A 55536-nucleotide genomic window follows, 5' to 3' on the forward strand; every position below is an offset into this window, starting at 1 on the left:
AACAGCATATTCGTGATGCGAAAGGTGAACTGGATAAAGCCGGAAAATCGCGGGTTGACCTGCTGGCACGCGTGAAGATGAGTAATGACAAGTTAAGCGATCTGCGGGCACGCAAATCCAGTCTGGAAACGCGAGTGCTGGAAGCACTGAGTAAAAACGCTAACCCGTCTCTGATTAACGAAGTTGCAGAAGAAATTGCCCGTCTGGAGAATGTCATTACCGCTGAAGAGCAAGTGCTCACTAACCTTGAGAGCTCTCGTGATGGCGTCGAAAAAGCGGTTAGTGCAACCACACAACGGATTGCGCAGTTTGAGCAGCAGCTGGAGGTGGTAAAGGCGACAGAAGCGATGCAGCGCGCCCAGCAGGCCGTGACCACGTCGACCGTGGGCGCGTCTTCCAGCGTGTCTACCGCCGCAGAGTCGCTCAAGCGTTTACAAATGCGCCAGGCAGAGCGTCAGGCGCGTCTGGATGCTGCCGCACAGCTGGAAAAAGTTGCGGATGGGCGTGACCTTGACGAGAAGCTGGCCGAAGCAGGTATTGGCGCAAGCAATAAAAGTTCTGCTCAGGATGTGCTGGCACGATTGCAGCGCCAGCAAGGCGAGTAATCATACGGCGATATATGCCAGCATCGACCGGAGGCTGGCACATCATTAAGGATAAATGATGACGAGTTTTTTCCAGCGTTTATTTGGTAAAGCGGATGTTGCTGCGCCAGTTCGCGGGCCGTTGGGGTTACATCTGAATGCCGGGTTTACGCTCAATACATTGGCATTTCGCCTGTTAGAAGAGGCTTTATTGATCGAATTGCCCGGTGAGGAGTACACCGTTGCTGCAGTCAGCCACATTGATTTAGGCGGCGGAAGTCAGATTTTCCGCTACTACACGTCCGGAGAAGAGTTTCTGCAAATCAATACCACGGGCGGCGCAGACATGGATGATATCGACGATATCAAATTCTTTGTTTATGAAGAAAGCTACGGGATTTCGCAGAAAAAACACTGGCAGTCTGCGATTAGTCCGGCCGCAATAGGCACACCGACGCTCGCCTGGCAGGAAGCGCGCTGGCAGCGCTTTTTTAACGACGAAGAGCCGGGGAATATAGAGCCAGTTTATATGCTGGAAAAAGTGGAAAACCAGCAGCACGCCACGTGGGAAGTGCATAATTTTACCATGGGCTATCAGCGACAGGTTGCTGATGATACCTGGGAATACCTGCTGTTAAACGGTGAAGAGTCGTTCAATGAGCAGGGCGAGCCTGAGTGGGTATTCTCACGGGCGCTAGGCGTGGATATCCCATTGACGTCACTTAATATTATTGGTTAATTTCAGGGAAGGTTTTAATGCACATACTGAGTTCATTACTGGCTTTTGGCGCCTATTTTTTTATTGGCGCAGCCATGGTGATTGTTTTTCTGGTCATCTACTCAAAAATTACGCCGCACAATGAATGGCAGCTGATTAAAAATAACAATATGGCGGCGTCGCTGGCGTTTAGCGGCACGTTGCTGGGTTACGTCATTCCGTTATCCAGCGCGGCAATTAACGCCGTCAGCATCCCGGATTATTTTGCCTGGGGCGGCATCGCGCTAGTGATACAACTGATCATTTACGGCGGCGTGCGTTTATATATGCCGGCACTGAGTGAAAAAATTATTAATCACAACACCGCAGCGGGACTATTTATGGGAACCGCCGCGCTGGCGGGAGGCATTTTTAACGCCGCCTGCATGACATGGTAATGGACGATCATGGCAAGAAAACGTAAATCCGGAAACAAAAACAGAACATCAGGGCATTCTGCTATCACGCGAATCGATCGCCCGGTTAACCCCTTTGTAAGAAAACGCAGTCGTTACAGCGGAAAGTATCTGACGCTGGCTATTATGGGCGGAGCGGCATTTTTTATCCTCAAGGGGTGTAGTGATGACGCAGGGGCAGACAACGATGGCGACGGTACCTTTTACTCCGCGGTGAGTGAATGTATTGACGATGGCAATAGCGCCACCGTTTGTGCTGATGGCTGGAACAATGCGAAAACAGAGTTCTACTCCAACCTGCCAAAGCAGATGAATAAGCAAAGCTGTCAGACCCAGTTTGGCGACTGCTATCTCGACAGCACCGATCAAAGCTGGGTGCCTGTATTCACCGGTTTTTTACTCAGTCGCGTCATTCGTAAAAATCGCGACGAACAGTATGTCTACAGCAGCGGCGGTTCTTCTTATGCTTCGCGCCCGGTCTGGCGCACGACTTCTGGGGATTACAGCTGGCGTTCCGGTAGTGGAAAAAATGATACCGCGACCAGCCATAGCTATACGACAAAGAAAGTTTCGACGGTTTCACGCGGTGGCTACGGACGTTCGTCCAGCGCGCGTGGGCACTGGGGAGGTTAACGATGCTGCGACATGATGTTCCTGTTCGGCAAGATTTGGACAGGATCGCTTACGATCACGGTTTCGATTTTCATATTATCGATAACGAAATCTACTGGGATGAGAGTCGGGCTTACCGCTTTACGCTCAGACAAGTGGAAGAGCAGATCGAAAAACCTACTGCGGAACTGCACCAGATGTGTCTGGATGTCGTCGAACGAGCAGTTAACGACGAACAGATTATGCAGCAACTGGCGATCCCGCCGCTGTACTGGGACGTTATTGCCGAAAGCTGGCGCAATCGCGATCCCTCCCTGTATGGCCGCATGGATTTTGTCTGGTGCGGTAATAATTCTCCGGTCAAGCTGCTGGAGTACAACGCGGATACGCCAACGTCGCTCTATGAGTCGGCGTACTTCCAGTGGCTATGGCTGGAAGATGCGCGCCGCAGCGGCGTTATCCCACGCGATGCCGATCAGTACAATGCCATTCAGGAGCGGCTAATATCCCGTTTTGCTGAGCTGTATAGCCCGGACCCCTTCTACTTTTGCTGCTGTGAGGATACCGATGAAGATCGTACCACCGTGCTGTATTTACAGGATTGCGCACAGCAGGCCGGGCAAGAATCGCGGTTTATTTACGTTGAGGATCTGGGGCTTGGCGTCGGTGGCGTGCTGACGGACCTTGATGACAATGTTATTCGTCGCGCCTTTAAGCTGTATCCCCTGGAGTGGATGATGCGTGATGACAATGGTCCGTTGTTACGCCATCGGCGTGAACAGTGGGTTGAACCGTTGTGGAAGAGCGTGCTCAGCAATAAAGGGTTGATGCCGTTACTGTGGCGTTTCTTTCCCAATCATCCCAACTTGCTACCCGCCTGGTTTGACGGTGAAACGCCACAAATTGCGCCAGGTGAAAGCTATGTGCGCAAACCGATATTCTCCCGCGAGGGAGGAAACGTCACCATTTTTGATGGTCAGCAGCAGGTCGTTGAGCATGCTGAGGGTGATTACGCCGAAGAGCCGATGATCTATCAGGCATTTCAGCCGTTACCGCACTTTGGCGACAGCTACACGCTGATCGGCAGTTGGATCGTAGATGATGAAGCATGTGGTATGGGGATCCGCGAAGATAATACGTTGATCACTAAAGATACGTCTCGTTTTATTCCTCACTATATTGCGGGCTAACCCTACTTTTGTGATCTCCCTCCGTCGCGAATCATGGGGTTCTGACCATACTTAAGGCGACGTCCATTGACGGAGGGAAACACAATGCACTGGCAAACGCATACCGTTTTTAATCAACCTGCACCGCTCAATAACAGCAATTTGTACCTGTCAGATGGGGCTCTGTGCGAAGCGGTCAATCGCGAAGGTGCGGCTTGGGATAGCGATCTCCTCGCCAGTATTGGTCAGCAGTTAGGGACTGCAGAATCGCTCGAATTGGGTCGGTTGGCTAACGCTTATCCACCTGAACTGTTGCGCTACGACTCTCAGGGTCAGCGGCTGGATGATGTGCGTTTTCATCCTGCCTGGCATTTGCTGATGCAGGGATTGTGCGCCAACCGTGTGCATAATCTGGCCTGGGAAGAAGACGCGAGGCAGGGAACATTTGTTGCCCGGGCGGCGCGTTTCATGCTACATGCACAGGTTGAAGCAGGCACGTTGTGTCCGGTGACCATGACGTTTGCCGCTACGCCGCTGTTACTTCAAATGTTACCCGCCCCCTTTCACGACTGGCTGACGCCGCTGCTAAGCGACCGTTATGACTCGCATTTACTGCCCGGTGGGCAAAAGCGTGGGCTGCTGATCGGCATGGGCATGACCGAGAAGCAGGGTGGTTCAGATGTGCTGAGCAATACCACACAGGCAGAACGTCTTGTCGACGGCTCGTATCGGCTGGTGGGACATAAGTGGTTTTTCTCCGTGCCGCAAAGCGATGCCCATTTGGTGCTGGCCCAAGCAAAGGGCGGCTTATCCTGCTTTTTTGTACCGCGATTTTTACCTGACGGGCAGCGTAATGCCATCCGTCTTGAACGACTGAAAGATAAGTTAGGCAACCGCTCCAACGCCAGCTGCGAGGTTGAATTCCACGATGCGATTGGCTGGCTATTGGGCGAAGAAGGGGAAGGTATCCGCCATATCCTGAAGATGGGCGGGATGACGCGTTTTGACTGCGCGCTCGGCAGTCACGGCATGATGCGACGTGCTTTTTCCATCGCGATTTATCATGCGCACCAGCGACAGGTTTTTGGCAAGCCATTGATTGAACAGCCGATGATGCGTCAGGTATTAGGCCGGATGGCGCTCCAACTGGAAGGTCAGACGGCGCTACTGTTTCGACTGGCGAGGGCCTGGGACCGTCGTGCTGATGCCAAAGAAGCGCTGTGGGCCAGGCTGTTCACGCCTGCGGTGAAATTCTCCGTTTGCAAGGTCGGTATGCCGTTTGTGGCTGAGGCGATGGAAGTGCTGGGCGGGATTGGCTATTGCGAGGAGAGTGAGCTGCCGCGCCTGTATCGTGAGATGCCGGTAAACAGTATCTGGGAAGGCTCCGGCAACATTATGTGCCTTGATGTATTGCGGGTACTGACAAAACAACCCGGCATCTACGATATGCTCAGCGAAGCCTTTGCGGAGGTAAAGGGGCAGGATCGGCATTACGATCGAATGGTGCGTCAGTTGCAGCAGCGTTTACGTAAACCCAGTGAGGCATTGGGACGGGAGATTACGCAGCAGCTTTTCCTGCTCGGTTGCGGGGCGCAGATGTTGCGTTATTCTTCTCCGCCAGTGGCGCAGGCCTGGTGCCAAATGATGCTTGATACGCGGGGTGGACTACGATTGTCTGAACAGGTGCTGAACGATTTGCTCCTGCGGGCAACGGGGGGGTTACGGTAATAACTTGCCTGATGGCGACGCGGGTGCGTCTTATCATGCCTACGCTCAGTCCAGGTCAGATAAGTTTACGCCATCCGGCAATCTGTTACGCATAAAGTATGGCCTGTACGCGCCAGTTGTCGGGCTGCTGGTCTTCGTACATCTGAATGATCCGATACCATGAGGCACCTTGTTCATCCGCTTTTAACGCGATTACACGTTCTACATCCTGCAGATTTCCTGCAATGTTACTGACAGAGATCAGGCCAATTTCGTTCAGGCCCGTAACGCAGTCAGCACTGGCGAATTCGGCAGACTGCGCCGTAGTACCTGCCAGTCCGGCAGAAAGCAGCAGTGAGGATAAGGCAAGAGATTGTTTCATCGTCAGCTCCATTATTCGTACCCCTACACACGGCAGGGCATTCCATCGCGATAATAAACCTCAAGCTTCCTGCTGTTGGTTTATTGTGCACAGGTAAACGCATAGAGGCGCAAAGCAATGTAAAGCTGACTAAATTTCAACCCAATGTTATTTACGATACAAAATTGCCTGTGAATACCATTGGCCTGTCACGATGGTTTCATCTACTAATAAAACCACGTAGTAATCAGCTTTAGCCGCGACGGCTTTGGCACGGATCTCTGCCAGCGCATCATCCGGAGAGCCTCTTACCAGCGCGCTAACCGTCCCTAATCGCTGTAACCCATTACTCTGGTCACGGCGGATCTCCTGCGGGTGGTCGGCAACGGGCGGTGCGGGTTGCGGCGTTCCCTGTAGCACGCTACAGGCGCTTAAAAACATAACCAGCAACAAAGAGGCAAACCGACGCATAACTCTATCTCGTTTCCTGATAGCCATAGTGTAGTGCCTTATTAATTTCCCTTTAGGGGAATGTTCCCGAATTGTTATCTCTCACGCGATTTTCGAATGAAAATGTTGCGAAAGCGTAACCCAGTTCTCAACATTATGAATCATTGCCAAACACATTCGCTTGCGTTAAGTATTGCTGCATGGCATACCAGAAAAAAAGGGGCAACAAATGATAGAAATTGAGACACGACAGTTAGCTGGTATCCCTGTCCTGCACGCCGTTCCGGCTGGTAAACGCGAATGTTCACTCCCTTGTATTCTCTTTTATCACGGGTTTACATCTTCAAGTCTGGTCTACAGTTATTTTGCCGTTGCGCTGGCTCAGGCCGGGTTTCGCGTCGTCATGCCAGATGCGCCCGAACATGGCGCCCGATTTAACGGTAATGCTCAGGAGCGAATGTTCCGCTTCTGGCATATATTGCAGCAAAACATGCAGGAGTTTACGACGTTACGTGCGGCTCTGGTGGCAGAAAATTGGCTTTCAGATGAGCGGCTTGCCGTCGGTGGGGCATCAATGGGAGGAATGACTGCATTGGGCATAATGGCGCGTCATCCTGAGGTTAAATGTGTAGCCAGCCTGATGGGCTCAGGATATTTTACCCGGCTTGCGCAGACACTTTTTCCTCCTTTACTGGTTCAGACCCCAGAGCAACAGGTGGAATTTGATGCCGTTATCGCCCCGCTTGCCGAATGGGACGTTACGCATCAGTTGCCACGCCTCGCCGACAGGCCGTTGCTGCTGTGGCATGGACAGGATGATGATGTTGTACCGGCTGTTGAAACCTTCCGCTTACAGCAAGCGCTGATTCAGGCAGGTTTGGACAACAATCTGACCTGCCTGTGGGAAGCGAGCGTACGACATCGCATCACGCCAGAAGCGTTGGCCGCAACAGTGACGTTTTTCCGCCAGCACCTTTAAACACGCATAATGCTCACGCCCTGAGCTTCAAGCTGTTGCAGAATCTCAGGGTTCGCGTTTTTACCGGTAATGAGCATATCGATTTGATCGGCGCGACTGAACAGCATCCCCGCGCGTTCACCGACCTTACTGCTATCGACCAGTACCACCAGTTTGCCTACCACGTTAAGCATCTTCTGCTCGGCCATCGCGGTCAGCATATCGGTTTTATACAGTCCGTCCGCGGTCAACCCTTTGCCGCTGGTAAACATCCAGTGTCCGGCATACAGGCTATTTTCACTGCCTTGCGGGCTAAGCGTGATGGATTGGCTTTTGTTGTATTGCCCGCCCATGATGATCACGCTGTCATGCTCCTGGTCGATCAGATAGTTCGCCAGCGGCAGATAATTGGTGATGATCTGCACCGGCTTGCCGCACATTTCGCGACCCAGCAGGAAAGCGGTCGATCCGCAGTTGATCACTACGCTTTCACCCGCATTCACAAGCTGGGATGCTGCCTTGGCAATGCGAACTTTTTCATCGTGGTTCTGCGCCTGGTGCAGATTCATTGGCGTCCAGCGCGGTCTCTGTTGGGTAATAGCTTCTGCGCCGTTGCGTACTTTCTTGAGTTTGCCGCTTTCGTCGAGCTTGTTGATGTCCCGGCGCGCTGTGGCGGGTGAAATCCCCAGACGCTCAATTACGTTCTCAACGGTAACAAAGCCCAACTGCGCCAGCATATCCAGCAATATTTGATGTCTTTGTGCTTCAGTCATGAGCTATTCCGATACAAATTGATTTGAAAAGATGATATTTGAAATAGCCTGGAAATACTAAAGTAAATGGGAAAAAATGCCGGGATGGCCCGGCATTTTGTGTGGATCACAAGAACGATTTAAACGGTAAATCCGGTTCAATGGTGAAGCAGTCATCAAAGCCGCGCGGATAGTGATATTCAAAGTTATCTTTGTCCAGCGGCCAGGTGAACTTGCCACCTACCTGCCAGATGAATGGCTTAAAGCCATACTTAAGGCGATCTTTTTTCATCTCCCACAGTACGCGGATCTCCTGTGGATCGGCCTGAAAGTTTGACCAGATATCATGATGGAAAGGGATCACCACTTTTGTATTCAGGGCCTCCGCCATACGCAGCATGTCAGAACTGGTCATTTTGTCCGTAATACCCCGTGGGTTCTCGCCGTAGGATCCGAGTGCGACGTCGATCTGGTGCTCGTTGCCATGCTTTGCATAGTAGTTGGAGTAGTGTGAGTCGCCGCTATGATAAAGCGTACCGCCCGGCGTTTTGAACAGATAGTTTACGGCGCGGGCATCCATACCATCCGGCAGCACGCCAGCGGCTTTTTGATCGGCGGGCAGGGTGATTAACGCAGTACGATCAAACGCATCAAGCGCATGAATTTCAATATCTTTCACTTTCACCACATCGCCTGGTTTTACCACGATGCAGCGCTCTTTTGGTACACCCCAACCGATCCACAGATCCACACAAGTCTGCGGTCCAATAAACGGCACGTCGTCGGCACAGTTCTGCATGACGGCTGCCGCAACATTTACGTCGATGTGATCGTTATGATCGTGTGTGGCCAGCACCGCATCGATCTGACGAATGGCAAACGGATCAAGAACAAACGGCGTGGTGCGCAGGTTTGGCTGCAGCTTCTTCACCCCTGCCATGCGTTGCATCTGGTGACCGGTTTTCATCAGCGGGTTACCGTGACTCTGTTTGCCCGTGCCGCACCAGAAATCGACGCAGACGTTAGTCCCGCCTTCCGACTTCAGCCAAATTCCGGTACAGCCGAGCCACCACATCGCGAAAGTACCTGGTGCGACCTGTTCCTGCTCGATCTCTTCATTCAGCCAGCTTCCCCACTCCGGGAATGTGCTCAGGATCCATGATTCACGCGTGATGCTTTTTACTTTACTCATCGCAATTACCTTCATGTTTGTTCAAGTTGAATCAAATTTTGATTTGTTTTGATTGATACTGACATCATTTTCTCAAGAAGGCAATGCGTTGATTTTTGGTGTTGAATGAAAAATTGTTAACAAATTACAACGTGACAAGATGGTTTATATGAAATGTATTTTTGTATTTTATTGTTTTGATTGGTTTTATTTTGAATTGAATGAATTAGGAGTAAATCCACTCTGCAAGTAAGAGAATTATTTGCGTACTGCATCACATTTAATCAAATTCAATCTTGTTGTGATTACTTTTGAAAATTAGAGTGAGGGCACAACATCCTGGGCATCTGTAATGAATGTTCAGCAACTTCGTCTACTGGAGATCGTTATGGAGATCCTCTACAACATCTTTACCGTCTTTTTTAATCAGGTCATGACCAATGCACCGTTGCTGTTGGGTATTGTGACCTGCCTCGGCTACATCCTGTTGCGTAAAAGTGTCAGCGTTATTATCAAAGGCACGATCAAAACGATTATTGGTTTTATGTTATTGCAGGCAGGGTCGGGCATTCTGACCAGCACGTTTAAACCGGTAGTGGCGAAGATGTCCGAGGTTTACGGTATCAACGGTGCGATTTCCGATACCTATGCCTCCATGATGGCAACCATCGAACGTATGGGGGATGCCTATAGCTGGGTAGGGTACGCGGTACTGTTGGCGCTGGCGCTAAACATTTGTTACGTGCTGCTACGGCGGATTACCGGTATTCGTACCATCATGCTGACCGGGCACATCATGTTCCAGCAGGCGGGCCTGATCGCCGTCTCTTTCTACATCTTTGGCTATTCCATGTGGACCACCATCATCTGTACCGCGGTGCTGGTGTCGCTCTACTGGGGCATTACCTCCAATATGATGTACAAGCCGACCCAGGAAGTGACCGACGGCTGTGGTTTTTCCATCGGTCACCAGCAGCAGTTCGCCTCCTGGATTGCTTACAAAGTCGCGCCGTATCTGGGTAAGAAAGAGGAGAGCGTAGAAGATCTCAAGCTGCCAGGCTGGCTGAATATCTTCCATGACAACATCGTTTCTACCGCGATTGTGATGACCATCTTCTTCGGGGCGATCCTGCTCTCTTTCGGCATTGATGTGGTTCAGGCGATGGCGGGTAAAACCCACTGGACCGTGTATATCCTGCAAACCGGTTTTTCGTTTGCTGTCGCTATCTTCATCATCACCCAGGGCGTACGTATGTTCGTTGCTGAACTTTCAGAAGCGTTCAACGGTATCTCTCAACGTCTGATCCCGGGCGCGGTACTGGCCATCGACTGCGCGGCGATTTATAGCTTTGCTCCTAACGCGGTGGTCTGGGGCTTTATGTGGGGGACCATCGGCCAACTGATTGCGGTGGGCATCCTTGTGGCCTGCGGCTCTTCCATTCTGATTATCCCAGGCTTTATCCCGATGTTCTTCTCGAACGCCACTATCGGCGTATTTGCTAACCACTTTGGCGGTTGGCGCGCAGCGCTCAAGATTTGCCTGGTGATGGGGATGATCGAAATCTTCGGCTGCGTCTGGGCGGTGAAGCTCACCGGTATGAGCGCCTGGATGGGCATGGCGGACTGGTCAATTCTGGCACCGCCGATGATGCAAGGCTTTGCCTCCATCGGCATCGTGTTTATGGCCGTCATTATTCTGATTGCACTGGCTTATATGTTTTTCGCAGGACGCACGTTGCGTGCTGAGGAAGACGCAGAAAAACAACTGGCAGAACACTCTGCTTAATAAGGAGTTCCGATTATGACCGTACGTATTCTGGCTGTGTGTGGCAATGGGCAGGGCAGTTCCATGATCATGAAAATGAAGGTGGACCAGTTTTTAACCCAGTCAAATATTGACCATACGGTAAACAGCTGCGCCGTGGGTGAATACAAAAGTGAACTGAGCGGCGCGGATATTATCATCGCCTCTACGCATATCGCCGGTGAGATTACCGTTTCTGGCAATAAATATGTCGTTGGCGTACGCAACATGCTGTCTCCTGCCGATTTTGGACCAAAACTGCTGGAAGTGATCAAAGCGCATTTTCCGCAGGACGTGAAGTAAGGGGCGGCATATGAAATTACGTGACTCGCTGGCAGACAATAGTTCCATCCTTTTGCAAGCCGAGGCCAGTACCTGGCAGGAAGCGGTAAAGCTTGGCGTGGATCTGCTGGTTAAGGCTGATGTGGTTGAACCACGCTACTACCAGGCCATCCTTGATGGCGTTGAGCAGTTTGGCCCGTACTTTGTGATTGCGCCAGGCCTGGCGATGCCGCACGGCCGTCCGGAGGAAGGGGTCAAGAAAACCGGTTTTGCGCTGGTGACGCTGAAAACGCCGCTGGTGTTTAACCACGAAGATAACGACCCGGTCGATATTCTGATAACGATGGCGGCAGTTGATGCCAACACACATCAGGAAGTGGGCATCATGCAGATCGTGAATCTCTTTGATGACGAAGCCAATTTCGACCGTTTACGCGCCTGCCGCACCGCGCAGGAAGTGTTGGATTTAATTGATAACGCCACTGCGGCGGCTGTTTAAAAGGATACCAAAATGTCATTACCTATGTTGCAGGTTGCGCTGGATAACCAATCAATGTCTTCCGCGTATGAAACGACGCGTCTAATTGCCGAAGAGGTCGATATCATTGAGGTGGGCACTATTCTTTGTGTGGCAGAGGGCGTGCGCGCCGTTCGCGATCTGAAAGCGCTTTACCCACATAAAATTGTACTGGCGGACGCCAAAATTGCCGATGCGGGAAAAATCCTCTCCCGCATGTGTTTCGAAGCCAACGCTGACTGGGTTACCGTCATCTGCTGTGCCGATATCAACACCACCAAGGGTGCGCTGGAGGTGGCGAAAGAATTTAACGGTGATGTACAGATTGAACTGACTGGTTACTGGACCTGGGAGCAGGCGCAAGAGTGGCGTGACGCAGGGATTGGGCAAGTTGTATATCACCGCAGTCGTGATGCGCAGGCGGCGGGCGTGGCGTGGGGAGAAGCGGATATCAGCGCGATCAAGCGTCTGTCCGAGATGGGCTTTAAAGTCACCGTCACCGGCGGTCTGGCGCTGGAAGATCTGCCGCTGTTCCAGGGAATTCCGATTCACGTCTTTATTGCTGGCCGCAGTATTCGCGATGCCGCCTCTCCGGTGGAAGCTGCCCGTCAGTTCAAACGTTCTATCGCCCAACTGTGGGGATAAGGAGCGACTATGTTGTCGAAACAGGTCCCGCTCGGTATTTATGAAAAAGCACTCCCCGGCGGGGAGTGCTGGCTGGAACGCTTGCAACTGGCGAAGGTACTGGGCTTTGACTTTGTCGAAATGTCGGTTGATGAAACCGACGCTCGCCTGGCGCGTCTTGACTGGAACCGCGAGCAGCGACTGGCGCTGGTGGCCGCTATCGCCGACACTGGGATACGGGTACCGTCCATGTGCCTGAGCGCTCATCGTCGTTTTCCGCTTGGTAGTGAAGATGATGCGGTACGCGAACAGGGGCTGGAGATTATGCGTAAAGCCATTCAGTTTGCGCAGGATATCGGTATTCGCGTTATTCAACTGGCGGGTTACGACGTTTATTACCAGCAGGCCAATAACGAAACGCGTCGTCGGTTTCGCGATGGGCTGAAAGAGAGCGTAGAGATGGCGAGCCGTGCACAGGTGACGCTGGCGATGGAAATCATGGATTATCCACTGATGAATTCGATCAGTAAGGCGCTGGGATACGCCCACTATCTCAACAATCCGTGGTTCCAGCTGTATCCCGATATTGGCAATTTATCGGCGTGGGATAACGACGTGCAGATGGAGCTGCAGGCGGGAATGGGCCATATAGTTGCCGTACACGTGAAAGATACCAAACCTGGCGTATTCAAAAATGTGCCGTTTGGTGAAGGGGTTGTCGATTTTGAACGTTGTTTTGCGACGCTCAAACAGAGTGGGTATTGCGGGCCATACTTGATTGAGATGTGGAGCGAAACGTCGGACGACCCGGCACGTGAAGTGGCGAAGGCGCGCGACTGGGTGAAAGCGCGTATGGCCAGCGCGGGCCTGGTGGAGGCAGTGTAATGCAAAAACGTAAACAGCAGGTTTTTGAGGCCAACATGGATCTGCCGCGCTACGGTCTGGTGACGTTTACCTGGGGTAACGTCAGCGCCATCGACCGCGAACGCGGGCTGGTGGTGATTAAGCCCAGCGGCGTCGACTACCAAACAATGACAGTGGATGACATGGTGGTTGTGGATCTGCACGGTAATGTGGTGGAGGGACGCTATCGTCCTTCTTCCGATACCGCCACCCATCTGGCGCTGTATCGCCGTTATTCCTCTCTCGGCGGCGTGGTGCATACCCACTCAACCCACGCGACGGCATGGGCGCAGGCAGGTCTGGCAATTCCTGCGCTCGGCACGACGCATGCTGACTACTTCTTTGGCGATATTCCCTGTACCCGGGCTTTAACTGAAGCTGAAGTTCAGGAGGAGTATGAACTTAATACCGGTAGGGTGATTATTGAAACGCTCGGGGAGGTGGAACCTTTACATACGCCTGGCGTAGTGGTGTACCAACATGGCCCGTTTGCCTGGGGCAAAGATGCTCACGACGCGGTACATAACGCTGTGGTGATGGAAGAGGTGGCAAAAATGGCATGGATTGCGCGTGGCATTAATCCGGCGCTCAGCCCCATCGACAGTTACCTGATGAATAAGCACTTCATGCGTAAGCACGGCCCAAATGCCTATTACGGCCAGAAGTAAGAAAAAACGTTCCGGAGCCAACTCTTCATGGGGATGAGATCGGCCTGGCTTCGGGATTGTTTTGCAAAAAAAGCCCCCAGTGAAGGGGGCAAGTCAAACTGTGGCAATGTTCTCGTTGGTTGTTTCTGGTGCTAGCGATAAATATCTGCACTGGCGTGCATATTTCCGTTACTACCGGGTTCCCTGGTGAGGATCACGTGATAGTAGGTTGCGCCTTGCGCATCGGTTTCTTCATTCAGGGCCTGAGTGGCTTCACTTTCAGTGGCGAAGTTATGATTTATGTAAATAACGCCTAAGCTCTGCACATCATCCATATTCCTGGCCTGATGATTGTCAATTTTGATGGCTGCCGTTGCATTTGCACTGAGCAAAAGTACAGCCAGAAGGGTCAAAACACGGGCTCGCATATGTACCTCCTCGACTGCGGTCTCTGGTTAGCTCTCTCCTGTGAGTGGATAACTTCTGATTTAATTTTAACCGCTGCCGGCGCAGTCGATAGCGACCATTTCTGATGCAGTTGTTCAAAAAATTACCGCAAAGCCATCTTTTCTTTAATTAACAATCAGCTGATGCCTTCCGCTACGGTTAAAAATACCTGCCTTACGCGCATAAGCTCTTACCAAATAGTCAATTTAATCGGGTGAGTACGCCGTTTATAGTGAGCCAGATAATTAATATAACTTTATGATAATTAGGCAAAAACTTATGGATACTTCATTCATGGATTTCAGCTATTTCGTGATTATGTTTATGGTCGCGCTGGTGGCTGGCTTTATTAACGTGGTGTCGGGCGGCGGTGGTTTTCTCTCTATTGGCGCTCTCTTAATTTCTGGTTTACCCCCGGCTAATGCGCTGGCAACCAATAAAATTCAGGCACTGGGTAGCTCGCTAACCTCCGGAATTTACTTTTTACGCCGGGGACATATTAATGTGCAGGAGCACAAATATGTCTTTTTATCTGCCTTTATCGGTTCTGCGATGGGCACAACGCTTATCCAGTTTATTGAACCGGACGTGTTGAAGAAACTGCTGCCGATCCTGATTATCGCGGTCGCTATCTACTTTATTTCTGCGCCTAATCTTAGCGAACCGAAAAGGAAGCAGCAGGTATCCCTGTTTCTCTTCTCGTTGATCTGCGGGGGAGGTATTGGGTTTTATGATGGTTTTCTCGGTGCCGGGGCCGGCTCCTTTTATACGCTCTGCTATATCCTGTTGTGGGGATACAGTATCGATAGAGCGCAAATCCACTCGAATTTTATTAACCTGGCGTCGAACATTGCCTCGATTCTGTTCTTCATTTTCGGCGGTAAAATGATCTGGTCGCTGGGGCTGGTGATGTTTGCCGGACAATCCCTTGGCGCACGTCTGGGTGCGACAGTTGTACTGACGCGCGGCAAGAAAGTCATCCGACCCATGATTGTCATCGTCTCTATTTGTATCAGCGTCAAAATGCTGCTGGATATGTATTAATGGCGACATGATAAATAATCGTACAAGCACCTTGAGTTTAACTGCTGACCCCAGTATTATGACGCGTCATTTTTCAGCCGACCTTTAACACGTTCCTTGCCTCCATGGGCCTCGGCTGACCCAGACAGGAGGCTGAATAATCCGTAAGGAGCAATTCGATGCGTCATTACGAAATCGTTTTTATGGTCCATCCTGACCAGAGCGAACAGGTTCCGGGTATGATCGAACGCTACACTGCTGCCATCACTGGTGCAGAAGGCACGATCCACCGTCTGGAAGACTGGGGCCGCCGTCAGCTGGCTTACCCGATCAACAAACTGCACAAAGCTCACTACGTTCTGATGAACGTTGAAGCGCCGCAGGAAGTGATCGATGAGCTGGAAACTACCTTCCGCTTCAACGATGCCGTTATCCGCAGCATGGTTATGCGTACTAAACACGCTGTTACCGAAGCATCTCCGATGGTTAAAGCGAAAGACGAGCGCCGTGAGCGTCGCGATGATTTCGCTAACGAAACCGCAGATGATGCTGAAGCTGGGGATTCTGAAGAGTAATTTCTGATGACCAACCGTCTGGCGTTGTCCGGCACCGTGTGCAGGGCTCCCCTTCGAAAGGTCAGTCCATCAGGAATTCCTCATTGCCAGTTCGTGCTTGAGCATCGTTCTGTGCAGGAGGAAGCCGGGTTTCACCGGCAGGCGTGGTGCCAAATGCCCGTTATTATTAGCGGACACGAAAACCAGGCCATTACTCACAGTATAACGGTCGGTAGCGCAGTGACCGTTCAGGGGTTCATCTCTTGCCACAAGGCAAAGAACGGCCTGAGCAAAATGGTTCTGCATGCCGAGCAGATTGAATTGATAGATTCTGGAGACTAGCCATATGGCACGTTATTTCCGTCGTCGCAAGTTCTGCCGTTTCACCGCGGAAGGCGTTCAAGAGATCGACTATAAAGATATCGCTACGCTGAAAAACTACATCACCGAAAGCGGTAAGATTGTCCCAAGCCGTATCACCGGTACCCGTGCAAAATACCAGCGTCAGCTGGCTCGCGCTATCAAACGCGCTCGCTACCTGTCCCTGCTGCCGTACACTGATCGTCATCAGTAATCGGTCACGGTCCATTAATACGACTTTGAGAGGATAAGGTAATGCAAGTTATTCTGCTTGATAAAGTAGCAAACCTGGGTAGCCTGGGTGATCAGGTTAACGTTAAAGCGGGCTATGCTCGTAACTTCCTGGTACCACAGGGTAAAGCTGTTCCTGCTACCAAGAAAAACGTTGAATTTTTCGAAGCGCGTCGCGCTGAGCTGGAAGCTAAACTGGCTGACGTTCTGTCCGCTGCTGAAGCTCGTGCTGAGAAAATCAACGCATTGGAAACCGTAACCATCGCGTCTAAAGCTGGCGACGAAGGTAAACTGTTCGGTTCCATCGGTACTCGCGACATCGCTGACGCTGTAACTGCAGCTGGCGTTGAAGTAGCTAAGAGCGAAGTTCGTCTGCCGAACGGCGTTCTGCGTACCACTGGTGAGCACGAAGTGAGCTTCCAGGTTCACAGCGAAGTGTTTGCTAAGCTGACTGTAAACGTAGTTGCAGAATAAGTTTTTATTCTGATGACCGCGTAAAAGCGCCGGCCCTGTGCCGGCGTTTTGCTTTTCTGTTCCCCCCGCTTTTCTCTCTGGCTATTCTTTATCCTTTTCGGGATAATCACAAAAATAAAACATTATTTCAAAGTGGTGATGGAATGGAACCAACGCACCAACCTCTGTTTGCGCGTAAAAATGTTGTCTATCTGAGCGCGGCGTTCTGCTGCCTGCTGTGGGGGAGCGCCTATCCGGCGATCAAAAGCGGATATGAGATCTTCCAGATTGCCACGGATGACATTCCCTCAAAGATTGTCTTTGCCGGATATCGCTTTCTGTTTGCGGGAATATTGCTGCTAATGCTGGCGCTGGCACAGCGAAAACCGATTGGCCGGTTAAGCCCGCGTCAGTACGGCCAACTCACGCTGTTGGGGCTGACGCAAACCTCGCTGCAATACATCTTCTTCTATATCGGCCTGGCGTTCACCACGGGGGTGAAAGGGTCCATCATGAATGCGACCGGGACCTTCTTCAGCGTGCTGCTGGCCCATTTTATCTACCATAATGACAAATTGAGCTACAACAAAGCGCTGGGCTGTATCCTCGGCTTTGCTGGGGTGATGGTAGTGAACTTTAGCAGCGGAATGGATTTTAGTTTCAGCCTGTTAGGAGACGGTTCAGTAGTGATGGCGGCCTTTATTCTTTCTGCTGCCACGCTATATGGAAAACGTATTTCTCAGACGGTGGATCCGACGGTAATGACAGGGTACCAGTTGGGCGGTGGCGGTCTGGCGTTGGTTATCGGTGGCTACGCTTTTGGCGGCACGCTGACCGTACACGGTGCGTCTTCGGTGGCAATTCTGGGCTACCTGACGTTACTCTCTTCTGTCGCCTTTGCCTTGTGGAGTATTCTGCTCAAGCATAATCGTGTGGGAATGATTGCGCCGTTTAACTTCCTGATCCCGGTTTCGGGGGCGCTGCTGTCGGCGATATTCCTCGGCGAAAACATTCTCGAATGGAAATATGCACTGGCGCTGGTGCTGGTCTGTTCGGGGATCTGGTGGGTGAATAAGGTGAAGCGCTGACGCTTCACCTTGATGCCTGATGGCGTCGCTTAACGGGCGCGAATAAAACTGCCGTTTGGCTGGCGGGTGAACAGAACCTGCTGGCCATTCCCGGTATCAATGGTTAATCCCGTCACCACGCCATTGGCATTCTGCCTGATCTGCACCATCTGACCGTCTTTCAGGTTGCTTAGCGGTTTTCCCGCGCCTTCAACCTGCGCCATTGCATACACATCGGTTGGCGGGAGGTTATGGTCACGGAAGACCTGGGCCAGCGTTTTGCCCGAGTCTACGCGATAAGAGCGCCACTGTTGCTCAATTCCGCTATCCTGTTGGAAAGGTTGCGTCTGCGGCTGAGATTGCTGAGCCTGCGGCTGCGCATCAGGTTCTCCTTCCTGAATTGGCTCTGGAGCAACCGGAGCGACCTGGCCGGGATCGTTTTGCGGGGCGACTAACTGTGCCTGTAGCTGAGTCTCGGTTGGTGGCTGCGACTGTGACTGTAAATCCAGCTGGGCAGTACGCGTCACCACAGGGGCATCGCTGGTGTCACTGGAAGGAAGCAGGAAACCTATCACCAGCACGATAGCAGCAATAATAATGCCGCGGCGGTGCATAGGCGGTAGCGGATCCATAATGCGAAAATTGTCCGGTGCATGCCAGATTTTCGCCAGGGTTGGTTTTAATTCAAAGCGCCCGGGCATGGCTTTCCTCCTGCTCCGCGTCTCGTTCCTCGATCATAGAGTATAGATGGCTAACGCTATGATGTTCGTCATATTACCCGCTTTCGTGACGTCAACGCGGGATATTCCTATTGTTTATGTTTCCTCGCGATTTGTCATCTGTTCCCGAGACAAAGTTTTACCGGATGCGGCATGGCTGATATGCTGCCCGCTACTTTACATCCGATGAAAGGAAATATGATGGCTAACCCGACTTTTGACACTATCGAAGCGCAAGCAAGCTACGGCATTGGTTTGCAGGTAGGACAACAGCTGAGCGAATCCGGACTGGAAGGACTGTTGCCTGAAGCGCTGGTAGCGGGTATCGCTGACGCGCTGGAAGGTAAGCACCCGGCAGTGCCGGTTGATGTTGTGCATCGCGCGCTGCGTGAAATCCATGAGCGCGCTGATGCAGTACGTCGCGAACGCTTCCAGGCTATGGCGGCTGATGGCGTCAAATATCTGGAAGAAAACCGTGAGAAAGAGGGTGTGAACAGCACTGAATCCGGTTTGCAGTTCCGTGTTCTGACTCAGGGCGAAGGGGCTATTCCGGCGCGTACTGACCGCGTTCGCGTGCATTATACCGGTAAACTGATCGACGGTACCGTGTTTGACAGCTCTGTCGCACGTGGCGAACCGGCTGAATTCCCGGTTAACGGCGTAATCCCTGGCTGGATTGAAGCACTGACCCTGATGCCGGTAGGTTCGAAATGGGAACTGACTATTCCTCAGGAACTGGCTTACGGCGAGCGTGGTGCTGGCGCGTCCATTCCTCCGTTCAGCACGCTGGTGTTCGACGTTGAGCTGCTTGAGATCCTGTAAGCAGTGACTTCTGTTCCCCCCGAGGCCGGGGGGAGCAAAAAAATAGCGTGAAAAGCTATAGTTACGTCGTTGTCGATATTTTATCTTGCAAATGCCACATCAGCGTGTATTTTTGTGAGCTGATTCGCGCTATCAGAGTGATATGACACTCACTTTAAACATTAAATTAACATTATATCTAAATCTTAGTATTCATCCCGCCAATTCTTACCTAATATCGATGAGTCCTGATAACAGGATCGTCGTATCATAGACACACTAAAGGCCGTAGAGCCTGAACAACACAGACAGGTACAGGAAGAAAAAACATGGTAGATCAGGTAAAAGTCGACACCGCTGAAGAGGCGTCGTCTGAACAGTCGCTACGGCGCAATCTCACAAACCGTCATATTCAACTTATTGCTATTGGTGGTGCAATCGGTACTGGCCTGTTTATGGGCTCCGGTAAAACCATCAGTCTCGCCGGACCGTCGATCATCTTTGTATATATGATCATCGGTTTTATGCTGTTTTTCGTGATGCGGGCAATGGGTGAATTGCTGCTCTCGAATCTGGAGTACAAATCGTTTAGTGATTTCGCCTCCGACCTGCTCGGGCCGTGGGCCGGGTATTTTACCGGCTGGACCTACTGGTTCTGCTGGGTCGTTACTGGGATGGCAGACGTTGTCGCGATTACCGCGTATGCGCAATTCTGGTTCCCCGAACTGTCAGATTGGGTCGCCTCGCTGGCGGTGATTGTGCTGCTGCTGAGCCTCAACCTCGCCACCGTAAAAATGTTCGGTGAGATGGAGTTCTGGTTTGCGATGATCAAAATCGTCGCCATCATCGGCCTGATTGTCGTCGGTCTGGTGATGGTGCTGACGCACTTCCAGTCGCCAACCGGCGTTCAGGCATCGTTCACGCATCTGTGGAATGACGGTGGCTGGTTCCCGAAAGGTCTGAGCGGCTTCTTTGCCGGCTTCCAGATAGCGGTGTTCGCGTTTGTGGGTATTGAGCTGGTGGGAACGACCGCTGCGGAAACCAAGGATCCTGAGAAATCTCTGCCGCGCGCCATTAACTCGATTCCAATCCGTATTATCATGTTCTACGTGTTCGCGCTGATCGTGATTATGTCCGTAACGCCGTGGAGCTCGGTAGTACCAACCAAGAGCCCATTCGTTGAACTGTTTGTGCTGGTTGGTCTGCCAGCTGCGGCGAGCCTGATCAACTTTGTGGTTCTTACTTCAGCTGCCTCTTCCGCAAACAGCGGCGTGTTCTCTACCAGCCGTATGCTGTTCGGCCTGGCGCAGGAAGGCGTTGCACCGAAAGCATTTGCCAAGCTGTCTAAACGCGCAGTTCCGGCGAAGGGGTTAACCTTCTCCTGTATCTGTCTGTTGGGCGGCGTGGTGATGCTGTACGTGAACCCGAGCGTGATTGGCGCGTTTACCATGATCACCACCGTGTCGGCGATTCTGTTCATGTTCGTCTGGACCATCATTCTTTGCTCGTACCTGGTGTACCGCAAGCAACGTCCTCACCTGCATGAAAAATCAATCTACAAGATGCCGTTAGGCAAGCTGATGTGCTGGGTATGTATGGCGTTCTTCGTCTTCGTACTGGTACTGCTGACGCTGGAAGATGATACTCGTCAGGCGTTGATGGTGACGCCGCTGTGGTTCATCGCGTTGGGTCTGGGCTGGTTGTTTATCGGTAAGAAACGTATGGCGGGTATGCGTTAAGCGTTGTCATATCGGACACAAAAAAGGCCACATAAGTAGTGGCCGAATTCGGACTTCAGGAAGGCGCTCTCGGGCGCCTTTTTTTATTCACCTGCGAGGGCACGCGGGAACAACACATTGTTTTCCAGGCTGATGTGTTCCATCAGGTCATCGATCATTTCGTTAATGCCGTTATACATGGCTTTCCAGGTGGTGCAGGCTTCTGGCGGCGGCGTCACGTTGTGGGTGATGTGTTTGATCACTTCCACCAGTTCACCCGCATCGTCATGTTCGCTTTCCATCACGCTGATTGGCCCCATCGCCTGGCTACCCATGCCCTGTTTGATCATCGGGAACAGGATCTGCTCTTCTTTCATCATGTGGCTGGACAGCTCTTCATGCAGCATGGTCAGGTTTTTCGCCAGACCGCGCGGTACGTTCGGTTTGTCTGCGTGAACGCGTTCAACTTTTGTGGCCTGCAGGATCAGCTCCGGCAGCTGTTCGCGGTGTCTGTCGTGATAACGCACGATGATATGGTCGATGATTTCAGCCAGAGCCACGGTACGCCAGTCTTTCTCCAGCGGCTGTTCAGCCAGCTGCGCGAGCTGCGCCTCAATAACGTCTAAATCCAGCTCTTTACGCGCGGCAGCGCGTGCCAGCGTTTGTTTACCGCCGCAGCAGTAATCCATATCGTATTTACGAAACAGGGCCGAAGCGCGAGGAATAGAGAGCGCCAGTTCACCTAAAGGTTGATCGCGATAAGACATTGCCGTTACCTCATTCTCAATAATATAAGATGTATTTTAAATACATCTTATGGCGAAGGATATAACCCTTTCGGGGTGGGGTGTTTTGTGATGAACGTCACGAAAATTTCTTATTTCGTTAAGGTGCTGAATCTTATTGGAAAGGTGAGGGGCGGCGAAAAAAGCGGCTCGACAGGATTAAATAAGCGCACGCCGCTGCCGATAGTTAGACCTCAGACAATACCTGCATAATAAAAAGGCTACAGATGTTCAAACGAATCAAAGTGATAACCTTACTTATCACCGTGTTACTCGCCCTGGGCGCAATGCAGCTCATCTCCGCGGGCGTCTTTATTGGCGCGCTCAATAACGATAAGCAGAACTTTAACGTGTCTCAACTTTCCAGCCAGAATGTGGCCGAGTTTACCGATGCGTGGATTAGCCTGAACCAGGCTCGCGTCACGCTCAACCGGGGCATGCTGCGTTTACAGGGAACGATGGCTAGCGAGATTAACGGCGGTCAGTTGAAGGAGCTGGTGAACACGGCAAATCGCCTGTTGGCCGAATCGAAAGAGCATTACGATAAATACTACGCTCTACCGGAAACGCCGGGGCTGGATGAGCATCTGGCCGATCGACTGGAAGAACAGTACGGCATCTATTCTGCGACGCTGGCAAAAATGAACGCGCTGCTGGCTGAAGGAAAGCTGGAAGAGATGTTCAAGCAGAATGCCGAGCAAAAGCAAACGGCCATGCAGGAAGTTTATCGGGAATGGCGTAGCGCGCAAACGGCGCTGGCCACTGCCGGAGTGCAGGACAATGAGAGTGACTACCAGAAGATAATCTGGCTGCTGTCCGCGGTGATGTTGATTGTCGTCACCGTGATTATCGCCAGTTGGCTGGCGATGCAGCGAGTGCTGCTCAAGCCGCTCCACGAGGTGATGGGACATATTCGCCATATTGCCGCAGGTGATTTGACTCACCGCATCAACGCCGATGGCAGTAATGAAATGGCGCTGCTGGCAGGCAACGTCCGCGACATGCAGCAGGCGCTGGCGAACACGGTCAGCGTGGTGCGTGACGGGGCTGACACCATCTATACCGGCGCGGGTGAAATTGCCGCTGGCAGTAACGATCTCTCGTCACGTACCGAACAGCAGGCCGCCTCTCTGGAGGAGACCGCAGCCAGCATGGAACAACTTACCGCAACCGTGAGACAGAACGCAGATAACGCGCGTCAGGCGACCAGCCTGGCAAAAAATGCTTCACAGACGGCGCAGAAAGGCGGAACCGTGGTTGATGGCGTGGTGCGTACGATGGATGAAATCGCCACCAGTTCCAGCAAAATCGCGCAAATTACCACTGTTATCGACGGTATTGCTTTCCAAACCAACATCCTGGCGCTGAACGCGGCGGTAGAAGCGGCGCGCGCTGGCGAACAGGGGCGTGGCTTTGCTGTAGTCGCAGGTGAGGTGCGCACGCTGGCGCAGCGTAGCGCTCAGGCGGCAAAAGAAATTAAGGCGTTGATTGATGACTCAGGGAATCGGGTCAATGCCGGTACGGCGCTGGTGCATGAAGCGGGTGAGACGATGGCGGAAATTGTCAGTGCCGTCACCCAGGTAACCGATATTATGGGAGAAATTGCGTCGGCCTCTGATGAACAGAGCCGGGGTATCGATCAGGTCGGTCAGGCGGTGGCTGAGATGGATCGCGTCACGCAGCAAAACGCCTCGCTGGTGGAGGAATCCGCTTCCGCCGCAGCCGCGCTCGAAGAGCAGGCCGCACGGTTGAACCAGACGGTGGCGGTGTTTAAAGTTTAACGTCTGCTCCGGCCTACAAGATATTATCCAGTAGGCCGGATAAGCGGAGCACCATCCGGCACATTATGATTGTGAAACCACCATGACGCTGGGTTTCTGCGGCTTGGCTCTGACGGCTATCACTACCCCAACCATCAGCAGCGTAATACCGCTTACCGTCAGCAACGGTGGAAATTCCTGGCGCAGTATAAAGGTGTACAGCAGGCCAGCCAGCGTTTCGAAGACAATCAACGGGCCGAGGATCACCGTCGGCAGCTTCTGGCTGGCGACGTTCCAGCACAGTGCGCCAACCCAAGAACACAATACCGCAATGGCTATCATCAGGCCGATAAACACGGCTGGACGCGGACCGAAGGGCAGAGCGAAGTCCGGCGTTTGCCCGTTCAGCCACAGGCAGGCGGCAATATAGCCGAGCAGAGAAACAGGCAGCGTTACCAGAGCCTGAGCCGTCGCCCACATCATCGGGTGCTTATCCGGATTCTCGCGCAGCCAGCGGGCATTACGCAGCGCATACCACGCCCAACACACCACCGAAATCAGCGCCAGTGCGATTCCAGAGCCATATCGCCAGCCGCTAAAGTCAGGGAGTCCCTGATTCAGCTCCGAGATATTCACGCACAGCAGGCCTATACCAATCAACACCAGCGCAGGCGACAAACGCCACCATGATAATTTGCCGTCACGCTGGCTGTAGAGCAGGTTAGCGAAGACCGGGATCACCACCGGCAATGTACCAATAATCATCGTGGAGACCGGTGCGCCGGTGCGCTGGATAGCGCTTGCCAGGCAAACGTAATAAATCAGATTCCCCATCATTGTTAGCGTCAGCGCAGTTACCCAGTCTTTCCGCCCGAGTTGACGCAGGCGCACACGTCCCAGCCAGGCAATCGGCAATGCGATCAGCCCCAGCGCCAGATAGCGCCCCATCGACTGCAATACCGCCGGGTATTCCGGTACGATCAGCGGTCCAACAAAAATTAATCCCCACATCAGCCCGGCCAGCAGGGCATACAACACACCGCTAATCATTTTTGATATCCACATCGCTTAACAATACGTCGAGTGTAGGCAGGAAAAATGCCGCCGTATTGTATGAGATTGCTGATCAACGCCGGACGACTTGTTTCTGATAACGCACTGGCGTAATGCCGTAGCGATGGGTAAACGCGCGGGTGAGATGCGACTGGTCGGTGAGGCCGGTTGCGGCGGCGACCTCTGCGGCGGGCATACCGCAAGTGAGAAAACCTTTGGCTCGCCACAGGCGGATCGCCATCAACATCTGGTGCGGCGTGACGTGGAAATGAGATTTAAACTGGCGCTGAAAATGCCAGGGACTCAGCGATGCAACCCGCGCCAGCTCGTCGAGCGTGACCGGATGCATATAATTATCGTGCAGATACTCGCGTACTCGTTCAAAGCGATGAGCCCCCTCCGGCAATACCGGTGCATGGCGGGCCAGCGGCTGGAACGTGTCGATCAGATCGAGCAATAGTCCTTTTTGCGCCAGCGGATCTTCCGTGTTCCACAGGCCGTGGATCAGCGAACAGATCTGGCGCGAGCGCAGCGGATCGTGACGCGTTACGTCATGAAACCACCAGTGGCGGATCCCAGTGACCTCTTCCAGAAGATCGGGCTCAAGATAAATCATCCGATAGCGCCAGCCATCGGCGGTTTCGGCCTCGCCGGTGTGCAGCTCATCGGGATTCATGGTGACGACGGAATGGGCGGGGGCCACGTACTGCGTGCCGCGATAACGAAAACGTTCGGCTCCGGCTTCTATCGCGCCAATGCCGAATGCTTCATGTGTGTGCGGCTCAAAGGCGTAACGTGAGATGTGCGCATGATACAGCTCTACGCCCGGCACCTGCGCCAGATGGCGAAAGCGGGCGCTGTCTTTCTCATCAATAAACTGCTCAGGTACACCTTGCACGTTTTCTCTCCCCACGCATCATCCTGTCATTATCAGAGAGGATGCGCGGGGATGCCACCACAATTAACTAATTTTTAACACTTACACGATGCCTTTGACGCTGTCAGCCAGCGAGGTGGTCGGGCGACCAATCAGTTTGCTTAGCGTATGGCTGTCGTCGAACAGACCGCCTTTGGAGGCGCCAGTGTCTGAGTCAGCCAGCATGTCCGCCAGTCCGGCAGGCAGACCTACACCTTTTAGCGCGGCGGCAAAATCAGCTTCGCTCAGGTTCTGATACACCACTTTTTTACCACTCTGTTTTGCCAGCTCGGCAGCCAACTGGCTCAGGGTCCAGCCTGCGTCGCCCGCCAGCTCATAGGTTTTACCGGCGTGACCGTCTTCACTGATGACACGCGCGGCGGCAGCGGCATAGTCGGCGCGGGTCGCTGAGGCAATTTTGCCTTCACCTGCAGCCCCGATAAACACGCCATGTTCCAGAGCAGCCGGTGCGCTGGCGAGATAGTTTTCGGTGTACCAGCCGTTACGCAGTAGCGCGTAGGCGATACCGGATTCAGCCAGCATCTGCTCGGTTGCCACATGCTCATCAGCCAGCCCCAGCGGGGAGGTGTCAGCGTGCAGCAGGCTGGTGTAGGCGATAAATTTCACGTGAGCGGCTTTCGCTGCGTTAATCACGTTGCGATGCTGCGGGGCACGTTGTCCCACTTCGCTGGAGGAGATCAGCAGTAGCTTGTCGATACCCTGTAAGGCAGTTGTAAAGGCGGCTTCATCGCTGTAATCCGCCTGACGAACGGTAATGCCCTGCTGACTAAGCGCCGTCGCTTTAGCGGGATTACGCACGATTGCCACAATCTGGCTGGCAGGAACGGTTTTCAGCAGAGATTCAATAACGTGTTGGCCCAGTTGGCCGGTGGCGCCGGTAATCGCGATCATGGGGTGACTCCTTGGTATTGGTCTTGTGTTTAATCACGCTAACATCTAAACTTACTTTTAGTAAGTACGTACAAAAAGGTTAGTATGAAAATGACAGCTTCGACGCTCTCCCAGCAGTTACGCGATGGCAACTTGTTTGCCGAACAGTGTCCCTCCCGCGAGGTGTTAAAACACGTCACCAGCCGATGGGGTGTATTGATTCTGGTGGCGCTGCGCGACGGTACGCACCGTTTCAGCGATTTGCGCCGTAAGATGGGCGGGGTCAGTGAAAAGATGCTGGCGCAATCTCTGCAGGCGCTGGAGCAGGACGGGTTTATCAACCGGGTATCGTATCCTGTCGTACCGCCGCATGTGGAGTATAGCCTGACGCAGTTGGGTGAGCAGGTGAGCGATAAAGTCGCCGCGCTGGCGGACTGGATAGAACTGAATTTGCCGCAGGTTTTAGCGCAGCGGGAAGAGCGGGCGGCGTAAAGTATTGCCGGATGGCGGCTAACGCCTTATCCGGCCTACTGATTACTTCGACTCGTAGGCCGGATAAGACGCTATTGCGTCGCATCCGGCACGAAAATTACTTACTTAAATCCAGCTGGTAAATGGCGAAACCGATGTCATCGGTCGCGACTTTTTTCAGCGGATACTGGCCTTTCTCTTTAATAAACGCCGCGGCTTTATCAGACGGTGATGTTTCAAAGCGAATATCCAGTGGCGTATCGCTGTGAATTGGCGCCAGACGCCAGTTGTTATCTGCCGCCGGATGAATTTCACCGGCACGCTTCGTCTCCGCACCAATCCACGCGGCCAGCACCGAGCGGTTTTCATCCGGAGAAGCAAACGCGATGTGGTTGTCGCCGGTTCCGGTAAACTTACCGCCGTAGGCGCGGTAGTTGTTGGTCGCGACGAGGAAGGTAGCATTCGGATCGATTGGTTTGCCGTTAAAGGTCAGATTTTTAATACGTTCCGCTTTCGGATTAATGGTCTGACATTCCCCGTCGTAGCGGGCGGGTTGTGAAACATCAATCTGATAATTCACGCCATCAATCACGTCGAAATTATAGGTACGGAAGCCGTCCCAGTTAATCAACGACTGTGGTTTGCTGCTGTGGATATCAATCTGATTGAACTGCCCGGCGGAACATTCCAGCCACTCTTTCACCTCTTTACCGCTGGCTTTCACCACCACCAGAGTGTTGGGATAGAGATACAAATCAGCGGCGTTACGGAAGGTTAACTGGCCTTTTTCGACTTCGACAAAGCTTGCCGGATCGTTCTTGCGTCCACCGACCTTAAACGGCGCGGCGGCGGAAAGTACCGGTAGTTTTGCCAGATCCGGATCGCCCTGAATAAAGTGTTCCACATAGGCTTTCTGCGCGTTGTTCACCACCTGTACGGTCGGGTCATCCTGTACCAGCGCCAGATAGCTGTACATATTGTCGGCGGATTTACCGATCGGTTTGCTGACAAACTCACGCGTGGCGTCGTGATCGGCTTTCAGGATCTCAACGATTTTTTTGTCTTCTGCTGCCAGTGATTTTTTCGCTGCCGCGTCATAAATCGGACGTGCTTCGGCTTTCGCCTGGGTGACCTGCCATTTACCGCTGTCGTTATTCAGCACTAAATCCACCACCCCCAGATGATCGCCCCACATGCCCGGCATCACTGCCGGAACCCCATTCAGCGTACCTTTTGTGATATCTGCACCTTTGATGTTGGCAAAGTCTTTACCGGGGAAGACGGCGTGAGCGTGACCAAACATAATGGCATCTACGCCCGGGACTTCACTGAGGTAATAAACGGAGTTTTCCGCCATGGTTTGATACGGGTCGGCAGAAAGCCCGGAGTGAGCAACTACCACCACGACATCGGCACCTTTTTCTCGCATTTCGGGAACGTATTTGCGTGCAGTTTCCGTAATGTCGTTCACCGTCACTTTACCGCTGAGGTTGGCTTTATCCCAGGTCATAATCTGCGGTGGCACAAAACCGATATAGCCAATCTTCAGCGTCTGCTTGTTCCCTTCTTTGTCGACAACCTCAGTGTCTTTGATCAGATAAGGCGTAAATAGCGGCTTTTTGGTCTTAACGTCGATGATATTGGCATTAACGTAAGGGAACTTCGCCCCTGCCAGCGCGTTGTGCAGATACTCAAGGCCGTAGTTGAATTCATGGTTGCCGAGGTTACCCACCGCGTAATCCAGGGTATTCAGCGCCTTATATACCGGGTGAGTTTCGCCCGCTTTCAGCCCTTTGGCCGCCATGTAATCCCCGAGCGGGCTGCCCTGAATCAGATCGCCATTATCAACCAGCACGCTGTTTTTGACTTCTCCACGCGCAGCGTTGATAAGACTTGCCGTACGTACCAGACCGAATTTTTCAGTCGGTGTATCTTTGTAATAATCGAAATCCATCATATTGCTATGCAAATCAGTGGTTTCCATTATACGCAGATCGACGGTCGCGGCATTGACGCTGGCTGCAATCAGCGTTGCCAGAAGCGTTGCACTAAACTTAATCATCAGGGGCATCCTTTTAAGATCTAAGCCACAAAAGAAAATGTATATAAATCTTCTTGCTTACAGAACTGTGAATCATGACATGAATATAGCGTTTAAAACCGCAGACGCTATCACAGTTGGCGGATCCCCTGACGATCGGGTATAAGTAAAACAACGAGTTAACACCACTGACAGAAACGAGGTGGAGAATGCTAGAACATGTATGCCAGCTTGCACGGAACGCGGGCGATGCCATTATGCAGGTCTACGATGGAATCAAACCGATGGAGATTACCAGCAAGCAGGATGATTCTCCGGTCACGGCGGCGGATATCGCCGCGCACAAGGTTATCCTCGAGGGATTACTGGCGCTGACGCCGGATATTCCCGTCCTGTCTGAAGAAGCGCCTCCTGGCTGGGATGTCCGCCAGCACTGGCAGCGCTACTGGCTGGTGGACCCGCTGGACGGGACCAAAGAGTTCATTAAGCGTAACGGTGAATTTACGGTCAATATTGCGCTGATCGAAAAGGGAAAGCCGGTTCTGGGCGTGGTTTACGCGCCGGTAATGAAAGTGATGTACAGCGCAGCAGAAGGTAAAGCGTGGAAAGAAGAGTGCGGCGTACGTAAACAAATTCAGGTTCGTGACGCGCGTCCGCCGCTGGTGGTCATTAGCCGCTCGCATGCCGATAATGAGTTAAAAGAGTATCTGCAACAGTTGGGCGAGCACCAGACCACGTCGATTGGCTCATCGTTGAAGTTCTGTCTGGTGGCGGAAGGGCACGCACAGCTGTACCCGCGTTTTGGGCCCACTAACGTATGGGACACCGCCGCGGGCCACGCTGTTGCCGCCGCAGCCGGGGCGCACGTTCACGACTGGCAGGGGAAACCTCTGGATTACACCCCACGTGAATCGTTCCTCAACCCCGGCTTCCGCGTTTCTATTTACTGAGCAATTTGTGCAGCAGGGCAATTACCTGCTGCACCTCTTCCTGCGTTAATGCGCCATCTTTTGCCCACTGCACGCGTCCGTCCTTATCGAGTACGACGATAGCGGAGCTCTCTTCATCCAGTTGCCAGGCTTTACGCGCAATGCCATTGCTGTCGACAATGAATTGCGACCACGGGTAGAGCTTCTTATTGCTCTCCAGACTGCTGCGCACAAACATACCTGAGCCGGGAATGGCGTCATCCGTGTTGACGATAGTGGTGGTCTGGTATTTGTCGTGCGGCAGGTTGGCGGCTTTGATTGCCTCGATCAGTGTCGCATTTTTCTCTTTGGCGGAGGTGCGTCCAGCAATGTGTTGCACAATTCGCACTTTCCCAGGCAACTGCGCGCTATTCCAGCTTTTGTAGCTAAACTTATCGTTATCGAGAATCAGTTCGCCGCGATCGGCGATCCCCACCGGTGGTACGCGTTGGTCAGTCTCAAACTTATGTGCGGAGGCAATCATCGGCAGCAGCAGAAACGACAGCGCCAGCAGTTTTCGTAAGGTCATAGGTTTTCCTTCTTTCTTTTATTTTGCAGGTGATCCGACCACTTGGGTCTGGAATTTAATCATATGTGCGATTGATGCTTTTTCCCGCAAGCGCGATGCCAGTTTGCGGACGGGCGCACAAATCCTGCGAAAAATGAAGGCTTATACTGAAGACAGCGAAGCGTTGAAAAGATAATTCTGAATAATTGTAACCTGAAGGTAAATAAACTTATACACGCTGGAAACATCAACGAGATAGTCTATAGTCATAGGGCATTAAAATTTGCGCCTGAGGATTGTCGGACCGATTGTGGTACCGCAAAGGCGTAATGCTCAGCAGGAGACAACAATGAAAATTTTCCAACGATACAACCCGCTGCAGGTGGCGAAGTACGTGAAGATCCTGTTTCGTGGACGGTTATATATCAAGGATGTAGGCGCTTTTGAATTTGATAAGGGTAAGATTCTTATCCCAAAAGTGAAGGACAAGCTGCATTTTTCCGTGATGTCCGAAGTTAACCGTCAGGTCTTGCGTCTGCAAACTGAGATGGCTTGATCAAGTGCTATGCAGTAGTTAAAAAAACGGCTCCTGGACAGGAGCCGTTGATGTTTCTGTAAGGCGTTACGACGCCTTTGCCTCTTCTTTTGCATCTGGCAGTTTTGGTACCAGAACTGTAGGTTTGCTGTCCAGACGCGTCACCAGCAGCTGATCGATCTTGTAGTTATCGATATCCACCACTTCAAATTTGTAGCCAGAATACTTCACCGAGTCGGTGCGTTTCGGGATTTTACGCAGCATGAACATCATAAAGCCGCCGATGGTTTCATAGTTGCCGGACTGCGGGAACTCGTCGATATCCAGCACGCGCATAACGTCATCAATCGGCGTACCGCCATCAACCAACCATGAGTTCTCATCACGCGCCACAATCTGCTCTTCCAGACCCTGGCCAACTAAATCACCCATCAGCGTGGTCATCACGTCGTTGAGCGTGATAATCCCTACCACCAGCGCGTACTCGTTCATGATGACGGCAAAGTCTTCGCCTGCGGTTTTGAAGCTTTCCAGTGCTTCAGAGAGCGTCAGCGTGTCCGGGACGATCAGCGTATTGCGGATCTGTACGCCGCTGTTCAGCGCCATGCTTTGGTTCGCCAGTACGCGGTTGAGGAGATCCTTTGAATCGACATAACCAATGATGTGGTCGATATCTTCGTTACACACCAGGAATTTGGAGTGCGGATGTTCCGCCACCTTGTTCTTCAGGCTTTGCTCATCTTCATGGAGATCGAACCAGATAATATTCTCGCGCGAGGTCATTGAAGACGGGACGGTACGCGATTCCAGTTCGAACACATTTTCAATCAGCTCATGCTCCTGTTTGCGCAGAACACCTGCCAGCGCACCGGCTTCGACCACGGCGTAAATGTCGTCTGAGGTGATGTCATCTTTTCGCACCATTGGGATCTTAAACAGACGGAAAATGTTGTTTGCCAGACCGTTAAAGAACCACACCAGCGGGCGGAAGACCAGCAGGCAGAAGCGCATCGGGTTGATGATACGCAAAGCCACAGCTTCTGGCGCAATCATACCGATGCGTTTCGGGGTTAAATCCGCGAACAGGATGAACAGGCCAGTAACCAGCGAGAATGACAGAATAAAGCTTAACTGTTCGGACAGCTCTGGAGCGAAGTATTTTGAGAACAGGCTGTGAAAAGCCGGGGAGAATGCCGCATCACCGACGATACCGCCGAGAATGGCGACCGCGTTAAGGCCAATTTGCACGACGGTAAAAAACATGCCGGGGTTTTCCTGCATCTTCAAAACACGTTGTGCGTTTACGTTGCCTTCATCGGCAAGCAGTTTAAGTTTTATTTTGCGTGATGCAGCAAGCGAGATCTCAGATATCGAGAAAAACGCACTCACGGCGATCAGGCAGAGAATGACTAAAATACTGTTTAACATATCTTATCCGACCGTTCAGGTCAGATCCTCGGAAGGGAGAAGTTGATACTCGTCGTCTTTCAAGCTGCAGGTGCGTTAGCTGCACTCATTCACCCCAGTCACATAGTTATCTATGCTCCTGGGGATTCACGAGTTTGCCGCCTGCCTGCAACTCGAAATCCATAGAGTATAAATCCAATGGAATATTCAATGAAAACCGGTCCGAAGGGAGTGGACCGGTAATTTCAGAAGCTAGTATAGCGTAAGGTACTGTAAAGCCGCCAGAGGGCGGCGATTATCCTTGTGGCGGCAGGCAAACGCCAATCCCGCCAATGCCACAATATCCATAAGGATTTTTATGCAGATATTGCTGGTGATCGTCCTCGGCATAGTAGAAAGGCGTTGCCGTAGTGATTTCCGTGGTAATGGTGCGCTCGTCGCCTGCGGCGGTCATAGCTGCCTGAAAACGCTCAAGGCTGGCCTGTGCGGCAGCGGTTTGTTCCGGCGTTAACGGGTAAATGGCGGAGCGATACTGCGTACCCTGGTCGTTCCCCTGACGCATGCCCTGCGCCGGATCGTGATTTTCCCAGAACACCTGCAGCAGTTGTTCGTAGCTGATAACATGCGGGTCATAGACGATGCGTACCGCTTCGGCATGTCCAGTGTCGCCAGAACACACTTCCCGATAGGTTGGGTTTGGGGTGTAGCCGCCGGTGTATCCGGCTGCCGTGCTGTATACACCGGGTAATGACCAGAATAAACGCTCAACGCCCCAGAAACATCCCATGGCGAAATAAGCGGTCTCCATACCGTCGGGCACGTTGGTCATCGAATGTTGGTTAACCGCATGCAGCGTTGCCACTGGCATCGGGGTGTTGCGTCCAGGTAGCGCATCTGCTTGAGTAACAAGATGCTTTCTATCAAATAAACTCATGGCCGTTCTCCCGAAATCAGTCATTTGGGTTAAGGTTGTAACGAGACGCGTCTTTGCCCACAATAAACGGCGTGAATACGTCTAGAGTTAAACATAAGAAATATTTGGGTTGTCGTCTGTTTTTCAACTCTTATTGTTGATTTTTTGTTAAGCCGAGGAACGGCATAGTATTTTTTTCCAGGGGTGGGAAAAAAGGATATTCAGGAGAAAATGTGCCACATATCCGTCAGTTATGTTGGGTGGGATTACTGTGCTTAAGTGGCTCCGCCGCCGCCGCGAATGTTCGCTTACAGGTCGAAGGATTATCAGGACCGCTGGAGAAAAACGTCCGTGCGCAGCTGTCCACGATTCAAAGTGATGAAGTCACTCCAGACCGACGCTTTCGTGCGCGCGTTGATGATGCCATCCGCGAAGGGCTAAAAGCGCTGGGCTACTTTGAGCCGACCATTGATTTTGAACTACGTCCACCGCCGGCGAAAGGCCGCCAGGTGCTGATCGCCAAAGTGACCCCCGGCGAGCCGGTGCTGATTGGAGGCACCGAGGTGATTTTGCGTGGTGGCGCGCGTACGGATAAAGATTATCTGGATCTGTTGAAAACGCGCCCGGCAATCGGCACCGTGCTGAATCAGGGGGACTATGACAACTTCAAAAAGTCACTCACCAGCGTGGCGCTGCGCAAAGGTTATTTCGACAGTGAATTTAATAAAAGCCAGCTTGGAATAGCGCTTGAGCGCCGCCAGGCGTTCTGGGATATCGATTACAACAGCGGCGAACGCTATCGCTTTGGGCATGTCACCTTTGAAGGCTCGCAAATTCGCGATGAGTATCTGCAAAATCTGGTGCCCTTTAAAGAAGGTGAAGAGTACGAGTCGAAAGATCTGGGCGAACTGAACCGTCGTCTGTCGGCGACCGGATGGTTTAACTCCGTGGTCGTCGCGCCGGAGTTTGATAAAGCCCGCAAAACCAAAGTGCTGCCGCTGAAAGGCGTGGTCTCACCGCGCACCGAAAACACCATCGAAACCGGGGTCGGCTATTCAACTGACGTCGGGCCACGGGTGAAGACCTCGTGGAAAAAGCCGTGGATGAACTCCTACGGCCACAGCCTTACGACCAGCGCCAGTATCTCGGCGCCAGAGCAGGTGCTTGATTTCAGCTATAAAATGCCGCTGTTAAAGAACCCGCTGGAACAGTATTACCTGGTACAGGGCGGCTTTAAGCGAACCGATTTAAACGACACCGAGCAGGACTCCACGACGCTTGCGGTTTCCCGCTACTGGGACCTCTCCAGCGGCTGGCAGCGCGCGATTAACCTGCGCTGGAGCCTCGACCACTTTACCCAGGGTAACGTCACCAACACCACTATGCTGCTCTATCCGGGCGTGATGATCAGCCGGACGCGTTCACGCGGCGGCTTGATGCCTGTCTGGGGCGACTCTCAGCGTTATTCTATTGATTACTCCAACACCGCCTGGGGGTCAGATGTTGATTTCTCCGTTTTCCAGGCGCAAAACGTCTGGATCCGTACGCTGTACGATCGCCATCGTTTTGTGATGCGCGGCAACCTCGGCTGGATTGAGACCGGAGACTTCGACAAAGTACCGCCGGACCTGCGTTTCTTCGCCGGGGGCGATCGCAGTATTCGCGGCTATAAATACAAATCTATTTCGCCGGAAGGTAGCGACGGCAAGCTGAAAGGGGCCTCCAAGCTGGCAACTGGCTCGCTGGAATACCAGTACAACGTGACCGGTAAATGGTGGGGCGCGATGTTTGTCGATAGCGGTGAAGCGGTCAGCGATATTCGCCGAAGCGATTTCAAAACCGGTGCCGGGGTCGGCGTACGCTGGCAATCACCAGTGGGGCCTATCAAGCTCGACTTTGCCGTCCCGGTCGGTGACAAAGATGAACATGGTTTACAGTTTTACATCGGTCTGGGGCCTGAATTATGAGTTTATGGAAGAAGATAAGCCTCGGTGTGCTGATTTTTATCCTGCTGTTGTTAGGCACGGTGGCGTTCCTCGTCGGTACCACCTCGGGCCTGCATCTGATCTTCAAAGCCGCTAATCGTTGGGTTCCGGGGCTGGAGATTGGTCAGGTCACCGGTGGCTGGCGGGATTTATCACTGAAAAATATTCGTTATGACCAGCCTGGCGTGGCGGTGAATGCTGGCGAAGTACACCTGGCCGTGGGGCTTAACTGCCTGTGGAACAGCAGTCTGTGCGTCAACGATCTGTCGCTGAAAAATATCAATGTGGCGATCGACAGCAAAAAGATGCCGCCATCCGCGCCGGTTGAGGAAGAAGAGAGCGGTCCGCTTAATCTTTCCACGCCTTACCCCATCACGCTTTCGCGCGTGGCGCTGAACAACATCAATATCAAAATCGATGACACCATGGTTTCGGTGCTGGATTTTACCTCCGGCCTGAACTGGCAGGAAAAAACGCTGACGTTGAAGCCAACGTCATTACAGGGGCTACTGATTGCTCTGCCCAAAGTGGCGGAAGTGGCGCAGGAAGAGGTTGTCGAACCGAAGATTCAAAACCCGCAGCCGGATGAAAAGCCGCTCGGCGAAACGCTAAAAGATCTGTTCTCAAAGCCGGTGCTGCCGGAAATGACCGATGTCCATCTGCCGCTCAATCTCAATATTGAAGAGTTTCGCGGCGAGCAGCTGCGCGTGACCGGAGATACGGATTTAACGGTCCATAGCATGCTGCTAAAAGTGAGCAGCATTGACGGCAACATGAAGCTCGACGCGCTGGACATTGACTCGAATCAGGGAACGGTAAAAGCCAGCGGCACAGCGCAACTGACAGACACGTGGCCGGTTGATATTACGTTAAACAGCACGCTAAACATCGACCCGTTAAAAGGCGAAAAGGTGAAGCTGAAGGTCGGCGGCGCGCTGCGCGAGCAGCTGGAAGTCGGCGTCAATCTGTCTGGTCCGGTGGATATGGACCTGCGTGCACAGACGCGTCTGGCTGAAGCCGGATTACCGCTCAACATTGAGGTGGTGAGTAAGCAGGTTTACTGGCCGTTTACCGGTGAGAAACAGTTCCAGGCCGATGACATCAAACTCAAACTGACCGGTAAGATGACCGACTATACGCTGTCGATGCGTACCGCCGTGAAAGGTCAGGATATTCCACCGGCTACCATCACGCTGGACGCCAAAGGCAACGAACAGCAGATCAATATCGACAAACTCAGCGTTGCGGCGCTGGAAGGGAAAACCGAGCTGAAAGCGCTGGTGGACTGGCAGCAGGCGATCAGCTGGCGCGGGGAGCTAACGCTGGATGGTATCAACACCGCAAAAGCGATCCCGGATTGGCCGTCAAAACTGAATGGCCTGGTGAAAACTCGCGGCAGTCTGTACGGCGGAAGCTGGCAGATGGAGGTTCCCGAGCTGAAGCTGACCGGCAACGTGAAGCAGAACAAGGTCAATGTGAACGGTTCGCTGAAGGGGAACAGCTACCTGCAGTGGACGATCCCGGGCCTGCATCTGGAACTGGGGCGCAACAGTGCGGACGTAAAAGGTGAACTGGGGGTTAAAGACCTCAACCTCGACGCGACGATTGATGCCCCAAGCCTGGATAACGCGCTGCCGGGGCTGGGCGGTACGGCGAAAGGGCTGGTAAAAGTTCGCGGTACGGTTGAAGCACCACAGCTGCTGGCGGATATTACCGCCCGTGGTCTGCGCTGGCAGGAACTTTCCGTTGCTCAGGTACGCGTTGAAGGGGACGTGAAATCGGCCGAGCAAATCGCCGGTAATCTTAATGTTCGCGTAGAGCGGATTGTACAACCTGACGTGAATATTGGCCTGGTGACGCTCAACGCCAAAGGCAGTGAAAAGCAGCACGAGCTGCAGTTGCGCATTCAGGGTGAACCGGTTTCCGGGCAACTGGATCTTGCCGGGAGCTTTGATCGCAAAGAACAGCGCTGGAAAGGAGAGTTAAGCAATACCCGCTTCCAGACGCCGGTTGGTCCGTGGTCGCTCAACCGGGCTATCGCGCTGGATTACCGTAATCAGGAACAAAAAATTAGTATCGGACCGCACTGCTGGAACAACCCGAATGCGGAGCTGTGCGTACCACAGACGATTGATGCGGGTGCGGAAGGGCGCGCGGTGGTGAATCTAAACCGCTTCGACCTGGCGATGCTAAAACCGTTTATGCCGGAGACAACCCAGGCCAGCGGCGTGTTCACCGGTAAAGCCGATGTGAGTTGGGACACCACCAAAGAGGGGCTGCCACAGGGGCAGGTCACCCTGAGCGGACGTAACGTGAAGGTCACGCAAAGCGTGAATGATGCGCCGCTCCCCGTGGCGTTTGAAACGTTGAATCTGACCGCCGACCTGCACAATAACCGTGCCGAGCTGGGCTGGCTGATTCGTCTGACCAACAACGGACAGTTTGACGGACAGGTGCAGGTAACAGACCCGCAAGGGCGCCGTAATCTGGGCGGTAACGTCAATATTCGCAACTTCAATCTGGCGATGGTGAACCCCATCTTCTCGCGCGGTGAAAAAGCGGCAGGGATGATCAACGCCAACCTGCGGCTGGGCGGCGATGTGCAAAGCCCGCAGTTGCTCGGACAGCTGCAACTGAGCAGTCTGGATATAGACGGTAACTTTATGCCGTTTGACATGCAGCCAAGCCAGTTAGCCGTTAACTTCACCGGAACACGCTCAACGCTGGCGGGCGTGGTGCGTACGCAGCAGGGAGAAATTAACCTGAGCGGCGATGCCGACTGGAGTCAGATAGACAACTGGCGGGCGCGCGTCGCGGCTAAAGGCAGTAGGGTACGTATTACCGTACCGCCAATGGTCCGCCTGGATGTCTCGCCGGACGTGGTCTTTGAAGCCACGCCAAGCCTGTTCACCCTCGATGGCAACGTGGATGTGCCGTGGGCGCGTATCGTGGTACATGACCTGCCGGAAAGCGCGGTTGGGGTTTCCAGCGATATGGTCATGCTTAACAACAATCTGCAGCCCGAGAAACCGCAGACCGCCGGCATTCCGATCAACAGCAACCTGAACATCCACGTCGGTAACAACGTGCGTCTTGACGCCTTTGGTCTGAAAGCGCGTCTGACGGGCGATCTGAAAGTGGTGCAGGATAAGCAGGGGCTGGGGCTGAACGGACAAATTAATATTCCGAGCGGTCGCTTCCATGCCTATGGTCAGGATCTGATTGTGCGTAAGGGCGAGTTGTTGTTCTCCGGTCCGCCGGATCAGCCGTTGCTCAACATCGAAGCGATTCGTAACCCTGATGCCACCGAAGACGACGTGATCGCTGGCGTTCGCGTCACTGGTACCGCCGATGAACCGAAGGCGGAGATCTTCTCTGACCCGGCAATGTCGCAGCAAATGGCGCTTTCCTACCTGCTACGCGGACAAGGGCTGGATAGCGAGCAGAGCGATAGCGCAGCGATGACCTCAATGCTTATTGGTCTGGGGGTTGCACAAAGTGGTCAGGTTGTGGGTAAAATCGGGGAGACATTTGGCGTAAGCAATCTGGCACTGGACACGCAAGGGGTGGGCGACTCATCTCAGGTGGTTGTCAGCGGATACGTACTGCCAGGTCTGCAGGTGAAATATGGTGTGGGTATATTTGACTCCTTAGCGACACTCACGCTACGTTATCGTCTGATGCCTAAGCTATATCTGGAAGCAGTGTCTGGCGTAGATCAGGCACTTGATTTGCTCTATCAGTTCGAGTTTTAGCAATGCGAATATTTGTCTACGGCAGTTTACGAACCAAACAAGGCAACAGCCACTGGATGACCAATGCCCTGTTGCTGGGAAATTTCAGTATCGATAACTACCAGTTGTACAGCCTGGGCCACTATCCAGGCGCGGTTCCGGGAAATGGAACAGTACACGGGGAAGTTTATCGTATTGATAACGCCACGCTGGCAGAGCTTGACGCTCTGCGTACCCGCGGCGGTGAATACGCACGCCAGTTAATTCAAACGCCGTACGGAAGTGCATGGATGTACGTGTACCAACGTCCGGTTGATGGCTTAACGCTGATTGAAAGCGGTAACTGGTTAGACAGAGACCAGTACTGATGTGAACACGCCACCTTCGGGTGGCGTTGTTTTATGTGCCTGTTGCACTTGTATCAGGGCACAAAAAAGCCCCGACATGCGGGGCTAAGCATCAAAAGTAAAACTTACTTCTTCGCGCGCTCGAAGGAAGCAACGATTTCAGCTTTAGCGGCTTCAGCGTTGTCCCAACCGTCAACTTTTACCCATTTGCCAGCTTCGAGATCTTTGTAGTGTTCGAAGAAATGGGTGATCTGCGCTTTCAGCAGTTCCGGCAGGTCGGTCACATCTTTGATGTGATCGTATTCTTTGCTCAGCTTGGTGTGCGGTACCGCAACCAGTTTCGCATCTTCACCGGATTCGTCGGTCATTTTCAGTACGCCAACCGGACGGCAACGAATCACTGAACCTGGCTCCAGCGGGTACGGAGTCGGGACCAGAACGTCTACCGGGTCACCGTCCAGAGACAGGGTGTGGTTGATGTAACCGTAGTTGCACGGATAGAACATCGCGGTGGACATGAAGCGGTCAACGAACAGGGCGCCGCTCTCTTTGTCAACTTCGTATTTGATCGGATCTGCGTTAGCAGGGATCTCGATAACAACGTAGATATCTTCCGGCAGGTCTTTACCGGCAGGGACGTTGAGTAAGCTCATGTCTGTTTCCTTTAAATAAGCTATGGCAAACAAGTGGCGGGTATTATAGCCAACTCGCGCGGAATGTCTCCGCTTGTTTTCGCTTTCTCTGCGTGCATTTTCTTCTTTTCGCCTCTCTCTCGTGACAGAAAAATCCATATCTTCAGCCGCATTTTTCATAGCGAGATGAAAGCGATTACAAAGTTGTGATTAACGTTTTATTTACTTTTTTGAAGTGTGATGTAACGCAATCCGTTACATGCTCAATTGTCTATAGTTTTTTCGCAACGGTTAATTAACCAACAATAATCACCCTACGAGGACGCACTTATGTGGAAGCGCTTACTTTTAGTCACAGCAGTTTCGGCAGCCATGTCGTCTATGGCAATGGCAGCCCCTTTAACCGTAGGATTTTCGCAGGTTGGCTCTGAATCCGGCTGGCGCGCAGCAGAAACCAACGTCGCGAAAAGCGAGGCCGAAAAGCGGGGAATTACGCTGAAAATCGCTGATGGCCAACAAAAGCAGGAAAACCAGATTAAAGCAGTTCGCTCATTTGTTGCGCAGGGCGTCGACGCCATCTTTATTGCACCGGTCGTGGCAACAGGTTGGGAGCCGGTTTTAAAAGAAGCGAAAGATGCCGACATTCCGGTCTTTTTGCTTGATCGTTCCATCGATGTAAAAGACAAATCTCTCTATATGACCACCGTCACCGCCGACAACGTGCTGGAAGGCAAATTGATTGGCGACTGGCTGATTAAACAAGTGGACGGCAAGCCGTGTAACGTCGTTGAGCTGCAAGGGACCGTCGGGGCCAGCGTGGCGATCGATCGTAAAAAAGGCTTTGCTGAAGCCATCGCCAGTGCGCCAAACATCAAAATTATCCGTTCTCAGTCCGGTGACTTCACCCGCAGTAAAGGGAAAGAAGTGATGGAGAGCTTTATCAAAGCAGAAAACAACGGCAAGAACATCTGCATGGTTTACGCCCACAACGATGACATGGTGATCGGTGCTATCCAGGCGATCAAAGAAGCGGGTCTGAAACCCGGCAAAGATATTCTCACCGGTTCTATCGACGGCGTACCGGATATCTACAAAGCGATGATTGACGGTGAAGCCAACGCCAGCGTCGAACTGACGCCGAATATGGCCGGTCCGGCATTCGACGCGCTGGAGAAATTCAAAAAAGACGGCACGATGCCTGAGAAGCTGACCATTACCAAGTCGATCCTCTATCTGCCGGATACGGCGAAAGAAGAGTTAGAGAAGAAGAAAAACATGGGCTACTAAGCCTTCATGAAAATGCCGGGGCGCTGCGCTTGCCCGGCCTACATTACGCTCTTTTGTAGGCCGGATAAGCGTAGCGCCATCCGGCGTGATGCAGGGGGAATCATGACCACCGACCAACATCAGGAAATCCTCCGCACCGAAGGATTAAGCAAGTTCTTTCCCGGCGTCAAAGCGTTGGATAACGTGGATTTCAGCTTGCGTCGCGGTGAAATTATGGCGCTGCTGGGGGAAAACGGAGCCGGCAAATCGACGCTCATCAAAGCGCTGACCGGCGTTTACCATGCAGATCGCGGCACTATCTGGCTCGAAGGCCAACCGATCTCCCCCAAAAACACCGCCCATGCCCAGCAACTGGGGATTGGCACCGTGTACCAGGAAGTGAACCTGCTGCCCAATATGTCGGTCGCCGATAACTTATTTATTGGCCGTGAGCCGCGGCGTTTTGGCCTGCTTCAGCGCAAGCAGATGGAAAAACGCGCGACGGAGCTGATGGCGTCATACGGTTTTTCCCTTGACGTGCGTGAGCCGCTGAACCGCTTTTCCGTGGCGATGCAACAAATCGTCGCCATCTGTCGGGCGATCGATCTCTCCGCGAAAGTGCTGATCCTCGATGAGCCGACCGCCAGCCTCGATACCCAGGAAGTTGAAATGCTGTTCGGCCTGATGCGTCATCTGCGCGATCGGGGCGTCAGCCTGATCTTCGTCACTCATTTCCTCGATCAGGTTTATCAGGTCAGCGATCGCATCACCGTTCTGCGTAACGGCGGCTTCGTTGGCTGCCGTGAAACCCGGGAATTACCGCAAATTGAACTGGTCAAAATGATGCTGGGTCGCGAACTGGATACCCATGCGCTACAGCGTGCGGGCCGCACATTGCTTAGCGATAAGCCGGTGGCGGCCTTTAGCGACTTTGGCAAAAAAGGCACCATCGCGCCGTTTGATCTACAGGTGCGTCCCGGTGAGATCGTCGGTCTCGCAGGACTGCTGGGATCCGGGCGAACGGAAACGGCAGAGGTGATCTTCGGTATTAAACCCGCCGACAGCGGAAGTGCGCTGATCAAAGGCAAACCGCAGACCTTGCGATCGCCGCATCAGGCTTCGTGTTTGGGGATCGGTTTCTGTCCGGAGGATCGCAAAACGGATGGTATTATTGCCGCCGCTTCGGTGCGGGAAAACATCATTCTGGCATTGCAGGCGCAGCGCGGCTGGCTGCGGCCTATCCCACGGAAAGAACAAAACGAGATTGCCGAGCGTTTTATCCGCCAGCTCGGAATTCGCACCCCTAACGCTGAACAGCCGATCGAGTTTCTCTCCGGCGGCAATCAGCAAAAAGTATTGCTCTCGCGCTGGTTACTGACCAAACCGCAGTTCCTGATCCTCGATGAACCCACACGTGGGATCGACGTCGGCGCGCATGCGGAGATTATCCGACTGATCGAAACGCTGTGCGCGGATGGTCTGGCGCTGCTGGTCATTTCATCCGAACTGGAAGAGTTAGTGGGCTATGCCGATCGGGTCATTATTATGCGCGATCGCAAACAAGTGGCCGAGATCCCACTGGCTGAACTGTCCGTACCGGCGATCATGAACGCCATTGCGGCCTAAGGAGACTATGGTGATGCCTCAATCTCTCCCTCAATCCAATCCGCCTAAACGGCGGTTCCGTTGGCCAAAGGGGATGCCACAACTGGTGGCGTTACTGCTGGTGCTGCTGGTGGATAGCCTGGTCGCCCCGCACTTCTACCAGGTGATTTTGCAGGATGGTCGGCTGTTTGGTAGCCCGATTGATATTCTCAACCGCGCCGCTCCCGTGGCGCTGTTGGCGATTGGTATGACGCTGGTGATTGCCACCGGCGGCATCGACCTTTCCGTGGGGGCCGTCATGGCTATTGCTGGCGCCACTACTGCGGCGATGACGGTGGCCGGGCACAGTCTACCGGTGGTGCTGCTTGCCGCCTTAGGCTCCGGCATTCTGGCCGGGCTGTGGAATGGGATTCTGGTGGCCATACTCAAGATCCAACCGTTTGTCGCCACGCTAATCCTGATGGTGGCCGGGCGTGGAGTGGCGCAGCTTATCACTTCCGGGCAAATCGTCACTTTCAACTCGCCCGAGCTGTCGTGGTTTGGTAGCGGCTCGCTCTTACTGTTCCCTACGCCGGTAATTATTGCACTGCTCACGCTGGTGGTGTTCTGGCTGCTGACGCGGAAAACGGCGCTGGGTATGTTTATCGAAGCGGTGGGTATCAACATTCGTGCGGCAAAAAACGCTGGGGTGAACACCCGCATTATCGTGATGCTCACCTATGTGCTGAGCGGCCTGTGCGCGGCTATCGCTGGCATTATCGTCACGGCGGATATCCGCGGGGCAGACGCCAATAACGCCGGATTATGGCTGGAACTGGATGCCATCCTGGCGGTAGTCATCGGTGGTGGCTCGCTAATGGGCGGGCGCTTTAACCTGCTGCTGTCGGTGGTAGGCGCGTTGATTATTCAGGGCATGAACACCGGGATTTTGCTGTCGGGCTTCCAGCCGGAACTGAATCAGGTGGTCAAAGCCGTGGTGGTGTTGTGTGTGCTGGTCGTGCAATCACAACGCTTTATCAGCCTGATAAAAGGAGTGCGTGGTCATGATAAAACGTAATTTACCGCTGATGATCACCCTCGGCGTGTTTGTGCTGGGCTACCTTTACTGCCTGACGCAGTTTCCAGCTTTTGCTTCCACCCGGGTGATTTGCAATATCCTGACCGATAACGCTTTTTTAGGGATTATCGCCGTGGGCATGACCTTCGTGATCCTCTCTGGCGGGATCGACCTTTCCGTTGGCTCGGTGATCGCGTTTACCGGCGTATTTTTGGCGAAGGCCATTGGCTATTGGGGTATTTCCCCGCTGCTGGCGTTCCCCCTGATTTTGCTGATGGGCTGCGCGTTTGGCGCGTTTATGGGGTTACTGATTGATGCGCTGAAGATCCCAGCATTCATTATTACGCTGGCGGGAATGTTCTTCCTGCGCGGCGTCAGCTATCTGGTTTCAGAAGAATCCATCCCGATTAACCATCCGATTTATGACACGCTCTCAAGTCTGGCATGGAAAATTCCTGGCGGCGGTCGCCTGAGCGCGATGGGGTTGTTAATGCTGGGCGTGGTGGTGATTGGCATCTTCCTTGCGCATCGTACGCGCTTTGGTAATCAGGTTTACGCCATTGGCGGCAACGCCACCTCTGCTAACCTGATGGGCATTTCTACTCGCAGCACAACGATCCGCATTTATATGCTGTCTACCGGGCTGGCGACGCTTGCCGGCATTGTGTTTTCCATTTACACCCAGGCGGGTTATGCGCTGGCGGGCGTTGGCGTTGAGCTGGATGCGATTGCCTCAGTGGTGATTGGCGGAACGCTGCTAAGCGGCGGCGTGGGAACGGTGTTGGGTACGCTATTTGGCGTGGCGATCCAAGGGCTGATCCAGACCTACATTAATTTTGATGGCACATTAAGTTCCTGGTGGACGAAGATCGCGATTGGCATTTTATTGTTTATTTTTATAGCGTTACAACGTGGCCTGACGGTGCTTTGGGAAAATCGTCAAAGCTCGCCGGTTACCCGAGTGGGTACGGCGGCAACACCAAAGTAACATCCTGATTTTGCACAAAACATTTAAATACCTAAACTTTTTCCGGTTGTAGTCGATAGGTTCTGTACAGGTCTGTTTTAACCCTACAACCGGAAATATAACGATGCCAAAATCCCTTTCAATTCGATCAAGTTTGTTGGTGTTATTGTCTTTGCTGACTTTCCTTCTGTTACTGACCGGTGGTATGGGGCTATATGCCTCGACGCGTGTCATTACATCATTGATTTATCACGGTATTATGAGCGCTGCGATGTTGGCTGCTATCGCATTGCTGGCGGTTATTTGGTTTATGCTGCGAAATAAGTTTCTCAAACCGCTGGATAATATGGTTGAGCAACTGGAACGTCTGGCGACGGGGGATTTATCACCGGTTACCACGCTGTCGGCCAGCGCTGAATTCAACCGACTGAACGCGGCAATGGATGACATGCGCCATGCGCTGGGCGACTCGGTACAACGCGTACGCGATGCCAGTTCGCAAATTGATATTGGCAGTCGTGAACTGACGGCCGGGAACCAGCATCTGGCGCAACGCACTGAATCGACAGCCACTTCACTGGAGCAGACCGCCGCCAGCATGGAAGAACTCACGGCGACGGTGAAACAGAATGCGCAGAACGCGGAACAGGCTCACCAACTGGCGAAATCGGTGTCGGATACCGCCGATCGCGGTAGTGAAATGGTGTGCTATGTGATCGAGAAAATGCGCGATATTTCCGGCAGCTCCAGCCGAATCGCCGACATCCTCAGCGTAATCGACGGTATTGCTTTCCAGACCAATATCCTGGCGCTCAACGCTTCCGTTGAAGCGGCGCGCGCCGGTGAGCAGGGGCGGGGCTTTGCGGTTGTTGCAGGTGAAGTACGTAATCTGGCCAGCCGCAGCGCCGAGGCGGCCAAAGAGATCCGCACGTTAATCAGCGATTCGCACACCCACGTAGGGGAAGGCAGCGAACTGGCGCAGCAGGCGGGCGAAACCATGGATGAGATTGCCAATGAAGTCATGCGCATGACCAAACTGATGCGTGAAATTGCCAGTGCGTCCCAGGAACAGAGTCGCGGCATAGAACAGGTGAATATTGCGGTGATTCAGATGGATGAAACGGCGCAGCAAAATGCGGCGCTGGTACAGCAGTCGTCAGCGGCTACCCGCTCGCTGGAAGAACAGTCTTCAGCGCTAATCGAAGCAATGGCCGTATTTAAGCTACAGACAGCCTAACCATGCGTAGGCCGGATAAAGGCGTTTACGCCGCCATCCGGCAATATCACCGTATTGTGCCGGATGGCACTTCGCTTATCCGGCCTGCAACGTGCTGTAGGCCGGATGTTGCGCTTACGCGTCCGGGAACTCGCGGATAAAGCGTTCTACATCTTCAACCATATGGTCGTTACCCACGAAGAAGGAGCGGCGCTGGTGCAGGCTTTCCGGGATGATATCCAGAATACGATTTTTACCGTCGCTCGCCTTGCCGCCCGCTTGCTCGGCCAGCAGGGCCATTGGGTTGCATTCATACAGCAGACGCAGTTTCCCTTCCGGGTGGCTGGCAGTGCTTGGGTACAGGTAGATCCCGCCTTTCAGCAGATTGCGATGGAAGTCGGCAACCAGAGAGCCAATGTAGCGCGAGGTGTACGGGCGCTGGGTTGACTTATCTTCTTCCTGGCAGAATTTAATGTACTTCTTCACGCCGTTCGGGAATTTGATGTAGTTACCTTCGTTAATGGAGTACGTGCTGCCTTTCGCCGGGAAGCGCATACGTTCCTGGCTGAGGCAGAATACGCCCAGAGAAGGATCGTAGGTGAAGGCGTGCACGCCACAGCCGGTGGTGTACACCAGCATGGTGGAAGAACCATAAACCACGTAACCTGCAGCAACCTGCTTGTTGCCCGGTTGCAGGAAATCCTCTTCCGTGACCGGTGTGCCGACTGGGGTTACGCGGCGGTAAATAGAGAAAATCGTACCGACAGAGACGTTAACATCGATGTTGGATGAGCCATCCAGCGGATCCATTAGCACAACGTATTTAGCGTGTTCACAGCCTTCAAAGACGACGATCTCATCTTCTTCTTCCGAGGCAATGCCCGCCACAATGTCGCGCGCCTTCAGTGCAGCTTTCAGTTTTTCGTTCGCGAACAGATCGAGTTTTTGCTGAACCTCTCCCTGCACGTTCTCAGCACCGCTGGCACCCAGGATATCGACCAGACCGGCCTTGTTGATATCGCGGTGGATGATCTTGGCGCCCAGCTTTATTGCCGACAACAAAGCAGTGAGTTCACCGGTAGCATGAGAAAACTCGTGCTGCTTTTCGACAATAAATTCACCTAACGTTTTCATAACACTTTCCCTGCAATTTATGTGGAGTAAAGCGACCGCAACAATATTAACAAATATTTCCATTGTTGCGCTTAGGTGAATCGCGCCAGCAAACTGCGGAATATCCTGAAATGCGTTTCTCACTTGCCGGACATGTGCGTAAAATGGCCCCCAGATTAAAAAAGGATAGTGACGTATGCGCATTCATATTTTGGGAATTTGTGGCACTTTCATGGGCGGTCTGGCGATGCTGGCGCGCTCGCTCGGTCATGAAGTAACCGGTTCGGACGCCAATGTGTATCCGCCGATGAGTACCTTACTTGAGAGGCAAGGCATTGATCTGATTCAGGGTTACGATGCCAGCCAGCTCGACCCGCAGCCGGACTTAGTGATCATCGGCAATGCCATGACCCGTGGTAATCCGTGCGTGGAAGCGGTTCTCGAGAAGAACATTCCGTACATGTCTGGCCCGCAGTGGCTACATGACTTTGTATTGCGCGACCGCTGGGTACTGGCGGTTGCGGGTACGCACGGCAAAACCACCACCGCCGGAATGGCGACCTGGATCCTCGAAGCCTGCGGCTATAAGCCTGGCTTTGTGATCGGCGGCGTACCGGGTAACTTCGAGGTTTCTGCGCGTCTGGGCGAAAGCGACTTCTTCGTGATTGAAGCGGATGAGTACGACTGCGCGTTCTTCGACAAGCGTTCTAAATTCGTGCATTACTGCCCGCGTACGCTGATCCTCAACAACCTTGAGTTTGATCACGCGGACATCTTTGACGATTTGAAAGCGATCCAGAAACAGTTCCACCATCTGGTGCGTATCGTGCCGGGCCAGGGACGCATCATCTACCCGGAAAACGACATCAATCTGAAACAAACGATGGCGATGGGCTGCTGGAGCGAACAAGAGCTGGTGGGCGAACAAGGTCACTGGCAGGCGAAAAAACTGACCACCGATGCTTCTGAGTGGGAAGTATGGCTGGACGGTGAAAAAGTCGGCGAAGTGAAGTGGGGCCTGGTGGGCGAGCACAATATGCATAACGGTCTGATGGCGATTGCGGCTGCGCGCCATGTGGGCGTCGTGCCTGCAGATGCAGCTAATGCGCTCGGTTCATTCATTAACGCCCGTCGTCGTCTTGAGCTGCGCGGTGAAGCCAATGGCGTGACGGTGTATGACGATTTTGCCCATCACCCGACGGCCATTCTGGCAACGCTTGCGGCGTTGCGCGGTAAAGTGGGCGGTACGGCGCGCATCATCGCAGTGCTGGAACCTCGCTCGAACACCATGAAAATGGGCCTGTGCAAAGACGATCTGGCGCCGTCGCTAGGCCGTGCGGACGAAGTGTTCCTGCTGCAACCTCCGCATATTCCGTGGCAGGTAGCCGAAGTCGCTGAAGCCTGCGTTCAGCCGGCACACTGGAGTGGCGATGTGGATGCCCTGGCAGATATGGTGGTGAAAACCGCGCAGCCAGGCGATCACATTCTGGTGATGAGCAACGGCGGGTTTGGCGGTATTCATCAAAAACTGCTGGATGGCCTGGCGAAGAAAGCTCAGGCAGAAGCGGAAGAGTAAAATAACGCCAGGCGGTACAGGCATAACGTTTTTCTGGCAGGGTCGTGATTGTCTACAACGGTATTAACTATGCTCACTCGCGAAAAAATAGCGTCTACCACCTCGGCACTTTTTCTCCCGTTGGATGCGCTTTACGCTCAGTCGTTTCCCTGGCATGAGCAGCGGGAAATGCCAGCGAAACAGTTGGCGTTAAGTAACCCGCACTATGCGCTGGAAGCGTGGTTTGACGGTACGACATTTGTGGGGCTCAGCGGTTGCTGGGATTTCGGCGAATATATGTATATCGAGCATCTGGCGATTGATGGCGCGCTACGTTCGCAAGGCTATGGAAAAAAGGTGTTACACACTATTCTCACCCGTTCTCCGATGACGATTCTGGAGATTGATCCGTTAACAACGGATATCGCTAATAAACGTTTACGCTTTTATGAGTCGATGGGGTTTTGTGCGAATGAATGGCCGCATACGCATCCGGCGTATCATCAGGGGATTGCTGACCATGAACTGATTGTGCTGAGCTATCCGCACGCAATAGATGCAGAATGCTACCAGCGCTTTAATGAGGATTTGCGCCATCATGTGATGGCGTTGTAAAGGTGGTGCCCCAAGGGATGGGGCATCCTTTGCGGAATTACGCCTCGTTTTCCGCCAGTTCACGCAGATACTGGAAGATCTGGCGGGAAGATTTTGGCGGCTTGTTGCCCGCTTTTTCTTTCCTGGCGTTACGCACCAGCGAACGCAGTTGCTGGCGGTCGGCGTCAGGCCACAGATTCATCACTTCTTCGATGGCTTCATCGCTACCGTCAACCATACGGTCACGCAGTTGCTCCAGCTTATGGAAGACAACGACCTGCTGGTTGTGACGATTTTTCAGCTTGTCCAGCGCCTGACGAATAGGATCAACATCGCGCTGGCGCAACATTTTGCCAATCAACTGCAGCTGGCGGCGGCGTCCTTCCATCTTAATACGCTGGGCCAGCTCAATGGCGGCACGTAAATCCGCATCAAGCGGGATCTTATCCAGCGCGTTTTTCCCCAGATCAACCAGTTCCGCACCCAGGCGTTTTAACTCCTCGGCATCGCGTTTAATTTCACTTTTACTGACCCAGATAATTTCATCGTCTTCGTCTTCGATGTCATCACCGGGAACGTCGTCGAGCCAGTCTTCGGGCTGCTTTGTCATTTCAGGCTCCTTAAAAAAAGAGGCTAATGTTACCAGTTAAGATGCGCACTGAAAAACGGTTCTCTGTTAGACTTCAGAGAAACTCTCTCTACATTATGGCATTTGCGATGAAAGTAATCTCACAAGTTGAAGCGCAGCGTAAGATTCTGGAAGAAGCAGTCTCGACGGCACTGGAATTAGCGTCAGGTAAGTCGGATGGCGCGGAAGTCGCTGTGAGCAAGACCACGGGTATTAGCGTCAGCACCCGTTATGGTGAAGTGGAGAACGTCGAATTCAATAGCGATGGTGCACTGGGGATTACGGTTTATCACCAGAACCGTAAGGGCAGCGCATCGTCCACCGATTTAAGCCCGCAGGCGATTGCACGCACCGTGCAGGCTGCGCTGGACATTGCACGTTACACTTCGCCGGATCCGTGCGCAGGCGTGGCAGATAAAGAACTGCTGGCCTTTGATGCGCCCGATCTGGACCTGTTCCACCCGGCGGAAGTTTCCCCTGATGAAGCCATCGAACTGGCCGCTCGTGCTGAACAGGCGGCGCTGCAGGCTGATAAGCGTATCACCAATACCGAAGGCGGCAGCTTTAACAGCCACTATGGCATCAAAGTGTTTGGTAACAGCCACGGCATGCTGCAGGGCTACTGCTCCACGCGTCATTCCCTTTCCAGCTGTGTGATCGCGGAAGAAAATGGTGATATGGAGCGTGATTACGCCTACACCATTGGCCGGGCGATGGGCGATCTGCAAATGCCGGAGTGGGTGGGGGCTGACTGTGCTCGCCGTACCTTATCACGCCTGTCTCCGCGTAAGCTGTCCACCATGAAAGCGCCGGTGATTTTCGCCAACGAAGTGGCGACCGGACTGTTCGGACACCTGGTCGGCGCGATCGCAGGCGGTTCGGTGTACCGCAAATCCACCTTCCTGCTGGATTCGCTGGGCAAACAAATTCTGCCGGAATGGCTGACTATTGAAGAACATCCGCACCTGCTGAAAGGGCTGGCGTCTTCACCGTTCGACAGCGAAGGGGTACGGACTGAACGCCGTGACATCATTAAAGAAGGCGTGCTGACTCAATGGCTGTTGACTAACTATTCCGCACGTAAGCTGGGCCTGAAGAGCACTGGGCATGCGGGCGGGATCCACAACTGGCGAATTCCGGGACAAGGTCTAAGCTTCGAGCAGTTGCTCAAAGAGATGGGCACAGGTCTTGTGGTTACCGAGCTGATGGGACAGGGCGTAAGCGGCATTACCGGCGATTACTCGCGCGGCGCGGCGGGCTTCTGGGTCGAAAATGGTGAAATTCAGTATCCGGTGAGTGAAATTACCATCGCCGGTAACTTAAAAGAGATGTGGCGCAATATTGTGACCGTGGGGAACGATATTGAAACGCGCAGTAATATCCAATGTGGTTCGGTATTGTTACCGGAGATGAAAATCGCTGGGCAGTAATACTCGTTAAGGCGTTAATTTTTAATAATAAAAAAGGAAGTGAGCAATGCGTAAACACCTGTTAGCGATCGTCGCAGCTTCAACGCTGGTTCTTGGTTCTTCTGCGTTTGCAGCCGATCTCGAAGATGACATGGGGATCCTCAACGACAACCTGAAAATTGTCGAAAAAACGGATAATGCGACTGAACTGAAAGACGCGTTAACCAAAATGCGTGCAGCCGCGCTGGACGCGCAAAAAGGTACGCCGCCGAAGCTGGAAAACAAATCCCCGGACAGCCCGGAGATGAAAGATTTCCGCCACGGCTTTGACACGCTGATCGGCCAGATTGACGGCGCGCTGAAGCTGGCGAACGAAGGTAAAGTTAAAGAGGCGAAAGCCGTTGCGGAAGAGCTGAAAACCACGCGCAACGAAAACCACAAGAAGTTCCGCTAATCTGCGCTATCCGGCCTGCATACCCGTAGGCCGGATAAAATCCCCCGCTACTGCACGCCCCATAAGTAAACGCTATCCCCATCACATTTTTTCATTTTTATCGTCCATTCATTGTTCGCACTTCCTTCCATTTTGCGGCCCACTCTTGCGATCTCAATCACATTCTTCCGGTGATAAATCGTGGTTCCAGCCCTTTTTGCGGCACAGATCACTATCGCTGCACACCTTTCCACTTCGAAGTGGAAAACAACTCGCTACAAACTTATAACCTCCGTCGCTAATTTACCCTCAGAGACATTAACGGGGTAAGACGAGTGAATAACGGAGCTGTAATGAATGACATGGGGGAATCGGTGGAACTGGCCGACCGCATGCTGGCGCAGGTGTATGCCTTGCTGCGTGAACGCAACATTATTCCCAACGCCGTACAGGAACAGATGCTGACGTCGCATGTTCGCGCCATGGCGCACCGCTCGGTAACGGGTGAACCCTTACCAGAAGTCGATGCCAGCTTGTTTGATGAAATATCTGCCGAGTCAATGGCGCTTGCCCGCGACGTGGTTGCCGAGTTTGGCAATCTTCCTGAGGAAGAGGCCTGGCTGCTGTCGGTGCACTTTGAAGTCGCGAAAGACAACCTTTAAGGAGAAAAAGATGGAACAGATTACCGTAGTGATTGGCGATCGTCTGGGTAAAGGCCAGAAAGTGGCGGCAGGCGTAGAGAAAGCGGGTGGCCGTGCCATTGTGGTGCCGGGTGTCGCAGCAGATATGAAGCTGGGTGACGTGATGAAGGCGGAAAACGCCACCTTTGGTATCTCGTTTTGCGGCAGCGGTGGTGCGGGTGCGATTACTGCGCAGACCAAATACGGCTACAAAGCGAAATACGGCATGCGTTCGGTCGATGAAGGGGTAACCGCCATCAACGAAGGGTGCAACGTACTGGGATTCGGCTTTATGGACAAAGAAGAGCTCGGCGAGCGCCTGGTGCAGGCCTGGCAAAAGAAACACGGCGCTTAAGCATGAAAGAGCAATTCACCACCACGGTGAGAGTCACGGGTAAGGGCGAGACCAAAGCTCGCGCCTTTGCCGATGCCCTGAACCACGTTCAGGCTGCGGTGATGAAAGCGTCGCCGCATATCTTACTGCGTATTGAGCCACAGGATGTGCAGGTTGTTCAAGCGCGTGAATCGGTGCGTAAAGAGGCGTTTTTATTCCTCTTTTTGCGCCGGGAAAGACGCACTTTCAGCGTGGAGCTGGACGTGACCGTCAACGTGACTGCCATCAATCTCGACAAGGTGGATTTCGTTACGCAACGCTGATTTTCTATTAAAAGGCATAATTATGTTCCTGATAATATTAATAAAATCGCTCATCATCGGCGCGTTGGTTGGCGTTGGTGTCGGCGCTGGGGCTGCACGCATGTTTCATGCGCCTACCACTCAAGGAATGGGCGCGTTTCGTACTCTTGGAGAACTGAATTCCTGCGAAGGGGATCCGGCTTCTCACTTCTCGTTCGGTCTGGGCTTCTTCTTTAACGCCTGGGCTTCCTCCGTTGCGGCGGGGGCGTTCACTCAGGACGTCGACCATCGCATCATCCCCAACTGGGGCGCCGCCGCGCTGATGATTAAAAATCGCAACGTCGGTGAAACACTGCACGATCCTAAGCGCATGGCAATTGCCTGCGGCGTTATCGGGATGATCGTGGTGACCTTCCTGAACCTCACTGCGTCATCCGTACCGGAAGCGTTGCAGGTTACCGCCGTCAAGGTGCTGGTGCCCGCGGCTAACCTGCTGGTTAACACCGTGATGCCGGTGATCTTCTGGCTGGCGGCGATCGACGCCGGTAAGAAATCCGGCTTCTGGGCCACCGTTTTTGGCGGCGCGGCGCAGCTGATCATGGGCAACGCCGTTCCGGGGCTGGTGCTCGGTATTCTGATCGGCAAAGGTGTTGAAGAAAGCGGCTGGAACCACGTCACGAAAGTGATGATGGTAGCTATCGTCGCGCTGTTTGTCCTGAGCGGCTTCTTCCGCGGTTTCGATATGAAGATGATCGAATCCTTCCATCTGACCGTGCCTAACTGGCTCGAACTTATCCACAACTCGCTCAGCGGCAAATAACGGAGGTCATCATGGAACAGAATAAAGGTTTTTGGTTCGCTGACTGGTCGTTCCCGATCTTCGTGGGCCTGCTCTCATCCGGCGTATTTGCCGGAACGCACATGTACTACCTGTACGGTATTGGCGCATTTAACGAAGTGGCTTTTGTGGCGATGCTGAAGGCGGGAATGGATACCGGCTCCTACGGGGCGGTGGCGGCATTTGGCGCAAGTTTCCTGTTTGCCCGCATCATTGAAGGTTCGCTGGTGGGGATTCTGGATATCGGCGGGGCGATTCAGACCGGGGTTGGGTTAGGCGTTCCGGCGCTGCTACTGGGCGCGGGCATTATCTTCCCGGTCGCCAACTTTGCCGCCTCGCTGGTCACCGGTCTGGTGATTGGTCTGGCGATTGGCTACATCATCATTCTGGCGCGTAAGTTCACCATCAACCAGAGCGACTCAACCTACGGTGCGGACGTCATGATGGGGGCCGGTAACGCCTCCGGCCGCTTCCTCGGACCGTTGATTATCCTCAGCGCGATGACGGCTTCTATTCCTATCGGAATCGGTTCTCTGGCGGGTGCGCTGCTGTTTTATCTGTGGCAAAAACCGATTACCGGCGGGGCGATTCTTGGGGCAATGATCCTCGGGTCCATCTTCCCGATTGCCATTAGCTAACTGTTGATTTGCAGGCCGGATAAGGCGGTTACGCCGCCATCCGGCATAGGAGAGAGCGATGTTTGATTTACTCCTGCGCCGTGCGCGCCTCGTTGACGATACGGTGAGCGATATTGCGCTCAAAGACGGCAAGATCGCGGCGTTGGGCGACGTTGATGGCCCGGCGCTGAAAACCATTGAGCTGGGCGGCGAGTGCTACGTCAGCGCAGGCTGGATTGACTCCCACGTTCATTGCTACCCGAAATCCCCGATTTACCACGACCAGCCGGATAGCGTCGGTATTGCGACTGGCGTCACTACTGTGGTGGATGCGGGCAGTACCGGGTCCGATGACATCGACGATTTTTACACCCTGACCCGGGAAGCTGCCACCGAAGTGTATGCGTTGCTTAATATCTCTCGCGTTGGGCTTATCGCCCAGAACGAGCTGGCCAACATGGCCAATATTGACGCTGATGCGGTGCGAGAGGCGGTGAAACGCCACCCTGATTTTATCGTCGGTCTGAAGGCACGTATGAGTAGCAGCGTAGTCGGTGAAAATGGCATCACCCCGCTGGATCGCGCCAAAGCGATGCAAAAAGAGAACGGCGACCTGCCGCTGATGGTGCACATTGGCAACAACCCGCCGGACCTGGATGAGATCGCCGAGCGCCTGAGCGCGGGTGACATCATTACCCACTGCTACAACGGTAAGCCGAACCGCATTCTGACGCCGCAAGGCGAGTTGCGGGCGTCAGTGACGCGGGCGATTTCACGCGGCGTGCGTCTGGACGTTGGGCATGGCACCGCCAGCCTGAGCTTTGCGGTGGCAAAACGCGCTATTGAACTGGGGATTTTGCCACACACCATCAGTTCCGATATTTACTGT

General features: G+C 53.2%; 60 protein-coding genes (2 of these 60 running past the window's edge). 43 read left to right on the forward strand and 17 right to left on the reverse strand.

The window, feature by feature from the left end; translation table 11 throughout:
• The 6 genes from OGV71_RS18790 to OGV71_RS18815 form a co-directional block, all read left to right on the forward strand.
• Positions 1-605 carry the 3' portion of a PspA/IM30 family protein gene (locus OGV71_RS18790; RefSeq protein WP_286533832.1) on the forward strand. It extends 94 nt beyond the left edge of the window, so the window shows 605 of its 699 coding nt (coding positions 95-699); the start codon falls outside the window, past its left edge; it ends in the stop codon at positions 603-605.
• 58 nt (positions 606-663) lie between these two features.
• Positions 664-1323 (forward strand): YjfK family protein, encoded by a 660-nt coding sequence (locus OGV71_RS18795; RefSeq protein ID WP_061547583.1) that lies wholly within the window; start codon positions 664-666, stop codon positions 1321-1323.
• Between the two features lie 17 nt (positions 1324-1340).
• Positions 1341-1739, forward strand: a complete 399-nt coding sequence (locus OGV71_RS18800) for a DUF350 domain-containing protein (RefSeq protein WP_061547582.1) — start codon at positions 1341-1343, stop codon at positions 1737-1739.
• A gap of 9 nt (positions 1740-1748) precedes the next feature.
• A complete protein-coding gene (locus OGV71_RS18805) occupies positions 1749-2390 on the forward strand; it encodes a DUF1190 domain-containing protein (RefSeq protein WP_032948379.1) in 642 nt (213 codons plus the stop codon).
• A gap of 2 nt (positions 2391-2392) precedes the next feature.
• Positions 2393-3559 (forward strand): glutathionylspermidine synthase family protein, encoded by a 1167-nt coding sequence (locus OGV71_RS18810; RefSeq protein ID WP_286533833.1) that lies wholly within the window; start codon positions 2393-2395, stop codon positions 3557-3559.
• Between the two features lie 84 nt (positions 3560-3643).
• Complete coding sequence (locus tag OGV71_RS18815) at positions 3644-5266, forward strand: isovaleryl-CoA dehydrogenase (RefSeq protein ID WP_204584212.1); 1623 nt, start codon at positions 3644-3646, stop codon at positions 5264-5266.
• Between the two features lie 85 nt (positions 5267-5351).
• Here the strand turns inward: OGV71_RS18815 and yjfN are convergent, their stop codons facing one another.
• Together yjfN and bsmA are read right to left on the reverse strand one after the other, a co-directional pair.
• Positions 5352-5627 carry a DUF1471 family protease activator YjfN gene (gene yjfN / locus OGV71_RS18820; RefSeq protein WP_003025637.1) on the reverse strand — a complete coding sequence of 92 codons (276 nt, stop codon included), beginning with the start codon at positions 5625-5627 and terminating at the stop codon, positions 5352-5354.
• A 147-nt stretch (positions 5628-5774) separates the two neighbouring features.
• Complete coding sequence (gene bsmA, locus OGV71_RS18825) at positions 5775-6104, reverse strand: biofilm peroxide resistance protein BsmA (RefSeq protein WP_003025640.1); 330 nt, start codon at positions 6102-6104, stop codon at positions 5775-5777.
• A gap of 181 nt (positions 6105-6285) precedes the next feature.
• Between bsmA and yjfP the strand changes: the two genes are divergently transcribed.
• Positions 6286-7035 carry an esterase gene (gene yjfP / locus OGV71_RS18830; RefSeq protein ID WP_204584210.1) on the forward strand — a complete coding sequence of 250 codons (750 nt, stop codon included), beginning with the start codon at positions 6286-6288 and terminating at the stop codon, positions 7033-7035.
• On the opposite strand, the gene ulaR is transcribed toward yjfP, so the two are convergent.
• On the reverse strand, positions 7032-7787 hold the full coding sequence (gene ulaR, locus OGV71_RS18835) for an HTH-type transcriptional regulator UlaR (RefSeq protein ID WP_003025646.1): 756 nt from the start codon (positions 7785-7787) through the stop codon (positions 7032-7034). The two genes, yjfP and ulaR, sit on opposite strands and share 4 nt — an antisense overlap.
• Positions 7788-7893: 106 nt before the next feature.
• On the reverse strand, positions 7894-8958 hold the full coding sequence (gene ulaG / locus OGV71_RS18840; protein WP_003025649.1) for an L-ascorbate 6-phosphate lactonase: 1065 nt from the start codon (positions 8956-8958) through the stop codon (positions 7894-7896).
• Between the two features lie 367 nt (positions 8959-9325).
• Between ulaG and ulaA the strand changes: the two genes are divergently transcribed.
• Genes ulaA through OGV71_RS18870 form a run of 6 tightly spaced genes read left to right on the forward strand, consistent with a single transcriptional unit; the run spans position 9326 to position 13735 of the window.
• Positions 9326-10723: a PTS ascorbate transporter subunit IIC gene (gene ulaA / locus OGV71_RS18845; protein WP_003025652.1), complete on the forward strand. Its 1398-nt coding sequence runs from the start codon at positions 9326-9328 to the stop codon at positions 10721-10723.
• A 15-nt stretch (positions 10724-10738) separates the two neighbouring features.
• Positions 10739-11044 (forward strand): PTS ascorbate transporter subunit IIB, encoded by a 306-nt coding sequence (gene ulaB / locus OGV71_RS18850; protein WP_003025655.1) that lies wholly within the window; start codon positions 10739-10741, stop codon positions 11042-11044.
• A gap of 10 nt (positions 11045-11054) precedes the next feature.
• Entirely contained in the window at positions 11055-11522 is a 468-nt protein-coding gene (gene ulaC / locus OGV71_RS18855) for a PTS ascorbate transporter subunit IIA (protein WP_003025658.1), read from the forward strand.
• 12 nt (positions 11523-11534) lie between these two features.
• A complete protein-coding gene (ulaD, locus tag OGV71_RS18860) occupies positions 11535-12185 on the forward strand; it encodes a 3-keto-L-gulonate-6-phosphate decarboxylase UlaD (RefSeq protein WP_003025660.1) in 651 nt (216 codons plus the stop codon).
• A gap of 9 nt (positions 12186-12194) precedes the next feature.
• The gene (locus OGV71_RS18865) at positions 12195-13049 is read left to right on the forward strand and encodes an L-ribulose-5-phosphate 3-epimerase (RefSeq protein WP_204584208.1); all 855 of its coding nucleotides are present in this window, start codon (positions 12195-12197) and stop codon (positions 13047-13049) included.
• Complete coding sequence (locus tag OGV71_RS18870; RefSeq protein ID WP_003839510.1) at positions 13049-13735, forward strand: L-ribulose-5-phosphate 4-epimerase; 687 nt, start codon at positions 13049-13051, stop codon at positions 13733-13735. The genes OGV71_RS18865 and OGV71_RS18870 overlap by 1 nt, the downstream gene beginning before the upstream one ends.
• Before the next feature lie 131 nt (positions 13736-13866).
• Here the strand turns inward: OGV71_RS18870 and yjfY are convergent, their stop codons facing one another.
• A complete protein-coding gene (gene yjfY, locus OGV71_RS18875; RefSeq protein ID WP_003025668.1) occupies positions 13867-14142 on the reverse strand; it encodes a DUF1471 family protein YjfY in 276 nt (91 codons plus the stop codon).
• A 298-nt stretch (positions 14143-14440) separates the two neighbouring features.
• Between yjfY and OGV71_RS18880 the strand changes: the two genes are divergently transcribed.
• From OGV71_RS18880 to OGV71_RS18905, 6 genes are all read left to right on the forward strand, one after another.
• Positions 14441-15205, forward strand: a complete 765-nt coding sequence (locus OGV71_RS18880) for a TSUP family transporter (protein ID WP_204584206.1) — start codon at positions 14441-14443, stop codon at positions 15203-15205.
• Positions 15206-15363: 158 nt separating this feature from the next.
• The gene (gene rpsF / locus OGV71_RS18885; RefSeq protein WP_003025672.1) at positions 15364-15759 is read left to right on the forward strand and encodes a 30S ribosomal protein S6; all 396 of its coding nucleotides are present in this window, start codon (positions 15364-15366) and stop codon (positions 15757-15759) included.
• Between the two features lie 6 nt (positions 15760-15765).
• Entirely contained in the window at positions 15766-16080 is a 315-nt protein-coding gene (gene priB, locus OGV71_RS18890) for a primosomal replication protein N (protein ID WP_003025674.1), read from the forward strand.
• A gap of 4 nt (positions 16081-16084) precedes the next feature.
• The gene (rpsR, locus tag OGV71_RS18895; protein WP_000135199.1) at positions 16085-16312 is read left to right on the forward strand and encodes a 30S ribosomal protein S18; all 228 of its coding nucleotides are present in this window, start codon (positions 16085-16087) and stop codon (positions 16310-16312) included.
• Positions 16313-16353: 41 nt separating this feature from the next.
• A complete protein-coding gene (gene rplI, locus OGV71_RS18900; RefSeq protein ID WP_003025676.1) occupies positions 16354-16803 on the forward strand; it encodes a 50S ribosomal protein L9 in 450 nt (149 codons plus the stop codon).
• A gap of 143 nt (positions 16804-16946) precedes the next feature.
• Positions 16947-17870 carry a DMT family transporter gene (locus OGV71_RS18905; protein WP_003839516.1) on the forward strand — a complete coding sequence of 308 codons (924 nt, stop codon included), beginning with the start codon at positions 16947-16949 and terminating at the stop codon, positions 17868-17870.
• Positions 17871-17899: 29 nt separating this feature from the next.
• Here OGV71_RS18905 and OGV71_RS18910 read toward each other — a convergent pair whose 3' ends face one another.
• Positions 17900-18550, reverse strand: coding sequence for a LysM-like peptidoglycan-binding domain-containing protein (locus tag OGV71_RS18910; protein ID WP_204584204.1), 651 nt, complete (start codon positions 18548-18550; stop codon positions 17900-17902).
• Between the two features lie 219 nt (positions 18551-18769).
• On the opposite strand from OGV71_RS18910, the gene bamJ reads away from it, so the two are divergent.
• A complete protein-coding gene (gene bamJ, locus OGV71_RS18915) occupies positions 18770-19390 on the forward strand; it encodes a BamJ family beta-barrel-assembly machinery protein (protein ID WP_003025685.1) in 621 nt (206 codons plus the stop codon).
• 308 nt (positions 19391-19698) lie between these two features.
• Positions 19699-21108 (forward strand): D-serine/D-alanine/glycine transporter, encoded by a 1410-nt coding sequence (gene cycA / locus OGV71_RS18920; protein WP_003025688.1) that lies wholly within the window; start codon positions 19699-19701, stop codon positions 21106-21108.
• Between the two features lie 83 nt (positions 21109-21191).
• On the opposite strand, the gene ytfE is transcribed toward cycA, so the two are convergent.
• Positions 21192-21854 (reverse strand): iron-sulfur cluster repair protein YtfE, encoded by a 663-nt coding sequence (gene ytfE / locus OGV71_RS18925; protein ID WP_003025690.1) that lies wholly within the window; start codon positions 21852-21854, stop codon positions 21192-21194.
• A gap of 245 nt (positions 21855-22099) precedes the next feature.
• Between ytfE and OGV71_RS18930 the strand changes: the two genes are divergently transcribed.
• Positions 22100-23653 (forward strand): methyl-accepting chemotaxis protein, encoded by a 1554-nt coding sequence (locus tag OGV71_RS18930; protein ID WP_003844953.1) that lies wholly within the window; start codon positions 22100-22102, stop codon positions 23651-23653.
• A gap of 63 nt (positions 23654-23716) precedes the next feature.
• Here OGV71_RS18930 and OGV71_RS18935 read toward each other — a convergent pair whose 3' ends face one another.
• The 3 genes from OGV71_RS18935 to OGV71_RS18945 all read right to left on the reverse strand — a co-directional run bounded on the left by OGV71_RS18935 (position 23717) and on the right by OGV71_RS18945 (position 26513).
• Positions 23717-24682, reverse strand: coding sequence for a DMT family transporter (locus OGV71_RS18935; RefSeq protein ID WP_003025693.1), 966 nt, complete (start codon positions 24680-24682; stop codon positions 23717-23719).
• A gap of 76 nt (positions 24683-24758) precedes the next feature.
• Positions 24759-25583 carry an AraC family transcriptional regulator gene (locus tag OGV71_RS18940; protein WP_003025695.1) on the reverse strand — a complete coding sequence of 275 codons (825 nt, stop codon included), beginning with the start codon at positions 25581-25583 and terminating at the stop codon, positions 24759-24761.
• A gap of 81 nt (positions 25584-25664) precedes the next feature.
• Positions 25665-26513: an SDR family oxidoreductase gene (locus tag OGV71_RS18945; RefSeq protein WP_003839523.1), complete on the reverse strand. Its 849-nt coding sequence runs from the start codon at positions 26511-26513 to the stop codon at positions 25665-25667.
• 90 nt (positions 26514-26603) lie between these two features.
• On the opposite strand from OGV71_RS18945, the gene OGV71_RS18950 reads away from it, so the two are divergent.
• Complete coding sequence (locus OGV71_RS18950) at positions 26604-26984, forward strand: winged helix-turn-helix transcriptional regulator (protein WP_003839526.1); 381 nt, start codon at positions 26604-26606, stop codon at positions 26982-26984.
• 97 nt (positions 26985-27081) lie between these two features.
• Here OGV71_RS18950 and cpdB read toward each other — a convergent pair whose 3' ends face one another.
• Positions 27082-29025, reverse strand: coding sequence for a 2',3'-cyclic-nucleotide 2'-phosphodiesterase (cpdB, locus tag OGV71_RS18955; RefSeq protein WP_204584202.1), 1944 nt, complete (start codon positions 29023-29025; stop codon positions 27082-27084).
• 188 nt (positions 29026-29213) lie between these two features.
• On the opposite strand from cpdB, the gene cysQ reads away from it, so the two are divergent.
• Positions 29214-29954 (forward strand): 3'(2'),5'-bisphosphate nucleotidase CysQ, encoded by a 741-nt coding sequence (gene cysQ / locus OGV71_RS18960; protein ID WP_003025705.1) that lies wholly within the window; start codon positions 29214-29216, stop codon positions 29952-29954.
• Here cysQ and OGV71_RS18965 read toward each other — a convergent pair.
• Complete coding sequence (locus tag OGV71_RS18965; RefSeq protein ID WP_003025707.1) at positions 29944-30501, reverse strand: YtfJ family protein; 558 nt, start codon at positions 30499-30501, stop codon at positions 29944-29946. The two genes, cysQ and OGV71_RS18965, sit on opposite strands and share 11 nt — an antisense overlap.
• Positions 30502-30829: 328 nt before the next feature.
• Here OGV71_RS18965 and OGV71_RS18970 point away from each other — a divergent pair, with 328 nt between their 5' ends.
• Positions 30830-31036, forward strand: a complete 207-nt coding sequence (locus OGV71_RS18970; protein ID WP_003025710.1) for a DUF1107 domain-containing protein — start codon at positions 30830-30832, stop codon at positions 31034-31036.
• A 66-nt stretch (positions 31037-31102) separates the two neighbouring features.
• Here OGV71_RS18970 and paeA read toward each other — a convergent pair whose 3' ends face one another.
• On the reverse strand, positions 31103-32443 hold the full coding sequence (gene paeA / locus OGV71_RS18975; protein ID WP_048219853.1) for a polyamine export protein PaeA: 1341 nt from the start codon (positions 32441-32443) through the stop codon (positions 31103-31105).
• Positions 32444-32717: 274 nt separating this feature from the next.
• Positions 32718-33356 carry a peptide-methionine (S)-S-oxide reductase MsrA gene (gene msrA, locus OGV71_RS18980; RefSeq protein WP_003025715.1) on the reverse strand — a complete coding sequence of 213 codons (639 nt, stop codon included), beginning with the start codon at positions 33354-33356 and terminating at the stop codon, positions 32718-32720.
• A gap of 212 nt (positions 33357-33568) precedes the next feature.
• Between msrA and tamA the strand changes: the two genes are divergently transcribed.
• The 3 genes from tamA to OGV71_RS18995 are packed head-to-tail and all read left to right on the forward strand — an operon-like array spanning position 33569 to position 39422.
• Positions 33569-35302, forward strand: a complete 1734-nt coding sequence (gene tamA / locus OGV71_RS18985; protein WP_003025718.1) for an autotransporter assembly complex protein TamA — start codon at positions 33569-33571, stop codon at positions 35300-35302.
• On the forward strand, positions 35299-39075 hold the full coding sequence (tamB, locus tag OGV71_RS18990) for an autotransporter assembly complex protein TamB (protein ID WP_204584200.1): 3777 nt from the start codon (positions 35299-35301) through the stop codon (positions 39073-39075). Before tamA ends, tamB begins: the two co-directional genes overlap by 4 nt.
• Positions 39076-39077: 2 nt before the next feature.
• A complete protein-coding gene (locus tag OGV71_RS18995; protein WP_003025723.1) occupies positions 39078-39422 on the forward strand; it encodes a gamma-glutamylcyclotransferase family protein in 345 nt (114 codons plus the stop codon).
• 104 nt (positions 39423-39526) lie between these two features.
• Here the strand turns inward: OGV71_RS18995 and ppa are convergent, their stop codons facing one another.
• Positions 39527-40054 carry an inorganic diphosphatase gene (gene ppa, locus OGV71_RS19000; protein ID WP_003025726.1) on the reverse strand — a complete coding sequence of 176 codons (528 nt, stop codon included), beginning with the start codon at positions 40052-40054 and terminating at the stop codon, positions 39527-39529.
• 309 nt (positions 40055-40363) lie between these two features.
• Between ppa and ytfQ the strand changes: the two genes are divergently transcribed.
• The 5 genes from ytfQ (at position 40364) to OGV71_RS19025 (ending at position 46165) form a co-directional block, all read left to right on the forward strand.
• Positions 40364-41320, forward strand: a complete 957-nt coding sequence (ytfQ, locus tag OGV71_RS19005) for a galactofuranose ABC transporter substrate-binding protein YtfQ (RefSeq protein WP_003025728.1) — start codon at positions 40364-40366, stop codon at positions 41318-41320.
• Between the two features lie 102 nt (positions 41321-41422).
• The gene (ytfR, locus tag OGV71_RS19010) at positions 41423-42925 is read left to right on the forward strand and encodes a galactofuranose ABC transporter, ATP-binding protein YtfR (RefSeq protein WP_016149467.1); all 1503 of its coding nucleotides are present in this window, start codon (positions 41423-41425) and stop codon (positions 42923-42925) included.
• Positions 42926-42938: 13 nt separating this feature from the next.
• Complete coding sequence (ytfT, locus tag OGV71_RS19015; RefSeq protein ID WP_008323019.1) at positions 42939-43961, forward strand: galactofuranose ABC transporter, ATP-binding protein YtfT; 1023 nt, start codon at positions 42939-42941, stop codon at positions 43959-43961.
• Entirely contained in the window at positions 43948-44949 is a 1002-nt protein-coding gene (gene yjfF, locus OGV71_RS19020) for a galactofuranose ABC transporter, permease protein YjfF (RefSeq protein ID WP_003025736.1), read from the forward strand. Before ytfT ends, yjfF begins: the two co-directional genes overlap by 14 nt.
• 103 nt (positions 44950-45052) lie before the next feature.
• Positions 45053-46165: a methyl-accepting chemotaxis protein gene (locus tag OGV71_RS19025; RefSeq protein ID WP_003839560.1), complete on the forward strand. Its 1113-nt coding sequence runs from the start codon at positions 45053-45055 to the stop codon at positions 46163-46165.
• Positions 46166-46279: 114 nt separating this feature from the next.
• Here OGV71_RS19025 and fbp read toward each other — a convergent pair whose 3' ends face one another.
• Positions 46280-47278 (reverse strand): class 1 fructose-bisphosphatase, encoded by a 999-nt coding sequence (fbp, locus tag OGV71_RS19030; RefSeq protein ID WP_003025742.1) that lies wholly within the window; start codon positions 47276-47278, stop codon positions 46280-46282.
• A 175-nt stretch (positions 47279-47453) separates the two neighbouring features.
• Between fbp and mpl the strand changes: the two genes are divergently transcribed.
• Together mpl and OGV71_RS19040 are read left to right on the forward strand one after the other, a co-directional pair.
• Positions 47454-48833, forward strand: coding sequence for a UDP-N-acetylmuramate:L-alanyl-gamma-D-glutamyl-meso-diaminopimelate ligase (gene mpl / locus OGV71_RS19035; RefSeq protein ID WP_003025745.1), 1380 nt, complete (start codon positions 47454-47456; stop codon positions 48831-48833).
• Positions 48834-48902: 69 nt separating this feature from the next.
• Entirely contained in the window at positions 48903-49427 is a 525-nt protein-coding gene (locus OGV71_RS19040) for a GNAT family N-acetyltransferase (RefSeq protein ID WP_032932826.1), read from the forward strand.
• Positions 49428-49464: 37 nt separating this feature from the next.
• On the opposite strand, the gene yjgA is transcribed toward OGV71_RS19040, so the two are convergent.
• On the reverse strand, positions 49465-50016 hold the full coding sequence (gene yjgA, locus OGV71_RS19045) for a ribosome biogenesis factor YjgA (protein WP_003025750.1): 552 nt from the start codon (positions 50014-50016) through the stop codon (positions 49465-49467).
• A 95-nt stretch (positions 50017-50111) separates the two neighbouring features.
• Here yjgA and pmbA point away from each other — a divergent pair, with 95 nt between their 5' ends.
• From pmbA to OGV71_RS19085, 8 genes are all read left to right on the forward strand, one after another.
• The gene (pmbA, locus tag OGV71_RS19050; RefSeq protein WP_204584198.1) at positions 50112-51464 is read left to right on the forward strand and encodes a metalloprotease PmbA; all 1353 of its coding nucleotides are present in this window, start codon (positions 50112-50114) and stop codon (positions 51462-51464) included.
• Between the two features lie 46 nt (positions 51465-51510).
• The gene (cybC, locus tag OGV71_RS19055; protein WP_003025756.1) at positions 51511-51897 is read left to right on the forward strand and encodes a cytochrome b562; all 387 of its coding nucleotides are present in this window, start codon (positions 51511-51513) and stop codon (positions 51895-51897) included.
• 332 nt (positions 51898-52229) lie between these two features.
• A complete protein-coding gene (locus OGV71_RS19060) occupies positions 52230-52538 on the forward strand; it encodes a glycine dehydrogenase (protein ID WP_003025758.1) in 309 nt (102 codons plus the stop codon).
• A 10-nt stretch (positions 52539-52548) separates the two neighbouring features.
• On the forward strand, positions 52549-52911 hold the full coding sequence (locus OGV71_RS19065; protein ID WP_177712716.1) for an SFCGS family glycine-rich protein: 363 nt from the start codon (positions 52549-52551) through the stop codon (positions 52909-52911).
• Positions 52912-52913: 2 nt separating this feature from the next.
• Positions 52914-53213 (forward strand): DUF4312 family protein, encoded by a 300-nt coding sequence (locus OGV71_RS19070; protein ID WP_003025762.1) that lies wholly within the window; start codon positions 52914-52916, stop codon positions 53211-53213.
• Between the two features lie 22 nt (positions 53214-53235).
• On the forward strand, positions 53236-54012 hold the full coding sequence (locus tag OGV71_RS19075) for a DUF4311 domain-containing protein (protein WP_003025764.1): 777 nt from the start codon (positions 53236-53238) through the stop codon (positions 54010-54012).
• Between the two features lie 11 nt (positions 54013-54023).
• Positions 54024-54668 carry a DUF4310 family protein gene (locus OGV71_RS19080; RefSeq protein WP_003830379.1) on the forward strand — a complete coding sequence of 215 codons (645 nt, stop codon included), beginning with the start codon at positions 54024-54026 and terminating at the stop codon, positions 54666-54668.
• 58 nt (positions 54669-54726) lie between these two features.
• On the forward strand, positions 54727-55536 hold the 5' portion of the coding sequence (locus OGV71_RS19085) for an amidohydrolase/deacetylase family metallohydrolase (RefSeq protein WP_032948404.1). 324 nt of this gene lie beyond the right edge of the window; 810 of the gene's 1134 nt are visible here — the first part of the coding sequence; it begins with the start codon at positions 54727-54729; the stop codon falls past the right edge of the window.

This window comes from Citrobacter sp. Cf088, assembly GCF_030334295.1.
Lineage (GTDB): Bacteria > Pseudomonadota > Gammaproteobacteria > Enterobacterales > Enterobacteriaceae > Citrobacter > Citrobacter freundii.

Bases quoted from the DNA above. Each gene is read 5' to 3' on its own strand.
- OGV71_RS18795 (WP_061547583.1), top strand. From the start codon at position 664: ATGACGAGTTTTTTCCAGCGTTTATTTGGTAAAGCGGATGTTGCTGCG.
- OGV71_RS18800 (WP_061547582.1), top strand. From the start codon at position 1,341: ATGCACATACTGAGTTCATTACTGGCTTTTGGCGCCTATTTTTTTATT.
- OGV71_RS18805 (WP_032948379.1), top strand. From the start codon at position 1,749: ATGGCAAGAAAACGTAAATCCGGAAACAAAAACAGAACATCAGGGCAT.
- OGV71_RS18810 (WP_286533833.1), top strand. From the start codon at position 2,393: ATGCTGCGACATGATGTTCCTGTTCGGCAAGATTTGGACAGGATCGCT.
- OGV71_RS18815 (WP_204584212.1), top strand. From the start codon at position 3,644: ATGCACTGGCAAACGCATACCGTTTTTAATCAACCTGCACCGCTCAAT.
- yjfN (WP_003025637.1), bottom strand. From the start codon at position 5,627: ATGAAACAATCTCTTGCCTTATCCTCACTGCTGCTTTCTGCCGGACTG.
- bsmA (WP_003025640.1), bottom strand. From the start codon at position 6,104: ATGGCTATCAGGAAACGAGATAGAGTTATGCGTCGGTTTGCCTCTTTG.
- yjfP (WP_204584210.1), top strand. From the start codon at position 6,286: ATGATAGAAATTGAGACACGACAGTTAGCTGGTATCCCTGTCCTGCAC.
- ulaR (WP_003025646.1), bottom strand. From the start codon at position 7,787: ATGACTGAAGCACAAAGACATCAAATATTGCTGGATATGCTGGCGCAG.
- ulaG (WP_003025649.1), bottom strand. From the start codon at position 8,958: ATGAGTAAAGTAAAAAGCATCACGCGTGAATCATGGATCCTGAGCACA.
- ulaA (WP_003025652.1), top strand. From the start codon at position 9,326: ATGGAGATCCTCTACAACATCTTTACCGTCTTTTTTAATCAGGTCATG.
- ulaB (WP_003025655.1), top strand. From the start codon at position 10,739: ATGACCGTACGTATTCTGGCTGTGTGTGGCAATGGGCAGGGCAGTTCC.
- ulaC (WP_003025658.1), top strand. From the start codon at position 11,055: ATGAAATTACGTGACTCGCTGGCAGACAATAGTTCCATCCTTTTGCAA.
- ulaD (WP_003025660.1), top strand. From the start codon at position 11,535: ATGTCATTACCTATGTTGCAGGTTGCGCTGGATAACCAATCAATGTCT.
- OGV71_RS18865 (WP_204584208.1), top strand. From the start codon at position 12,195: ATGTTGTCGAAACAGGTCCCGCTCGGTATTTATGAAAAAGCACTCCCC.
- OGV71_RS18870 (WP_003839510.1), top strand. From the start codon at position 13,049: ATGCAAAAACGTAAACAGCAGGTTTTTGAGGCCAACATGGATCTGCCG.
- yjfY (WP_003025668.1), bottom strand. From the start codon at position 14,142: ATGCGAGCCCGTGTTTTGACCCTTCTGGCTGTACTTTTGCTCAGTGCA.
- OGV71_RS18880 (WP_204584206.1), top strand. From the start codon at position 14,441: ATGGATACTTCATTCATGGATTTCAGCTATTTCGTGATTATGTTTATG.
- rpsF (WP_003025672.1), top strand. From the start codon at position 15,364: ATGCGTCATTACGAAATCGTTTTTATGGTCCATCCTGACCAGAGCGAA.
- priB (WP_003025674.1), top strand. From the start codon at position 15,766: ATGACCAACCGTCTGGCGTTGTCCGGCACCGTGTGCAGGGCTCCCCTT.
- rpsR (WP_000135199.1), top strand. From the start codon at position 16,085: ATGGCACGTTATTTCCGTCGTCGCAAGTTCTGCCGTTTCACCGCGGAA.
- rplI (WP_003025676.1), top strand. From the start codon at position 16,354: ATGCAAGTTATTCTGCTTGATAAAGTAGCAAACCTGGGTAGCCTGGGT.
- OGV71_RS18905 (WP_003839516.1), top strand. From the start codon at position 16,947: ATGGAACCAACGCACCAACCTCTGTTTGCGCGTAAAAATGTTGTCTAT.
- OGV71_RS18910 (WP_204584204.1), bottom strand. From the start codon at position 18,550: ATGCCCGGGCGCTTTGAATTAAAACCAACCCTGGCGAAAATCTGGCAT.
- bamJ (WP_003025685.1), top strand. From the start codon at position 18,770: ATGGCTAACCCGACTTTTGACACTATCGAAGCGCAAGCAAGCTACGGC.
- cycA (WP_003025688.1), top strand. From the start codon at position 19,699: ATGGTAGATCAGGTAAAAGTCGACACCGCTGAAGAGGCGTCGTCTGAA.
- ytfE (WP_003025690.1), bottom strand. From the start codon at position 21,854: ATGTCTTATCGCGATCAACCTTTAGGTGAACTGGCGCTCTCTATTCCT.
- OGV71_RS18930 (WP_003844953.1), top strand. From the start codon at position 22,100: ATGTTCAAACGAATCAAAGTGATAACCTTACTTATCACCGTGTTACTC.
- OGV71_RS18935 (WP_003025693.1), bottom strand. From the start codon at position 24,682: ATGATTAGCGGTGTGTTGTATGCCCTGCTGGCCGGGCTGATGTGGGGA.
- OGV71_RS18945 (WP_003839523.1), bottom strand. From the start codon at position 26,513: ATGATCGCGATTACCGGCGCCACCGGCCAACTGGGCCAACACGTTATT.
- OGV71_RS18950 (WP_003839526.1), top strand. From the start codon at position 26,604: ATGACAGCTTCGACGCTCTCCCAGCAGTTACGCGATGGCAACTTGTTT.
- cpdB (WP_204584202.1), bottom strand. From the start codon at position 29,025: ATGATTAAGTTTAGTGCAACGCTTCTGGCAACGCTGATTGCAGCCAGC.
- cysQ (WP_003025705.1), top strand. From the start codon at position 29,214: ATGCTAGAACATGTATGCCAGCTTGCACGGAACGCGGGCGATGCCATT.
- OGV71_RS18965 (WP_003025707.1), bottom strand. From the start codon at position 30,501: ATGACCTTACGAAAACTGCTGGCGCTGTCGTTTCTGCTGCTGCCGATG.
- OGV71_RS18970 (WP_003025710.1), top strand. From the start codon at position 30,830: ATGAAAATTTTCCAACGATACAACCCGCTGCAGGTGGCGAAGTACGTG.
- paeA (WP_048219853.1), bottom strand. From the start codon at position 32,443: ATGTTAAACAGTATTTTAGTCATTCTCTGCCTGATCGCCGTGAGTGCG.
- msrA (WP_003025715.1), bottom strand. From the start codon at position 33,356: ATGAGTTTATTTGATAGAAAGCATCTTGTTACTCAAGCAGATGCGCTA.
- tamB (WP_204584200.1), top strand. From the start codon at position 35,299: ATGAGTTTATGGAAGAAGATAAGCCTCGGTGTGCTGATTTTTATCCTG.
- OGV71_RS18995 (WP_003025723.1), top strand. From the start codon at position 39,078: ATGCGAATATTTGTCTACGGCAGTTTACGAACCAAACAAGGCAACAGC.
- ppa (WP_003025726.1), bottom strand. From the start codon at position 40,054: ATGAGCTTACTCAACGTCCCTGCCGGTAAAGACCTGCCGGAAGATATC.
- ytfQ (WP_003025728.1), top strand. From the start codon at position 40,364: ATGTGGAAGCGCTTACTTTTAGTCACAGCAGTTTCGGCAGCCATGTCG.
- ytfR (WP_016149467.1), top strand. From the start codon at position 41,423: ATGACCACCGACCAACATCAGGAAATCCTCCGCACCGAAGGATTAAGC.
- ytfT (WP_008323019.1), top strand. From the start codon at position 42,939: ATGCCTCAATCTCTCCCTCAATCCAATCCGCCTAAACGGCGGTTCCGT.
- yjfF (WP_003025736.1), top strand. From the start codon at position 43,948: ATGATAAAACGTAATTTACCGCTGATGATCACCCTCGGCGTGTTTGTG.
- OGV71_RS19025 (WP_003839560.1), top strand. From the start codon at position 45,053: ATGCCAAAATCCCTTTCAATTCGATCAAGTTTGTTGGTGTTATTGTCT.
- fbp (WP_003025742.1), bottom strand. From the start codon at position 47,278: ATGAAAACGTTAGGTGAATTTATTGTCGAAAAGCAGCACGAGTTTTCT.
- mpl (WP_003025745.1), top strand. From the start codon at position 47,454: ATGCGCATTCATATTTTGGGAATTTGTGGCACTTTCATGGGCGGTCTG.
- OGV71_RS19040 (WP_032932826.1), top strand. From the start codon at position 48,903: ATGCTCACTCGCGAAAAAATAGCGTCTACCACCTCGGCACTTTTTCTC.
- yjgA (WP_003025750.1), bottom strand. From the start codon at position 50,016: ATGACAAAGCAGCCCGAAGACTGGCTCGACGACGTTCCCGGTGATGAC.
- pmbA (WP_204584198.1), top strand. From the start codon at position 50,112: ATGGCATTTGCGATGAAAGTAATCTCACAAGTTGAAGCGCAGCGTAAG.
- cybC (WP_003025756.1), top strand. From the start codon at position 51,511: ATGCGTAAACACCTGTTAGCGATCGTCGCAGCTTCAACGCTGGTTCTT.
- OGV71_RS19060 (WP_003025758.1), top strand. From the start codon at position 52,230: ATGAATGACATGGGGGAATCGGTGGAACTGGCCGACCGCATGCTGGCG.
- OGV71_RS19065 (WP_177712716.1), top strand. From the start codon at position 52,549: ATGGAACAGATTACCGTAGTGATTGGCGATCGTCTGGGTAAAGGCCAG.
- OGV71_RS19070 (WP_003025762.1), top strand. From the start codon at position 52,914: ATGAAAGAGCAATTCACCACCACGGTGAGAGTCACGGGTAAGGGCGAG.
- OGV71_RS19075 (WP_003025764.1), top strand. From the start codon at position 53,236: ATGTTCCTGATAATATTAATAAAATCGCTCATCATCGGCGCGTTGGTT.
- OGV71_RS19080 (WP_003830379.1), top strand. From the start codon at position 54,024: ATGGAACAGAATAAAGGTTTTTGGTTCGCTGACTGGTCGTTCCCGATC.